Raw genomic sequence first — 51990 nt, 5'->3', positions numbered from 1 at the left:
TCAATCTGAGCCATGATCAAACTCTTCAATTCAAAAGTTTAATCGCTCAATAAACTGCTTAGCTTGTATTTCTACTTCAGTACTACTATCAGAATAAATCTATCACTGTACCAAAGTATTATGAATTTCAGTAAAGCACCTATTAAGACTTCATTTAATTTTTTTATATGAAATGTATCAACAAGTGCCCACACAGATTGTCTGTTTGATTGTTAAAGAACAAAAAACGACGCAAGTTGTAAAATCTTTATACCTACAACGGCGCGTCGTTGTGTGCGGCGTATTATAGGCAAAAATTAATCTCATGCAACCTATTTTTTGCTTTTTTTTCACTTTTTTTGTTAACTGTTTACAAAGCAAACAAAAATAATTGTTTTAGCCTAAATTTAATACTAAAGTAACTTCGTTTTTACATTTATATAGATAGAGGAGAAGATATGGATTTCAAAAAAATGATCGGCTTAGGGGTTGCTGGTAATTTTGCTGGGCATTTAGAGCAAGCTGGCGAGGCTGCTGATTTTATATCGGTACAAACTGAAGAATCTATTCAACCTAAAGCAATTTTTCCTTTTTATGTACCAAGTAACAAATTAAATCCAGAGCATCAGTTTCTTGCAACCTATCCAATTAGTCATCAACATCTTTCTTTTTCAAATGAAATTGGCGCTGATAACTTACAAATTGAACCAGAGATTGCACTTATTTGTGACATTGAATATTCTGGTCAAAAAGCAATTCAGCTTATTCCTCGCTTGTTTGCAGCTTATAATGACTGCTCAATTCGTCGCCCTAATGCGCAGAAAATCAGTGAAAAGAAAAATTGGGCTCCAGAAAGTAAAGGTCTCTCACCTACTTTATTACCACTTACCTCTTTTAAACTAGGTAGTGAAATTGATCAATTTCATATTGCTTGTTTTCATAAACGCGGTGAACAATTTAACGAATATGGCGTTGATAGCCCAGCTTTAGGTTATAGTTATTTTCATCAAAAACTCTTGAATTGGATTGTTGATAAAATGAATACACAACCTGATCAAGGTCCAATGAACAATATTTCAGCTTTAATTGAAAAAGCAGATTATCCTAAGCAAGCGATCATTAGCATTGGTGCCACGCGCTATACTGACTTTGGTGAACATAACTTTTTGCAAGTTGGTGATACAAGCATTGTTGTTGTCTATAATGCGGAAAAATATAGCCATAGTGATATTGCTACTATGGCAAAACAAGAATGTTTTCCACAAGACATTTCAGCTCTTATCCAAACAGTAATCTAATTTCTCACACAAAAGAGCGGTCAACATTTCTAAAGTTTTGACCACTCTTTAAGCTTTCCTAAGAGAAACTTCACCGCCATTAAAATATTGAACTCCCTCTGATGTCATAATTTTAATATAACCTCGTTCATCAATACCTTGTTCAACTCCTATCGTGCGATGATTTTCACTAATAATACTAACTTCCTCACCTAAATAAGCATCAAGTTCTAGCCAACGCTGTTTAAACTGATCATCAATCCCTTTATCTTTAAAATAATCTAAATAAAAAGTCAGATTTTTCACTAATACAATGATCAATTGATTACGATCTATATCTGGTAATACTTCGATTAACTCCGCCCATGGCTGATCAATCGAATTTTGTTGCTTAGGCAATGAAAGATTAATGCCTAAGCCAATAACTAAATTATGTAATCTATTTGGACTATTCGCAATTTCAATTAAAATCCCTGCTAGCTTTCTGTTATTTAGCAAAACATCATTTGGCCATTTTAATGTTACACCAATCGCGCCAAATTGTTTTAACGTATCGGCAATTGCCATACCAACAACAAGACTTAATCCTTCTAAATTTGTTGTACGTTCTACTGTCCAATACATACTCATGATAATTTGACCTGCAAAGGGTGATAGCCATTGACGGCCTCTTCGACCTCGCCCTGCCGTTTGATACTCAGCCAAACAAAGTGTACCTGTTTCAAGTTGATGGATATGATCTAATAAATATTGGTTAGTAGAATGAATAACGGGTTTTATAATGAGCTTCTGTGGCGCAAGCATATGATTTAAATAAGCTTCATCTAAACGTGCTAATTGTGGAATTAACCTAAAATCAACCGCACTTTTTTCAATCACAATCCCCTGTGCTTCTAACTCAGCAATTTGTTTTAAGACAAGATGTTCAGAACATTGCAAAAGTTCAGTTAATTTACATAATGATATTCTTTCATTTTGCGCTAAAACATCAATTAAATTGTGCATAAAAAACCTTATTGATATAACTTGTTTTACTTTTTTATTTCTCTTGTGCATTTTGTCTTAAATCCATAAAAAAATCCATTTTCAAATAAGAATGAAATCTGTATAATGCGACCGCAATATTTTTTACCCTTTTTTTTTATTTTCAACATTAATCTAAGAGAGAATATTGCAATGTTACGAGTAATAAAAGAAGCTTTAACCTTCGATGATGTACTTCTTGTCCCAGCACACTCTACAGTGCTCCCAAATACCGCAGACCTATCCACTCAACTCACCAAAACAATCCGCCTCAATATTCCAATGTTATCCGCCGCTATGGATACTGTCACAGAAGCAAAATTAGCAATTTCTCTTGCCCAAGAAGGCGGTATTGGCTTTATTCACAAAAATATGTCCATTGAACGCCAAGCAGAACGTGTACGCAAAGTGAAAAAATTTGAAAGTGGTATCGTTTCAGATCCAATTACTGTCACACCAGATCTAACATTAGGAGAATTAGCTGAAGTTGCTAAGAAAAATGGCTTTGCGGGTTATCCTGTAGTGAATAAAAATAAAGAATTAGTCGGCATTATTACAGGTCGCGATACTCGCTTCGTTTCTGACTTAAATAAAACTGTTTCTGAGTTTATGACACCGAAAGAACGTTTGGTGACCGTGAGAGAAGGGGCTAAGCGTGATGAAATTTTTACTTTAATGCATGAACATCGGGTTGAAAAAGTATTAGTGATTGATGATAACTTTAAGTTAAAAGGTATGATCACATTAAAAGATTACCAAAAAGCAGAACAAAAACCAAATGCATGTAAAGACGAGTTTGGGCGTTTACGTGTTGGTGCTGCGGTAGGTGCGGGGCCAGGTAATGAAGAACGTATTGATGCTTTAGTAAAAGCAGGTGTTGACGTATTATTAATCGATTCTTCACACGGTCACTCAGAAGGCGTACTACAACGTGTACGTAAAACACGTGCTAAATACCCAGATTTACCTATCGTAGCAGGTAATGTTGCAACAGCAGAAGGTGCCCTCGCTCTAGCTGACGCAGGCGCAAGTGCAGTGAAAGTGGGGATTGGTCCAGGCTCAATCTGTACTACTCGTATCGTAACAGGGGTTGGTGTTCCACAAATCACGGCTATCGCCGATGCATCAGAAGCTTTAAAAGATCGTGGTATACCAGTTATTGCTGATGGAGGTATCCGTTTTTCAGGTGATATTTCAAAAGCGATTGCTGCAGGTGCATCTTGTGTGATGGTAGGTTCGATGTTCGCAGGTACTGAAGAAGCACCTGGTGAAATTGAGCTTTATCAAGGTCGTGCATTCAAATCTTACCGCGGAATGGGTTCATTGGGTGCAATGAGCAAAGGTTCAAGTGATCGTTATTTCCAATCAGATAATGCAGCTGATAAATTAGTGCCAGAAGGAATTGAAGGTCGTATTCCTTACAAAGGTTACTTAAAAGAAATCATTCATCAACAGATGGGGGGGTTGCGTTCTTGTATGGGGCTAACTGGCTGTGCAACTATTGATGAACTACGTACTAAAGCACAATTTGTGCGTATTAGTGGTGCAGGAATCAAAGAAAGTCATGTGCATGATGTTACTATTACCAAAGAAGCGCCTAACTATCGTATGGGTTAATAATGTCTTAGGGTGGGTAAAATCCCACCTAAGTTTATATTTTAAATGTAACTACTTTAATATAGAAGATTATTTTTATGCATAATATTAATGTTAAAAATATTATCAAACTTTTTTTATTAAAGTTTTTAAGAAATAAATATCAATATAAGATAAATATTGAAAATAACATTGTTAAAATTGAAAAAAAATATGATGAGTTTGATTTAAGCCAGCTAAATTATGTTTATCTTGTTAAAGATCCTGATATAAGAAACAATCGCCTTACGCTTTACCTTAATGATATCTTCAAAATTGGAGTAAACTATAGAGGGTTTACAAAAATGTATCAGGAATTATCTTGCCGATTTGGTTTTGATGATGCTCTTTTTTTTCAATACCTTTATAAAAAAGGACCTTTTTCTATACAAATTTGGCGAAAAAAACAAATACAAAATTATGATATTCTTGATGAGGAATATACTGACTATACGCAGGGTTTTGAAATTCAATCTCCTGAAAAAAAATTTATTCCTTGGGGTACCACTTATGAAGCATTATTTCAACATACACAATTTGAAGAAAAATGGATTTCTTATAATTTTATCTATCCTATTCGAATAGGTCGCTTATTATTGAAGAATGTTTGGCTTACGCCAAGTGTCAGAAGAGATGTGCCTATTTTAGAGCTATATACTGATTGCTATCACGAATCAGCAACAGAGAAAAGTTACTTAGAATTAAAATCCTCATTAACTAACAATAAAAAGCTAATCACATCATTTTCTGAAGAGAGAAATAATCCTAAGTTATATAAATCTGTTGTAAATTTTAATCATATTGAATTTGAATTGCATTATCATCGCCATTTTAAATATTACTTTGATACTGGATATAGCAAACTAATAATTAGAAATAATACTGAATATTTAGAATATGTGATTAATGAACCTTATGAAAGCCAATTAATCATTAGTGATTATTTAATTATTGATCATCAAGACTTAATAAAAATAGATTATACCTATAGCGCAAGTGTTAAAAGACGTCCTCCTAAAATAAAAGAAAAATTTCGAGATGGGCAAACGGTTATTTGGACAGATGATGTTAATCACAAAATAGGTTTTACTAGTAATGATCGTGCAATAGTGTTTGATAAAAATGAAATTGAATGCTTTACGCTTGCGAATACGGAAACAACGAGAAGAAATAATGAGAGTTCACTAACGATATGTTTTTTTGATAAAAATAAAGAAGCAATCACAATATTTTTAGCTGAACATCATTTTTTGACTCAATATGTGGATAAAATAAAAACGCTCACTCAAAAAGAGGTTCTGTATATTGAACAATACATCGAAGATGTTTAAAAGCCCATTAAATGTAACACAATAGCAAATTAAAAATCCTTTTTGCACAGGACACTTTAACACTATTTGATATTTACCTAAAAACAACCAAGAGAACTTAAATGAACAACATTCACAATCATAAAATTCTAATTTTAGACTTCGGTTCACAATATACCCAGTTGATTGCACGTCGAGTCCGTGAAATCGGTGTTTACTGCGAACTTTGGGCATGGGATGTCACCGAAGCAGATATTCGTGAATTTAACCCAACGGGGATTATTCTTTCTGGCGGTCCTGAAAGTACAACAGAAGAAAATAGCCCTCGTGCACCAGAATATGTTTTTAATGCTGGTGTGCCAGTACTAGGTATTTGCTATGGTATGCAAACCATGGCAATGCAACTAGGTGGTTTAACAGAAACATCTGATCATCGTGAATTTGGTTATGCCTCAGTAGATTTAAAAGCAACTGACGCTCTATTTGCGAAATTAAATGATAACTTAGCAAGTGCAACGCCAAAATTAGATGTTTGGATGAGTCATGGTGATAAAGTTACACGTTTACCAGAGAATTTCCAAGTTACGGGAGTCACACCGACTTGCCCGATTGCGGCTATGTCTGATGAAAGTCGCCATTTTTATGGCGTACAATTTCATCCAGAAGTTACTCACACCAAGAGTGGTCTTGAGTTATTAACTAATTTTGTGGTGAATATTTGTGGCTGTGAGTGTAACTGGACTCCAGAAAATATTATTGAAGATGCGGTTGCACGTATCAAAGAGCAAGTCGGTGATGATGAAGTTATCTTAGGTTTATCTGGCGGAGTCGATTCATCCGTAACTGCGCTCTTATTACATCGTGCTATCGGTAAAAATTTACACTGTGTTTTTGTTGATAACGGTTTATTACGTTTAAACGAAGCTGAACAAGTCATGGAAATGTTTGGTGATAAATTTGGATTAAACATTATCCACGTGAAAGCAGAAGATCGTTTCTTAGAAGCATTGAAAGGCATTGATGAGCCTGAAGCAAAACGTAAAACAATCGGTAAAGTCTTTGTTGATGTGTTTGATGATGAATCGAAAAAGTTATCGAGTGTAAAATGGTTAGCACAAGGTACAATCTATCCCGATGTGATTGAATCTGCGGCAAGTAAAACAGGTAAAGCCCATGTGATTAAATCACACCATAATGTAGGTGGCTTACCTGATTATATGAAACTTGGCTTAGTTGAACCACTACGCGAATTATTCAAAGATGAGGTACGTAAAATTGGTTTAGCACTAGGTTTACCAGCAGAAATGTTAAATCGTCATCCATTTCCTGGTCCAGGCTTAGGTGTGCGTGTATTAGGTGAAATCAAAAAAGAATATTGTGATTTAGTCCGCCGTGCTGATGCAATCTTTATGGAAGAGTTACATGCCTCAGGCTGGTACTACAAAGTCAGCCAAGCATTTACTGTTTTCCTACCAGTGAAATCAGTAGGTGTGATGGGAGATGGGCGTAAATACGATTGGGTGGTTTCATTACGTGCCGTCGAAACTATCGATTTTATGACCGCACATTGGGCACATTTACCTTATGATCTTTTAGGCAAAATCTCAAATCGAATTATCAATGAAGTCAACGGTATTTCTCGCGTTGTTTATGATGTTTCAGGTAAACCACCAGCGACAATTGAGTGGGAATAGCTCTTCATGTACTAATAACAAAGCCCTGAAAAATTTTTCAGGGCTTTTAAATTCAATTCAAGCTATTTTCAATAGATAGTTGCATATCAATAAATATTATTATTCAGTCACACAATTTCCAATGATAACTTGATTATCTCCAAGCAAGGTTGCCTGATTACCTTTAGTTTGAAGTTCGTAAGTATAATTTTTATTAATTGCTTTATAATTTGCACCTGAAGCGGATTTCACGAGTTCCATAGGAATCATCTCATCAACTTGATTAATGATTGCAAAAGAATCCTTAGCCGTATTTATAAAAATCACATCTAATGTTTTTTTCCTTCACAGCTATAAACAATTTTTGTTAACTCTCCTTTTGAGCTAGCTTCCATAATAGTTGCTTGTGCTGAAATCATAGTAAAAGAAAGTACAGCTAATGTTGTAATCAATGTTGCTCTATTCAATTTCATAAATACTCCTCATGCTGTTTTATAACGTTTTTAAAACGCACTTCCTTTGACACATAAGAAAAAGTAAAAGTTCAACTCAGTATTTTTCCATAAAAAATACTTCAAAATGACCAGACTTATTTATCAATACTTGATAGTAATTCGATGGTATAACAAGTCAAACAGCACATGCTTTTTCATAAAAAAAAGCATACAATACGGCCTGTGTTTGCACCTTCAGAAAAATCTTGATAAAGTGCGGTATAAATTGTGCTAATTTGAAAACAGGAAGAAAAATGAGCCCAGAATATTTAGATTTTGAATTACCTATTGCAGAGCTTGAAGCAAAAATTGAGTCACTTCGCTCTGTGGCAAGTCAAGATAATGAGATTAATCTTGATGACGAAATTGCACGTTTACAAAAGAAAAGTGCGGAACTTACTCAAAAAACCTTTGCCAATCTAGATGCTTGGCAAGTTTCAAAAATGGCTCGTCATCCAAACCGTCCTTATACTTTAGATTATATTGAACGTATTTTCACTGAATTTGAAGAATTAGCAGGCGATCGTGCTTTTGCTGATGATAAAGCGATTATTGGTGGTTTAGCCCGTTTAGAAGGTAAACCAGTAATGGTCATCGGCCATCAAAAAGGACGAAGTGTAAAAGAGAAAGTTAAACGCAATTTTGGTATGCCTGCACCAGAAGGCTATCGTAAAGCATTGCGTTTAATGCAAATGGCTGAACGTTTTAATTTACCTATTATTACTTTTATTGATACGCCTGGCGCCTATCCGGGTGTCGGCGCTGAAGAACGTGGTCAATCAGAAGCTATCGCACGCAACTTACGTGAAATGTCAATGTTAAAAGTCCCTGTGATTTGTACTGTCATTGGTGAAGGGGGTTCAGGTGGCGCACTTGCAATTGGTGTTGGTGATAAAGTGAATATGTTGCAGTACAGCACCTATTCAGTTATCTCGCCCGAAGGTTGTGCATCAATTCTTTGGAAAAGCGCAGACAAAGCCTCAATCGCTGCTGAAGTAATGGGCTTAACCGCTAATCGCTTAAAAGAACTCAATCTGATTGATAATATCGTCGAAGAACCGTTAGGTGGTGCTCATCGTAATTTTGATGTCATGGCACAAAACTTAAAACAACGTTTATTAGCTGATCTTGCGGATTTAGATATGTTAGATCAAGATAATCTACTCCATCGCCGCTATCAACGCTTAATGGATTATGGTTATGTGTAATCATTAATTTACTCAACGGCATAATGTATATCTCTGCATTATGCCGTTTTTGATCATAACGCAACAATTTTATTTCAGGAGTCATCATGAAACACATTCTTTCAATTCAATCTCATGTCGTTTATGGCTATGCAGGTAACAAATCAGCCACTTTTCCTATGCAACTTTTAGGTGTTGATGTTTGGGCGCTAAATACCGTGCAATTTTCTAACCATACCCAATATGGTAAATGGGCAGGCATGATTATTCCGAAAGAACAAATTGGCGAGATTGTACGTGGTATTGATGCTATTAACGCATTACATTTATGTGATGCCGTTGTTTCAGGTTATATTGGTTCAGCTGAACAAGTAGAAGAAATTATCAATGCAGTACGATTTGTCAAAACAAAAAATCCAAATGCGCTTTACTTATGTGACCCAGTCATGGGACATCCAGACAAAGGCTGTATCGTCGCGGAAGGTGTCAAAGAAGGATTAATTAATTTGGCAATGGCTGAAGCAGACTTAATCACCCCTAATCTCGTTGAATTACGTGAATTAAGTGGCTTGCCTGTTCAAAATTTTGAGCAAGCGTTAGCAGCAGTTAAAATCATTCTCTCTAAAGGTCCAAAAAAAGTGTTAGTGAAACACCTAAGTAAAGTGGGTAAAGATACCACTCAATTTGAAATGCTATTAGCGAATCAAGAGGGAATGTGGCACATCAGCCGTCCTTTACATCAATTCCGTAAAGAGCCTGTTGGCGTCGGTGATTTAACCGCAGGATTATTTATTGCTAATTTACTCAATGGCAAATCTGACCTTGAAGCTTTTGAGCATACTGCAAATGCTGTCAATGATGTAATGACTGTTACTCAGCAAAAAGATAATTATGAACTACAAATTATTGCTGCTCGTGACTATATTATGAAGCCTATCAGTCAATATAAAGCAGTGAAAATCGCTTAATTTCAAATCCAAAGGACGTTACAATTAACGTCCTTTAACTTTAATCAAAACACCTATGCTATTACCACGATTCCAAACACAAATTGATCAACATACTCCCGGCCAAAACCAATTTTTAATTGGTTTTAGTGGCGGTTTGGATTCGACTGCGCTACTTTTATTGTTAGCAAAATTGCGTAAAAATAGACCGCACTTACAACTTAGAGCAATTCATATCCATCATGGGTTAAGCCAAAATGCCAATTACTGGGCGCAACATTGCCAGCAAATTTGTGAACAATTGCAAGTGCCTTTAATTATTGAAAAAGTACAAGTAGATAGTAGTAATGGTATTGAAGCAGGAGCAAGAGAAGCGCGTTATCAAGCCATTGCACATCATATTTTGCCTCATGAAATGCTGGTCACTGCACATCATTTACAAGATCAAACAGAAACTTTTTTTCTTGCCTTAAAGCGTGGTAGCGGTCTACAAGGATTAAGCGCAATGCAAGTGCAAAGTACGCTCTATCATTTACCTATTTTCCGCCCACTCCTTAACTTTACTCGCATAGAATTAGAACAATTTGTACAGTCTGAAGAATTAACTTGGATTGAAGATGAAAGCAATATTGATAACCGCTATGAACGCAACTTTCTACGCAATGCAATTTTGCCTCATCTACGCCAACGTTGGGCTCATTTTGATTTAGCAGTACAACGTTCTGCCCAACATTGTTTTGAACAACAACAATTGCTCAATGAATTACTTAGCGAAGAATTTACACAAAATTTTGATAAAACTGACCGCACTTTTAATATCAGTCAATTTGCCACTTTTTCAGCTTTAAAACAAAAAGCCTTATTACGCTTATGGCTAGCCGAATGGCAAGTGCCGATGCCTTCCTTATTACAACTAACACAAATCATCCAAGATGTCATTTTTGCTAAGCCAGACAGTCAGCCACAGTTTCAATTAGGTAGCCAAATTATTCGCCGCTATCAACAACGACTCTATATGACATGCCAATTTGCTAATCTGACACAGATTGCACTTAACATTCACATTGGCGAAACAATCCAACTACCTGATCAATTGGGTAGCCTAACATTACAACAAAAATCCCAAAAACTTATCGCACGTTGGCAATGTTCTCAGCAGCAATTAAGTAGCGAATTACCTTTTACCACTTGCGCTATTCAAGTACGCTTTGGTTATTCTGGTAAAGTCCGCTTAACTGAAAAATCCGCTAATAAAGAGATTAAAAAAATCTGGCAGCAATTAAATGTACCCGTTTGGCAACGGCAACGTATCCCATTGATTTTCTATGGTAATACCTTAAAAAGTGCGGTTGGTTTTTTTGTAGTTTGTTCAGAAGAAAAAAATTAAGGGCAGATTATGATCGCTGCCCTTCATTATATTAATATCAAAACAAATTATATTGCCCAGCCTCCGACATAAAATGCGACTAACGCAATAGCAATGACCACCGTGCCAAGATTTAATTTTTTATATTCACCAGACACTAAACGACCAATCACTAATGTTGCAAAGCCTAACATAATACCTGTCACGATATTGGCTGTTAATACGATAAACACAGCACAAACTAGACCGCTCATTGCACCAATGAAATCATTGAAATCTAATTTGCTTACATTACTTAACATTAATAAACCAACATACATTAATGCAGGCGCAGTAGCGTACCCCGGTACTAAGAATGCTAACGGTTGGAAAAACAACATTAATAAGAATAATACACCAACTACTACAGCAGTAATCCCTGTTTTCCCTCCTGCTGCTGTTCCCGCCGCAGATTCAATATAAACCGCTGCTGGTGCAGTACCAAATACTCCAGATAAAATACTACTTACTGAGTCTGAAGTTAATGCTTTACCGCCGTTAATAATCTGACCATCTTTATCTAATAAATTTGCTTGACCAGCAACTGCACGAATTGTTCCTGTTGCGTCAAAAACAGCCGTCATTACCAGTGCAAATACTACAGGTAAAATTGCAGGCTGTAATGCCCCCATAATGTCTAATTGTAAGAATAACGAATTTTCACCAAAAGTTGGCATTTTAAAAATTTGACCACCGAACTTCACATTTGGATCAAAAATAAGACCTACCATTGTGATTGCAATGATCACCCACAAAATACCGCCTTTTACCTGCATTCTTTCTAAGCCGATAATTAAGGCTAAACCGATTAATGCCATCAACACAGGAAACGACGTAAAGTCACCTAATTTTACAGGTAAACCAGCTTGATTACTTACTACTAAACCCACACCGTTCGCTGCAATTAATAATAAAAATAGACCAATACCGATACCAGCACCATGCGCAATACTGATTGGTAGGTTACGTAAAATCCAAGCACGAATCCCAGTTGCAGAAATGAGAGTAAACACAACCCCCATTAAGAATACCGCACCTAATGCCACAGGAATACTAACCTGTTGACCTAACACTAAGCTAAATGCGGTAAATGCGGTTAAAGATATTGCACAACCAATCGCCATAGGTACATTTGCCCATAAACCAATTAAAATTGAGCCTAACCCTGCGACTAAACAAGTTGCAATAAACACTGATTCAGCAGGGAAACCTGCGGCACCAAGCATATTAGGTACGACGATAACGGAGTACACCATAGCTAAAAACGTAGTTAAACCCGCAATCACTTCCTGACGCACACTTGAGCCACGTTTAGTAACTCCAAAATGTTTTTCTAAAGACATATTGTTTCCTTAAGTGAAAAGTAATAAAAATAAAAAATAAGCGCATATTCTACGCTAAAATTTTCAATAGTAAACGTTTGCGTCAGGTATTTTAGCGGAAAATAACAAAAAAAAATCGACATCTAAATGATGCCGATTGTTTGTTTATCTAATCAAATTAACTAATTAACGTTGTGTCATTTTTAGATTCATTATTCATATCGATTTCTTTGGGGTTTGGTCCAAAACGATTCGTACCCGGTGTACTTTTCGCGCAACACAAAGCGAGTAAGGCTATCTGACCAATAGGAATCAAATTAAGTAAAAGCCACCAAGCACTATGATTCATATCATGTAAACGGCGAGCCGTGACAGCTAACGTAGGTAAGAAAGTCAATAAAATATAAATACCAGATAAAAGCCCCATTTCAACATCAGAATTATATGTTCCATTATTAATGTCTACAATAAAAAGCAATACGATGATGATAAACTGAATTAAAGTGAACATCCAAAACTCTTTGCGCCCTGCTCTACCACTAAATGTCACATAATTTTTTAATACATGAAAATACCAATTCATACGGTTTATCCTTAAAACTTTATAAAATACCAGACGACTAGAAAGTATTAAATTTACATAAAAAAACAGCAAGAGTAAATGGTACTATTACTAATTTTTGTACTATTTCTTTCACTTCCAAGCGGAAAGATTTATACTGTTAATTCTTTTTGTTTAGAAATCAAAGCAACTAAGGACATAATTATGGCAATTCTCGTCACTGGTGGTGCTGGTTATATCGGCTCACATACTGTTGTTGAACTACTTAATACAAATAAAGAAGTTGTTGTTTTAGATAATCTTTGTAACTCTTCTCCCAAGTCCCTTGAGCGCGTTTCTCAAATTACAGGCAAATCAGTTAAATTCTACCAAGGTGATATTTTAGATACTGCACTTTTACAAAAGATTTTTGCAGAAAATACGATCCAATCAGTCATTCATTTTGCCGGACTAAAAGCCGTAGGTGAAAGCGTACAAAAACCTGCTGAATACTATATGAATAACGTCACAGGCTCTTTAGTTTTAATACAAGAAATGAAAAAAGCAGGTGTACGGAATTTGGTATTCAGTTCTTCCGCCACAGTTTATGGTGATCCAGAAATTATCCCTATCACAGAAAGTTGTAAAGTAGGTGGCACCACTAACCCTTATGGCACTTCAAAATTTATGGTGGAACAAATCCTTAGTGATATTGCAACAGCAAGCCCTGAATTTAGTATCACCATCTTACGTTACTTCAATCCAGTAGGCGCGCACGAAAGTGGTTTAATCGGTGAAGATCCAAATGGAATTCCAAATAACTTACTCCCTTATATCAGCCAAGTTGCTATTGGTAAATTACCACAACTTGCCGTATTTGGTAGTGACTATGATACACATGATGGTACTGGTGTACGTGATTATATTCATGTTGTTGATCTTGCCATTGGGCATTTGAAAGCCTTAGCTCGTCATGAAAATGATGCAGGTTTACATATCTACAATTTAGGAACTGGTACAGGCTATTCTGTGCTTGATATGGTAAAAGCCTTTGAGCAAGCTAACCAAATAAAAATTCCTTACAAACTAGTAGAGCGCCGCCCAGGTGATATTGCAACTTGTTATTCCGATCCAAACCTCGCTAAACAAGAATTAGACTGGTGTGCTGATCGTGGTCTCGAGCAAATGATGAAAGACACGTGGAACTGGCAAAAAAATAATCCTAAAGGATATCGAGATTAATTATGCAAAACAAACCGAGTTTACTGTCGCAGATTTTTAGCCGTAATATGTTACTTTGTATTTTTACGGGCTTCAGTTCTGGCTTACCCTTATATGTTCTATTCCAAATGGTGCCAGCTTGGCTTTCTTCGAGTAATGTCGATGTAAAAACAATTGGTCTCTTTACCTTGATTGGCTTTCCCTATACTTGGAAATTTATTATTTCGCCATTACTCGATCGCTACTACCCTAATTTTTTAGGTCGCCGTCGTAGTTGGATGTTTATAACTCAAATTGGCTTACTTGGATTACTTATTCTCCTTGGTCAATATAACCCTGCAGAAAATATCCAAACAGTCGCCATTATTTCAACGACAATTGCTGTATTCTCGGCTGTGCAAGATATTGTCATTGATGCTTATCGACGTGAGATTTTAAGTGACGAAGAACTCGGATTAGGTAACTCTATTCATGTTAATGCTTATCGTATCTCAGGCTTAATCCCTGGTGGTTTATCTCTGATTTTAGCAGGCAGCCTGCCTTGGGATATAGTCTTTATTTTCACCGCATTATTTATGATCCCTGGCTTAATACTTTCACTGTTTCTCAGTAAAGAGCCAAATGTCCCACAAATCGACCGCACTTTGCCTTTCTATCATGCCTTTGCATTGCCATTTAAAGAATTCTTCACTCGCAAAGGTGTCGCTTCTGCACTGGGTTTAATCTTGTTTATTTTCCTCTATAAATTTGGTGACTCTCTTGCAACATCACTACAAACCAAATTTATTTTAGATATGGGATTTAGCACAGCAGACATTGGTACAGTAGTAAAACTTAATTCGTTTTGGGCATTAATTATCTCAGGCATATTAGGTGGTATTTTAATGCTGCGTTTAGGCGTTAATCGTTCTTTATGGTTATTTGGTTTCGTACAATTAATCACAATTCTTGGTTTTGTTTGGATGGCAAGTTACGGCAAATTTGAAACCATTGGTTCTTTTGAGTTTTTTGTGTTAACTACAGTGATTATTGGTGAATATATTGGTGTTGGTTTAGGCACAGCGGCATTTGTGGCATTTATGGCACGAGAAACCAATCCACTTTACACTGCAACTCAATTAGCTATTTTTACCAGTTTAGCCGCCATCCCAAGTAAAGTGTTTAGTGCATTTTCAGGTGTCATTGTGGCTAATCATGGCTACTACACTTTCTTTTGGATTTGTTTCTTTGCCGCAATTCCAGGTATGTTAATGCTATTTAAAGTAGCACCCTGGCATGACAATACTCAAACAGAGAAACAAGCTTAACCCGTTTTCAACGGTTGACATTTCCAATGAATTGGGCAACTATTAATCGTTTTGTTTTACTATCAAAAAACATGAAAAATCATACCGCACTTTTTTCTACCCAGTCAGGAAGAGCGGTCAAAAACAAGATTATTTCAACCAACAGAGGTCATTATGAAAATTATCCTATTAGGTGCACCCGGTGCAGGTAAAGGCACGCAAGCACAATTTATTATGAATAAATTTGGTATCCCACAAATTTCAACAGGGGATATGTTACGTGCGGCGATTAAAGCGGGAACCGAATTAGGCAAACAGGCAAAAACGTTAATGGACGCGGGTCAATTAGTACCGGATGAATTGATTATTTCATTAGTTAAAGAGCGTGTTGCACAAGAAGATTGTGCTAAGGGCTTCTTACTAGATGGCTTCCCACGCACTATTCCACAAGCTGACGCACTAAAAACAGTAGGCATTCAGATTGACTACGTCCTAGAATTTGATGTACCAGATGAAGTGATTGTTGAACGTATGAGTGGTCGTCGTGTTCATCAAGCTTCAGGTCGTACTTACCACATTATTTACAATCCTCCAAAATTAGAAGGTAAAGATGATGTCACAGGCGAAGATTTAATCATTCGTGCTGACGATAAGCCAGAAACGGTATTAGATCGTTTAAAAGTGTATCACTCAACTACTAAACCATTAGTGGACTACTATCAAGCCGAAGCAAAAACAGGCAATACCAAATATTTCCGCTTAGACGGCACCAAAAAAGTCGAAGAAGTGAGCCAAGAATTAGATTCAATCCTTGCTTAATTTACTTTGATCCAATGAAAAAGGCTGTGTTAAACAGTCTTTTTTGTTGTCGACACAAAAGTGCGGTCTATTTTAACAGAGATTTTAGCGCAACACCGATTTCCGCTAGACTTCTCACGGTTTTCACACCTGCCGCTTCGAGGGCAGCGAATTTCTCATCTGCTGTACCCTTCCCACCACTGATAATCGCACCTGCATGCCCCATACGTTTACCTTTTGGTGCGGTGACACCAGCAATATAGCTCACCACTGGCTTTGTGACATAGTTTTTAATAAAGGCGGCAGCTTCTTCTTCCGCCGAACCGCCAATTTCACCAATCATAACGATGGCTTCTGTTTGTGGATCATCTTGGAATAATTTCAAGATATCAATGAAGTTTGAGCCTGGAATTGGATCACCACCGATACCAACACAAGTAGATTGCCCAAAGCCCTCATCAGTAGTTTGTTTCACTGCTTCATAGGTCAATGTACCTGAACGTGAAACAATCCCAATTTTACCTTTTTTATGAATATTACCTGGCATAATCCCAATCTTACATTCTTCTGGAGTAATCACCCCCGGACAATTAGGACCGATCATACGTACACCAGTTTGGTTTAAGCGTTGTTTCACTTGTAACATATCTAGGGCTGGAATCCCTTCAGTAATACAAATCACTAATTCAATTCCTGCATCAATGGCTTCTAAAATCGCATCTTTACAACCCGGTGCAGGTACATAAATTACTGTTGCAGTAGCACCAGTTACCTCAACTGCATCACGCACTGTATTAAAAACAGGTAATCCTAAATGGGTTGTACCGCCTTTTCCTGGCGAAACACCACCCACCAGCTGTGTACCATAGGCTAATGCTTGTTCAGAATGGAATGTACCTTGTCCGCCCGTAAAACCTTGGCAAATCACTTTAGTCTCTTTATCAATTAAAATAGACATATTATTTTCCCTCCGCCGCTTTTACCGCTTGAATCGCAGCATCAGTTAAAGTATTTGCCGCAATAATATTCACGCCACTATTTGCTAAAATTTCACGCCCTAACGGCGCATTATTTCCTTCCAAACGTACAACAACTGGCACACTAACGCCAACTTCATTCACAGCAGCAATAATTCCCTCTGCAATCAAATCACAACGTACGATACCACCGAAAATATTGACTAAGACGACTTTCACTGCACTATCAGATAAAATAATTTTGAATGCCTCAGCAACACGTTCTTTAGTCGCTCCACCGCCTACATCGAGAAAATTAGCTGGTTGACCGCCATGTAATTTAATAATATCCATCGTCCCCATAGCTAAACCTGCGCCATTGACCATACAACCAATATTACCTTCTAGTGCCACATAGTTTAATTGATGAGATTCCGCACGTGCCTCACGAGGATCTTCTTGGCTTGGATCTTGCATGGCTTTCAATGTAGGTTGTCGGTATAACGCATTACTATCCACTACAATTTTCGCATCTAAACAAAGTAAGTTTCCCTCTTTTGTTACGACCAATGGATTTACTTCCAATAGTGCTAAATCTTTTTCCACAAACATTTTCGCCATTTGTACAAAAATATGGGCAAATTGTTTAATTTGATCGCCTTTTAAACCTAATTTAAATGCCAGTTCACGCCCTTGGTATGGCATGCCACCTGTTAGTGGATCAATCGCCATTTTATGTAATAAGTGCGGTGCTTTTTCTGCTACTTCTTCAATATTTACCCCACCTTCAGTGGACACCATAAACACAATACGTTGTGAAGCACGATCAAGTACAGCACCTAAATACAATTCACGCTCAATATTTGAACCTTCTTCAACATAAATTGTATTCACCAGCTGACCATTTGTATCAGTTTGGAAAGTCACCAAACGTTGTCCTAACCATTTTTCTGCAAAAGCTCGTACTTCCGCTTCATTACGTACTAATTTCACCCCACCAGCTTTACCACGTCCACCAGCATGAACTTGGCATTTCGCTACCCAAACATCACCATTGAGCTTTTTGATGGCATCGGCGGCTTCATCTGCATTTTTACAGGCATAACCTCTGCCTACTGGTAATTGATATTCAGCAAAAATTTGCTTTGCTTGGTATTCGTGTAGGTTCATAACTTCTCCTCGTATCTGTTACTTTTCTTTACTTGTGCAAAGAAAAGTAACCAAAAGAAAGCACACCTCCGCTTTACTGCTCTTCTTCGCTTTGTTTTAATTTTGAATAGAAAAATTGAAAACTTACTCGTAAGCTCGCTTAAACATTCAATTTTTCCTACAGCTCAGGCGATCAAAGAGGACCCATTCAGGCATATCATCGCTTCATGATGTGTTTGTAACGTTTTTCTTAATGATGCTAACTGCTTGCTTGATTAATATTCCCCATCCTGCATTAAAGTGGGACGAGGGAGATTTGGCAGAAAATAAATTATACTGATATCTAAATTCTACCAAGATCTCGTTATTTAAATCTCCAACAGCAAACGTGTTGGATCTTCGAGTAACTCTTTAATTGCCACTAAGAAACCAACAGACTCACGTCCATCAATTAAACGGTGATCATAAGACAGTGCTAGATACATCATTGGACGAATCACGACTTCACCGTTCACTGCAACAGGGCGATCTTTAATCGCGTGCATACCTAAAATCGCACTTTGTGGAGGATTAATAATAGGTGTTGACATCAATGAACCAAACACACCACCATTCGTAATCGTAAAGTTACCACCCGTTAAATCTTCAACAGTCAACTTGCCATCACGTCCCTTTTCTGCCAACGCTTTAATTTCTTTCTCAATATCTGCCATACTTAATTTATCGCAATTACGTAGTACTGGGGTCACTAAACCACGTGGTGTTGACACAGCGATACTAATATCGAAATAGTTGTGATACACAATATCATCTCCATCAATAGAAGCATTTATTTCTGGATAACGTTTTAACGCTTCTACAACAGCCTTAATATAAAACGACATAAAACCTAAACGTGCGCCATGCTGTTTCTCAAATTTCTCGCCATAAGTTTTACGTAATTTCATAATTGGTGACATATCCACTTCATTAAATGTGGTTAACATCGCCGTACTATTTTTCGCTTCTAATAAACGTTCAGCAATACGCTTACGTAAACGGGTCATTGGTACACGTTTTTCTTCACGATTGCCAACATTAAAATTGGTAAGTGCAGGCTTACTGTCGACTTGAGTAGCTTGTTGTGCTTTCGTAGCTAAGACTTTTTCTACATCTTCACGCGTAATACGACCACCTACACCACTACCTTTAATTTCCTCTGCATTTAAATCATGTTCAGCAAGTAAACGACGAACGCCAGGGCTTACTGAATCTGCGCCAATAGATTCTGTACTTAATGTGGCATTATGACGATCTGCAGGTGTTGGCTCTTGTGTTGCGACCGTTTCTTTTGTGACACCTCCAGCAACTGCTATTGCAGAAAGTTTGCCTAATAACTGCTTACTGACTACAGTAGCCCCTTCTGCTTCAATAATCGTTTCCAATACTCCATCTGATACCGCAGGTACTTCTAATACAACTTTATCTGTTTCAATTTCCACTAAAATGTCGTCACGTTTTACTGTATCACCCACTTTTTTATGCCAAGTTACCACAGTTGCATCAGCAACTGACTCTGGTAAATCTGGTGTGATAATCTCAAAATTGCTCATTGTTCTTTCCTTTTCTCAGATTTATTTCTCTGAAAAGTGCGGTCAGTTTTAACACACTTTTCGTTTGAATTAAGCTAGCGCTTCTGTCACAAGGGCTATTTGTTGTTCATTATGTAACGACATGTAACCTACGGCTGGTGACGCTGATGCTGGGCGTCCCACATAACAGAGTTTGCCATGCTCAGGAATTGATGTCACAAAATTATGTTGACTACAATACCATGCCCCCTGATTTAATGGTTCTTCTTGACACCATACATAGTCCGTGACGTGGTTATAAGGTGCAAGCACCTCTTTCATTTCTTCATGTGGATATGGATAAAGTTGTTCTATACGAATAATCGCTACATCTGTTTGATTGTTCTTACGACGTTGCTCTAATAAGTCGTAATACACTTTACCTGAACACATCACAACGCGTCTGACTTGTTGTGGATTCAGATCATCCACTTCAGGAATTACATTTTGGAATGCGCCATTGATTAACTCATCCATAGAAGAAACCGCCAATGGATGGCGTAACAACGATTTTGGTGAAATGACAACTAATGGACGGCGAACTTTGCGCAACATTTGACGACGCAATAAATGATAAATTTGCGCAGGTGTTGAAGGCACACAAACTTGCATATTTTGTTGTGCACAAAGCTGTAAATAACGCTCTAAACGAGCGGATGAATGTTCTGGTCCTTGACCTTCATAACCATGTGGTAACAGCATCACTAAACCACACATTCTGCCCCATTTTTGCTCACCAGAACTAATAAATTGATCCATGACGACTTGTGCACAATTGGCAAAATCACCAAACTGTGCTTCCCAAATAGTGAGCGTTTTTGGATCAGTTGTAGCATAGCCATATTCAAAAGCTAGCACAGCATTTTCAGTTAATACAGAATCCCACACTTCAAAACGACCTTGTGAGCCATGTAAGTTCGCTAATGGAATATAAAGCGTAGCATCTTTTTGGTTATGTAAAACAGAATGGCGATGGAAGAAGGTACCTCGTCCAGCATCTTCACCTGATAAGCGCACATGATAACCTTCATCAAGTAAAGTTGCATACGCCATAGTTTCGGCCATTCCCCAATCAAATAGCTTTTCACCATTTGCCATCAAACTGCGATCAGCATAAATTTTATTTACGCGAGAATGTAATTCATGGTGTGCTGGATATTCACAAACTTTTCTAGCTAAACCTTGAAAGCGTTCTTCATCAAATTTACTTTCATATTCACACCATTCACGGCTGAGGTATTTTGTCCAATCTTTAGTTGTTAAATCCATCTCACGCCATTCTGCTACGACACAATCACCACGATCTAATGCATCACGATAATTATTCACTAATTCTGTTGCTTCTTCTTCGTTAATTATCCCTTCAGCAATTAAACGATCTGCATAAACTTTACGTGGAGTTGGATGTTTTTTAATACGATCATACATTAATGGTTGAGTTGCTGATGGCTCATCTGCTTCATTATGCCCATGGCGACGATAAGATACTAAATCAATGAAAATATCGCGTTTAAATAAAGTACGATATTCAACAGCCATACGTGCGGCATAAACTACCGCTTCAGGATCATCACCATTTACATGAATGACTGGTGCTTCAATCATTTTCGCAATATCAGTGCAATATTCTGTTGAGCGTGTATCATGTGGATTCGATGTCGTGAAACCAATTTGATTATTGATCACTACGCGGATTGTCCCTCCTACACTATAACCACGTGTAGCAGACATATTTAAAGTTTCTTGTACCACACCTTGTCCAATCACTGCAGAATCACCATGCACAGTTACAGGTAATACTTTCGATTTTTCATGATCATGGATACGTTTTTGTCTCGCTCGTACAGAACCAATAACGACTGGACTGACAATCTCTAAGTGCGATGGGTTAAATGCAAGAACTAAGTGTACAATACCATCATCGGTCATAAAATCGGAAGAAAAACCTTGGTGATATTTTACATCTCCCGTACCATTACCATAATGTTTACCCGCAAATTCATCAAATAGTTCTGATGGTTTTTTACCTAATAGGTTAACTAACATGTTCAAGCGACCGCGATGCGCCATCCCCATTGCAATTTCATCAATACCATTGCGCTTACCGTGACGAACAATTTCTTTCATTAATAAAATAAATGCATCACTTCCCTCTAATGAGAAACGCTTAGCACCGGGAAATTTAGCGCCTAAATAACGTTCTAAACCATCTGCAGCGGTTAATTCTTCTAAAAATTTAATCTGTTCTTCTTTTTTAAAAGATTGGGTTAAGCGTGATTCAAGTTTGTGTTGCAGCCACGTTCTAGCTTCTACATCATTAACATGCATGAATTCAAGCCCAATCGTGCTGCAATAAGTTTTCTTTAATAAATCAGTTAAATCACGTAACGAAATTTTATCTCTATGCGCGATTTCCCCACCAACATCAAATATTTCGTCAAGATCATTTTCTGTAAAACCATGGTATTTATAACTTAACGTTGGTGCATCCATACGTTGCCATAAATTCAGCGGATCCAAATCAGCATGTAAATGACCGCGATTACGGTGCGCATTCACAAATTGCAACAGTTTTACTAATCTTGCACTGACATTTGGATCAATCACACCAACACCATTTGGTGAATTATCACGAGCTAAACGTTTGAAATAATCACGGACTTGAGAATGAGGTTGTTCAACAAACGTATTGGACTTTGGAAGGGAGTTAAAAATTTCTTGCCAACTGGCATCGACAGAATTGGGGTCACGAAGGTAATCTTCATAGAGTTCTTCAATATAAGACTGGTTGATACCACCGAGAGCACTTGAAGTTAACCATTCGCTAATGGGTTTATTTTGTTGCATTATAACCACCTGACAAAAGTATTTGGTAATAATAATAATGAAGAATATCCTGCTTATTATACTGCGAATTTAGTAAGAATATCCCTTTCTTTCTTCAATCAAAGTTAAATAGGATTAAAAAGCAAAACAGCTGAATAAGCAATACAATTATGTAACACAACATTAACATTTTTGCTATTTTTTGATCTCTGTCGCACTTTTAGAAAATAACATTTTATTTACAATTTTTTTTTAACAATAATAAAGACACTTGACTTTTTAAGCGTTATAGTTAATGGAAATGCAATAAAACACAACTAATATAAAGGAAGGATGACTTATGTCTGAACTAACTGCAAAACTGACCCTTAGCGATGGACGTGAATACGACCTACCAGTACATAAAGGCTCTCTTGGCTATGACGCGGTAGATGTACAATCTTTAGTCAAGAATAAATTATTCACCTTCGACCCTGGATTTATGTCAACCGCATGTTGCCGCTCTGAAATTACTTATATTGATGGTGATAATGGCATTTTATTACATCGAGGTTATCCTATCGCCGAGCTTGCCAAAAATGCAGATTATCTTGAAGTTGCACATTTATTATTATTTGGAGAACGTCCTAGCGCTGAAGAATATAAAAATTTTACTCAACTTGTTCGCCGCCATACTCTAGTACATGAACAAATCTCGCGCTTCTTCCACGGTTTCCGTCGCGATTCTCACCCAATGGCAATCATGTGTGGGGTAAGTGGTGCACTTGCGGCATTCTACCACGATTCTCTTGATATTAATGATATTGCACACCGTGAACTTACTGCGATTCGTTTACTGGCTAAAATGCCAACGCTTGCTGCGATGTGTTATAAATATTCGATTGGTCAACCATTCATGTTCCCACAGAATCACCTTTCTTATTCTGGTAACTTTTTATATATGATGTTTGCAACACCCTGTGAGCCTTATATCGTTAATCCAGTATTAGAACGTGCAATGGATCGTATCTTTATTTTACATGCCGATCATGAACAAAATGCCTCAACATCTACTGTGCGTACAGCCGCTTCCTCTGGCGCTAACCCATTTGCTTGTATCGCAGCTGGAATTGCGTCGTTATGGGGACCTGCTCATGGTGGTGCCAATGAAGCTTGTATCAATATGCTGGAAGAAATCGGTACAGTTGAGCGCATTCCACAATTTATTACACGTGCAAAAGATAAGAATGATCCATTCCGTTTAATGGGCTTTGGACACCGCGTATATAAAAACTACGACCCTCGAGCCAAAGTGATGCGCCAGACTTGCCATGAAGTATTGAAAGAACTTAATATTCAAAATCCATTATTTGATGTTGCAATGGAGCTTGAACGTATTGCATTAAGTGATCCTTATTTTATTGATCACAAACTCTATCCAAACGTCGATTTCTATTCAGGTATCATCTTAAAAGCAATTGGTATACCGACTTCTATGTTTACAGTTATATTTGCGCTTGCAAGAACTGTCGGTTGGATCGCACATTGGAAAGAAATGTTCAAACCAGGTAATATGAAAATTGTACGTCCTCGCCAGCTTTATATGGGTGAAACTGAACGCACATTCGATGCGATGGAGAAAAATCAGTTATAAAATTTGTCAAAAACAGACCGCACTTTAGTTCAAATAAGTGCAAAAGGCAGCTTAAAGCGCTGCCTTTTATCTTTATGCTAATTTTGCTAACGAGCTACAGGTTAACAAATTCAAGTCCTATCTTAACTATGCGATTTTAGGCTGACCACATCACAGTGCACCATCGTCTCAGTCTTCGCTTTTCCTTCTATCCAAATTTTTTATTTAAAGCAGCAACAAAAATTATCCGTGTGTGACACATAGAAACAAAAATACCCCATACTACTGGGATATTTTTATCAAATCTGACTTAACGCACAAATGGGTTACTTTGCTTCTCCTGACCAATAGTCGTATAAGGTCCATGTCCTGCTACAATAATCATATCATCACCTAAAGGATATAATTTTTCACGAATCACTTTTAATAAGGTTTGATGATCTCCGCCAGGAAAATCCGTACGACCAATACTTTGCTTAAATAATACATCTCCTGTAAAACTAATGCGTTTTTGATGTTCTATAAAACCAATATGTCCAGGCGTATGACCTGGTAAATGCAAGACCTCAAATTTTATCTCACCGATCTCAATAATTTCCCCTTCTTGATTTAACCAACGATCAGGCTCAAACGCGGCAATTTCAAATAAACCAAATTTTTGTGATTGCTGAGGCAATTGGGCGAACCAATAATCATCTAATGAATTAGGACCAATTATATCGACTTGAAAATGCTGCTTAATTTTAGGCGCGGCGCCAACATGATCAAGATGCCCATGTGTTAATAAAATTGTCTTTAAATTTAATTCAAGCTCCTCAATACGTTTAATTAATTTATCTGCTTCACCACCAGGATCAATAATTGCCGCATTCTTATACTCATCCCAAATTAAAGAACAATTTTGTTGAAAAGCCGTTACTGGAATAATTTCAATATTCATTGCATCTCTCTACTGCTAAATAAGAAAACCGCACTCAAAGTGCGGCTCGTTTTTTTAAAAAATTGACTCTCGTTTTACTCTCTAGCTAGCTTTACTCTATTAGACACCGCGCCAAGTTCTTACTGGACCAGTATCAATATGAATAAAATTACTGCGAGGATAATAACCTACACCACCATTATTCAACTTTTCTGCCGCTTGTCGAAGCTTAGCTAATGGTACGCCATCAATGCGAAAATCAATAGCCTGTCCACGTGTATGATAACTATTGCTTGCTACTCCACGACTTTTACGGCGCATTGCGGCATTACTGGCTGGCGAACGATAACCACAAATAATTTGAATTTCACTATTACGTAAACCCAAACTTGTTTGTAAACGATAGAATTTTAAAAATAGTTTTGGATCCATTCTATGCATATGATTATTACGTTTATCACGCATTAAATAATCCAATTTTTTTAAAGCAACTGATGAGAATCCTTTACTCGGTAAAAATTCAGAACTGAATTTATCCCCTGTATTAATATTTCTAAAACGTAAAATACGTGGTTTTGGGGTTGAAACAGCAGCTAACAAGCTATTAGGTAATAAAGCAGCACCTAATACAATTCCACCTAAGGATAACCATTTGCGACGACTATGGTTAATACTATTCATTCTGTTAATGTCTCTATGTTATTTGATGTTTGTTTTGACCAACGTAATTAATATTAGTTCTCAAACTAAGAAAACGTATTAATTTTACCTATTTCCCTTCAAAATGGAAGGGAAAATTAGCTTAATTTTTAACAAAAATGACATTAATTTACGTATTTTCTAATAATATCCCAATTAATATAACTTAAATTTGGCGTCACATCATAACCATAAATATCTGGTAACGTATAGGTCTTACCGCTATTTACCCAAGTTGTGACATAATATAAAAATACTGGATTATTTGAGGTCACATTCGCTGAAGTTGTTTTACGGCTTTGTAACGTGCTCCGTTTTCTTTCTTCAGACCAACCTGCTTCTTTCAATAAAATTGTGGCTAATTCATCAGCTTTCTCAACACGCACACAACCTGAACTTAAAGCACGATCTTTCTTCGCAAATAAACCTCGACTTGGCGTATCATGTAAAAAAATGGCATCAGAACTTGGCATATTAAATTTAAAATTACCTAATGCACTATCGCCTGGTGCTTGACGTAAGCGATATGGAAATTTTTTCGCCGTCATGTTTTCCCAATCAATAGTATAAGGGTCGATAGTCTTACCTTTACTATCAATAATAGTATAACCATTACGATAAATATAACTTGGATCTTTACGTACCTTTGGAATAATATCTTCATTAATTAAACGTGTTGGTGTATTCCAAGGTGGATTAACAACTACATTGCTCAACTTACTGTATAACACAGGCGTTTTACGCGCTTTTTTGCCAACAATAACTTTAGAGCTTAAAACGAGTTTACCATCACGGTAATAATCTAATTCATAGCTAGGAATATTAACGAATAAGCCATCTTCAAATACAGGGAGTACTCGTAAACGCTGAGCATTAATTGCCAATTTATATAGCTTTGCCAAAGCCTCTTTATCTATATTTGGCGTATTAATTAATTCAGGCAATGCTGCTAATGTTTGTTTATATAAATTATTTTCAGTCGCCAGCGTATTTAAAAACGCTGGCATATTTCCTGTTTGAATTGCACTTAACCAACTTGAGATTTGAGCCTCTGTTGGTAAGCCAGACTTATAATTATTTGCGGAATAAAGCCATTTTTGGGCAGATTTAACGATGTTATGGCTATAATACATGTAATCTAAAAATGTGTCTGTCAACAACGCATCACGCTCAAAGCTCGCTTCTGGCATTGCGTCTATTTTGGCTAAAATAGCTGCAGAATTTTTAGAAATACCACTCACGACTAACATTGCATATTCACGCAAAAACTGTTTTTCTACTGCATTATCATGCCAAAGAGGCTGAAAATTATTCTCTGCATAAATTTTGGCAACAGTTGGTTTAAATTGTAATTCTATCTCACCTAACTTTGCATTCAGTTGTTCTTCCGCTAACGCTTGTTTCTCTGCGGCAATACGTTCTTCTTCAAGTTTCTTTTCAGCCGCAAGTTGATCTTCAATCGCTTTTGCTTCTAATTCAAGTTGTTGATTAGTTAAAATATCCGCGTCTTGCACTAACTCTGTACTAACATCCACTGAATCTCGATTCTCTGGATTAGCAAGTACATTCGTCGCATACAACGAGGAAAACAAAAATGCGAATTGTACAAACTTAAATGATTTGATGTTTAACATGACATAGTTCCTTAAAATAATTAGAAAACGACCGCACTTCTAGCTATAAAGTGCGGTCAAAATAAACCTAATTTAATTTTACTTGAGCTAATCTAGCTTTTTCTATTTCTAATTTCAGTAAATCTGCTGCTATTTTTTCTGCCTCTTTGAGATAAAAATCAGGTGCCTCATAATCTTTTGGCAGGCTATCTAAATCTTTTAATGGTTTTTTGCCCTCTCGTTTGAAGCGCGCATTTAACTCTTTTAACCGTCTTGCATCATCTTTATCATTTTCAACTTTACGTGTTTGATAATTCAAAGACAAATATTTACGTTCACTACGTTCATCTCGAATTTTGAGTTCTTCATTTAATGCGATAAATTCTGGATCCTTGGCAATACGCTCAAGATGATTTTTATTCAAGAAAGGAACTGCATCTCTTGCTTGTGCAACTTCCACATAATTCGCCGCAGGAATTTTATCCCATGGCAATGCATTATCTTCTTTTTCTTCTCCATACTCTTTGGCATCAATTGCGGCAGGGAAATCAATATCAGCAGCCACCCCCTTCAATTGCGTACTTCCACCATCAATTCGGTAAAATTTTTGGATAGTATATTGAATCAAACCTAATGGTTCCTGATTTGCATCAAAAGCAAAATTCAATGAGCGGCTCTGTTGTACTGTTCCTTTACCAAAAGTATTTTGCCCAATCACAATACCACGATTATAATCTTGCACTGCCGCAGCAAAAATCTCCGATGCAGATGCACTAAAACGGTTAATCATGACGAATAATGGTCCAGAATAAACTTGTTCACTATCAGGATCCTCATGAATACGGATACGTTGGAATGCATCACGTACTTGCACAATTGGCCCATCACTAATAAATAATCCGCTCAATGCCACTGCTTCGGTCAAAGCACCACCACCATTGTCACGTAAATCAATAATCAATGCCTTTGCTTTCTTGATTTTCATTTCCGCAAGCAATTTACGCACATCTTGCGTCAAACCAATATAGAAACTTGGGATTTTAATCGAAGCAACAGTTTGATCATCTACTTTACTTATCGTCAATTTGGCAGCTTGATCTTCAATTCTTACTTTATCACGAGTTAAAGTAATCACTTTAGACTTACCACCTTTTGCTGGCTCAATTTCTAAACGTACTTTTGTGCCTTTTTTACCTTTAATTTTGTCAACAATATCTTCTAAACGCCAGCCAACCACATCTTCAATCTCTCCTGTTGCCTGACCAACGCCAATAATACGATCGCCAGCTTTTAATTTTTTACTCCGTTCTGCTGGCGCGCCAGGGACTAAAGATTTAATAGTGGTACCATCATCTTCTGTTTGTTGTAATGTGGCGCCAATGCCTTCTAAAGAAAGATTCATACTTTCATTAAAGCTTTTGGCTGTACGTGGTGCTAAATAACTTGTATGTGGATCAATTTCTCGCGCAAACGCATTTAAATAAACTTGAAGAATATCATCAGCTTTAGTTTGAGTTAAACGACGAATTGCTAAATCATAACGCTTAGTTAGAGTTTTCCTAATATCTAACCACTTTTTCCCTTTTAACTTCTGATTAATCACATCATTTTTAACACGCTGTTGCCATAATTTATCAAGCTCTGCCACATCTTTTGCCCAATCCGCTTTTTCACGATCAATTTCAATTTGATCATCTCCCGATAAATTTGGTTCTTTGTCTAATAAGGAAAGTGCATATTTGTAGCGTTCATAACGTTTTTTCATCATTAAATCATACATTTCAAATGCAATTGCAAGATTACCTTCATTTAATGACTCATCAAACTTAGTAGCAAATTTTTCTCTCATTTCCTCAACATCAGATTGCAAAAAAATATTTCGGCTGAAATCTAATGATTTTAAATAACGCTCGAAAATCTTCTGTGAAAATGCATCATCAAGTTGAAATTTACGATAATGACTTTGCGTTAAACGCGTTGTAGCACGTTTAGTGGCTAATTGATTTTCTTCTGTAGGTTGTGGAATCACAATATCGCTTTGTTTAATTTTTGGCTGCACTGCCTGTACGACATTGAAGTTCATAAAAAAAGTGCCTAACAAAAGTGCTGTTAAGTAACCTTTAGCTCTACATAATCTCATTTATGATTCCTAAAAAAGAGAATATAACTTATAACTTAAAATACACAAATGCCATCGAGCATGATGGCATTTTCATCTTCATTTAAATTTATGCAAATAAATGTTCAGCTGAAACATTAATAACAACCCCATTATCTAATTGTACTCGAGCTGATTCTTTCACTATCTCTAATACAATAGCATTTTTAGGACTGCCTCCGACCTTGACTTTCACTGAATCACCTTTTTGCAATGTTGAGAAATCAACCGTATTTAATTTTACTTTTGGTTTACGTACCAGTTTTGGTTTTCTCTCAGTTCTAGCTTCTTTTGTTTGCGCTAATTTTGCTTCTGTATAGCGAACAGGACGTTTTTTCTCTGGGTTAGCAGCTTTCTCTGCCGCGCGTTTTTCTGCGACTTTCGCTTTTGCTTCTGCAAGCTGAGTGGCAGCATGCGCGGCATGCTCTTGCTCTAATACACCACAAGCATTACCTTGTAAATCAATACGTTCTGCACCTAACTTACAACCATGTAAATAACGCCAATTCGATGTATAAGCACGTAATGCTTGGCGCAATTGAGTTTTACTCACACGTTCATCATCTTTCAACGCTTCGGCTAAGTCTTGGAACAACCCTATTTTCAATGGTTTTGCCTCGCCTTCCAATGAAAAACAAAGTGGAAATTTTTCCACTAAATAAGCAATGATTTCTTTATTATTTGTTAATTTTTGGAGTTCGCTCATTCTCTCTTCCTGAATATACATTTCTACTAGAAAAAACTCGACATAGTTTAGCTCACTTTCAGAAAAAATGACAATTATATAATCATATAAATACGTTAATTTACGTTTCTAAATAGAAAGTAATACTGCTTTTAGCGCAGTTATAATGGCTATTCCCAAATTTTTTTAGACAGTATAGAATATCCCTTCTTTAATGTTGATTCTAGTGCGTTAACTCATATGATAAACACCATATCTCACAAACCTACAAATGAATTAGTCTGTTGCTCTGATTGTGATGCGGTTGTTTCTTTTCCTCCATTGCAGGAGCAACAGTATGCTGAATGCCCACGTTGTCACAATGCACTGAGTTCAACAGATCGCTGGAGCTTACATCGTTGTGCCATGTTAGCTTTATCTATTTTGATTCTAATGCCTTTCGCGCTCAATTATCCTTTACTCAGTATTGATCTCTTAGGTTCGAAAATTGATGCCTCTGTTTGGGGTGGTGTATGGAAAATGGCAACTCAAGGTTATCCTTATACGGCATTTCTCGTTTTCATTTGTGCCGTTTTTATGCCTATTTCTTTTGCTTTACTAGTAATTTTATTACGGATTTCCCAACTTCTTCGCATCAAACCTCGTAATCTGTTAATTTCACTTACTTATATTAAACCTTGGGTGATGTTTGATGTTTATTTAGTCGCTCTTGCAGTAACAATGTTCAAAGTACGTGAATACGCCACGTTGCAAATCGACATTTACTTAATTGCTTTCGTCTTTACAGCACTACTGACAACATTGCTTTTTATTAAACTAAATCCCAAAGCACTTTGGAATGACTTTTATCCCAATAACCATCCATTAACCGAAATACCAACAGATAATCAACCGCACTTTTGTACTGAATGTCAATATAGCTTCGCTCAAGCGGATTATGATGATAAGCAACGAGCAATTTGTCCACGCTGCCAGTCTTACCTCCATTTATCACCAGAGATTAAATTGCAGCGTACATGGGCAACTCTAATCGCGGGCATTATTATGATTATCCCAGCGAATATTTTGCCAATGTCAGTCGTTTATTTAAATGGTGCACCAAGCGAAGATACATTAATGTCTGGTGTATTGAGTTTTATCAACATGGGGAGTTATTTAATTGCTTTTGTTGTCTTTGTAGCAAGTATTTTTGTTCCCATTAGTAAAATTATTATCATGCTGTATTTGCTGATTTGTGTACATTTTCAATTAAAACACGCCATAAAATGGCAAATGCGTTTATTACATTTTGTACACTTTGTAGGTCGCTGGTCCATGCTTGATCTCTTTGTACTAGCCTTAATGATGTCCCTAGTTGCACGTGGACAAATCATTGATTTCTCTGTAGGACCTGCGGCATTCTACTTTGGTATTGCCGTATTTTTAACTATGATATCGACTTCACAATTTGATAGTCGCTTAATTTGGAAAATCTATGACAAACAATCATCACAATGACGCTGTTGAACAAATTTATACAGAAGCAAAAGCCAATTTAAAACAAGTCAGACGGATTTCACCTTTCTGGCTCTTGCCCTTTATTGCACTTTGTATTGGCGCAATACTTTTTTTCCAAATTATTCAAGAGCAGGGATATACCATCAAAATCACTTTTGCTAATGGTGAAGGATTAGTTGCGGGTAAAACACAAGTTCGTTATCAAGGATTACAAATTGGCGTTGTTAAAAAAGTCAGTTTTACGAATGACCTCAAACAAGTTGAGGTTATTGCTAATATCTATCCTGAAGCTAAAACCGTTTTACGTGAAAACACCAAGTTTTGGTTAGTGAAACCAAGCGCCTCACTGGCTGGAATCTCGGGCATCGATGCTTTAGTGTCAGGCAACTATATCACTTTACAACCAGGTGATGGTGACAGCGAAGATAAATTTGTGGCTGAAACAGAAGGTCCTATTGCGCAAGTTGATGATGGTGATCTATTAGTGCATTTATTAGCAGATGATCTGGGCTCAATTTCAATTGGTGCGTCTGTCTATTTTAAAAAATTACCTGTTGGTAAAATCTACGATTACCGTTTTGTTGAGGATGGTAAGAAAGTATCAATCAACTTAGTTATTGATAAAGCCTACGCTCATTTTGTCAAAAAAGACAGCCACTTCTGGAATATTAGTGGCATTGATGCACAAATTGGTTTATCTGGCATTAATATCAATGTTGATAGCTTAAATGCAATTGTACAAGGTGCTGTAGCTTTTGATTCGCCAAGTCATAGCGAACTTGCACAAAATCATGACAAATTTACACTTTACGCGAATTTCAATGCGGCTAAACGTGGAATTCCGATAACAATTACGCTACCAAATACATCAGGACTACAAACGGGACAAACCAGCGTATATTACCAAAATAAACAAATTGGCGTTTTGTCAGAGCTTAATGAAATCGAAAATAATGCTGAGCTATTAACTGGAACATTACTCGTTGATCCGTTAACAGTCGATCTTTTTACCAACAAAACCAATATTGTTTTACGTAATAAAAAACTGAGTTTAGGTGATCTTGCCAATATTCAAAATTTGCTACGTGGCGAATATTTTGAAGTGATTGCCGGTCTAGGTGAACCACAAACCAGCTTTACCGTTATTAAAGAAAATGAATTATTACTGCAACAACCTAATACACTGGTTTTAACATTAACTTCCCCAGAAACTTATGGTGTAAGTGAAGGTCAACCTATTTACTATAACAATATCACTATTGGAGAAATTATCGCCCAAACTCTTGATATTGAAGGGGTAACTTTTAAAATTGCTATTGCAGAAAAATATCGCCATTTAATTCACCAAGATACTCGCTTTATCGCCGCGTCTAATTTAGATATCAACTTAGATGTAAATGGATTACGATTTGAAGCTGCTTCACCAGAAAAATGGCTACAAGGAGGTATTCGTGTCTTGGGTGGTCAACAAAATCAGGGACAACCACTCGCTCACTACCCTTTATATAAAGATATTACTCATGCTGAATCTGGTATTACAGATGGTAAATTAACCCCAACAATTACCTTAACAACTGCGACATTACCAAGTATTAGTCAGGGTTCGTTAGTACTATACCGCCAATATGAAGTAGGGAAAATTTTAGAAATTCGCCCAAAAGCTAAAACATTTGAGGTCGATGTTTTTATTTATCCAAAACATCGAGAGTTATTAACCAGTAAAAGTATTTTCTGGGTAGAAAGTGCAGCTCAAATTGATATTACTGCAAAAGGGATTAGTATTCAGGCAACGCCTATTGCTCGCTCGCTAAAAGGTGCGGTGAGTTTTGATAATACTGGAAATGGTTCACCTAATACTCTTTATCCAAATGAATTACGTGCAAAATCAGCAGGACAGCAACTCACTTTCACAACTGATGACGCAACTAATTTAGTTAAAGGAATGAGCTTACGCTACCTCGGTTTAACTATCGGCGAAATTGATCAAATTAATTTAGACACGAAAAGTAATAAAGTTATCGCAAAAGCATTAATTAACCCACAATACATGGCATTAGTGGCAAAAGAAGGTAGCCGATTTACGCTAATTTCACCACAAATTTCAGCAGGGGGCATTGAAAATTTAGAGAGCTTATTACAACCTTATATTGATGTTGAAATGGGTTCTGGAAAAACAAAAACGCAATTCCAATTGATTCAATCTGCACCACGTAAAAATAATCAATACGCCCAAGGCTTCCCACTCGTATTGGAAACCCATGATGCACTTAATATCACAACAGGATCACCTGTATTATATCGAGGTGTAGAAGTGGGCACGATAAATCAAATTAAATTAAATGAGCTAGGTGATCGTGTCTTTGTCCATATTCTAATTGCACAAAAATATAAACATTTGGTACGCGAAAATTCAGAATTCTGGATTGCCGCAGGCTATGATTTTAGCTTTGGGTTAAGCGGTGCAGAAGTCAACACAGGCTCAGTGCAGCAATTATTGAAAGGAGGCATTGCCTTCTCTACACCAACAACTACTGTCATTCAACCTGCTGCAAAAGCTAATCAACATTTTTTACTACAAATCAAACGCCCAGCTGATGCGCCACAATGGAATTCTGGCGCATTACCAAAATAAGCGTAAAATTTGTAAAAAACAGACCGCACTTGATGAACAAAGTGCGGTCTGTTTTGCCTCCAATTTCGGTGAAAAGAATGATTATTCCAAAGCCAATGCAACGATTGTTGTAATCACATTCACTGCACTTTTCATCCCTTCTAAAGTAATCAACTCATGCTTACTGTGAAAATTATAACCACCAGTAAAGATGTTTGGACATGCTAATCCTTTTTCTGCTAGCCATGCGCCATCTGTACCGCCTCGAATCGCTTTATGAATAGGTTGAATACCACATCGCAACATTGCTTTATCTGCAAGTTCAACAGCCTGCGGCACAGTTTTAACAACATCATTCATATTCTTATAACTATCTGTAATTTCGACTAATACAGGTTTTTTCAATGATTTCTTCGTATTAAACTCATCAACAAGTTGCTGAATAAATGCTTTACGTTGTAAAAATCCTTCTTGCTCAAAATCACGAATCAAATAATGTAATTCAGCTTTTTCTACATCACCAATAAAGCGACTGAGATGATAAAATCCCTGTTTGCCCTCCGTTCTTTCTGGTGTTTCCTCACTAGGAAAACCTTGTTGAAACTCACAGGCTAAACTTAACGCATTAATCATTTTATCTTTTGCAGAGCCTGTATGAATATTAATTCCTTCAATCGTAACAACTGCGCTTGCTGCATTAAAATTCTCATATTCTAATTCGCCTACTTCACCGCCATCGATGGTATATGCCCAATCACAAGAGAAATTTTCCAATGGGAAAAATTGCATACCTAATCCAATTTCTTCATCAGGCGTAAAAGCCACTCGAATATTACAATGTGGTAAATTATTATCTTTCAATACTGAAAGTGCGGTCATAATTTCTGCAATTCCAGCTTTATTATCCGCCCCTAATAACGTATTACCATCAGCAACAATCAATGTTTTCCCAACTAATTGATGTAAAAAATGATAATGTGCAGGGCTAATAAATTCTTCTCCCATTCCCAATGCAATATCACCTCCACGATAATTTTCAATCACTTCAGCTTGCACATTTTTACCACTACATTCAGTTGCGGTATCTAAATGAGCAATTAAACCAATAGTTGGAGAGTTAGGATCAATATTAGAAGGAAGGAAGGCTGTTACAACAGCATTTTTTGATACTTCAATCTCTTTTAAACCTAAAGCGACTAACTCCTGCTGCAAGTGTTTCGCTAATTTCAATTGCCCTTGTGAACTCGGCGAAAGCTTAGCACCAACTTTAGATTGAGTATCATAAGTCGTGTAGTGCAAAAAACGCTCTAATAATCGATATTCTTGATCTTCATTCAACATAAAATTTACTCGCGACAAAATAATTGTTTAAGTCTAACGGCAAATCTTTCTCTATTCATTGATATATCACAACTTTTTCCGTTAATTTTGGCAAAAGCTATAATTTGTCTTTAGACCACAAAATGCTGTTTGAAAATCATATTGTTTCTCACTGAAGTAATTCTCCTTTTTTCCTTTAATTTTTTTATAAAATCACTTTTATTTATTAAATAATCGCTATATCATTAGCATTTATTTTTTAATCGTAAGCGCCAACAGTTTCTCTGTTGGCATTTGTTTCTACTCAATACCTAAATCATCGGTACATTAGGGAGAAAACCAAAGCTAGTGGAAAGTTCAGTTCAAAACAAGCCTATTATTGAGCTTCGTTCTATTACTAAATCCTATGGTAATAAAACCATCATTGAAAACTTTAATTTAACTATCAATAATGGGGAGTTTTTAACCATTCTTGGTCCTTCTGGTTGTGGTAAAACTACGGTTTTACGATTACTTGCAGGCTTAGAAGAATTAGATTCTGGTCATATTATTCTTGACGGTGAAGATATCACAAACATTCCTGCTGAACATCGTCATGTCAATACTGTTTTTCAAAGTTATGCCCTATTTCCACATATGACAATTTTTGAAAATGTGGCATTCGGCTTACGTATGCAAAAAGTGCCTAATGCAGAAATTAAACCTCGTGTATTAGAAGCATTACGTATGGTTCAACTTGAAGAATATGCAGATAGCAAACCTGCTCAACTATCTGGGGGTCAACAACAACGTATCGCTATCGCACGTGCCGTTGTAAATAAACCAAAAGTATTGTTACTTGATGAATCGCTTTCTGCGCTGGACTATAAATTACGTAAACAAATGCAAAATGAATTAAAAGCATTGCAACGTAAATTAGGGATTACATTCATTTTTGTCACCCATGATCAAGAAGAAGCACTCACAATGTCTGATCGTATTATCGTGCTACGTAAAGGTCATATCCAGCAAGATGGTTCTCCACGTGAAATTTATGAAGAGCCTAAAAATCTCTTTGTTGCTAAATTTATTGGTGAAATCAATATTTTTAATGCCACTGTACTAGAACGTATTGATGAAAAACGTGTACGCGCTAATGTCGAAGGTCGCATTTGCGAGATTTACACCACACTTGATGTTACACCAGAACAAAAATTGAAAGTTTTACTCCGCCCAGAAGATATTCTGATCGAAGAACTCGATGAAAATCAAAGCTCCAAAGCCATTATTGGACACGTAGCTGATCGTAACTATAAAGGTATGACATTAGAATCTAATATCACATTAGATCATAATGGGATGACCGTGCTAGTTAGCGAATTCTTTAATGAAGACGATCCAAATATTGATCACTCTTTAGGTCAAAAAGTGGCATTAACATGGCACGAGGGCTGGGAGGTTGTGTTGAGCGATGAAGAATAATGCCTTTCAAAAATCAACTATTGCCGTTATCTTTGGCTGGTTGATTTTCTTTGTACTTGCGCCAAATCTATTGGTTCTTATTGTCAGTTTTTTAACTCGTGACAGTAGTCATTTTTATGCGCTGCCATTTACATTTGAAAACTACGCACGCCTATTTGAGCCACTTTATGCTCAAGTTGTATGGAATTCATTGTATATGTCAGGCTTAGCAACGCTTGTCTGCTTAATCATTGGCTATCCTTTTGCGTTCTTATTAACTAAAATCAACCCTAAATATCGCCCATTTCTACTCTTTTTAGTCGTGTTGCCTTTCTGGACTAACTCGCTAATTCGTATTTATGGTATGAAAATCTTTTTAGGTGTTAAAGGTATTCTCAATAATACACTAATGGCACTTGGTATTATTGATACTCCAATCCGTATCTTAAATACTGAAGTTGCAGTAGTTATTGGCTTAGTTTATTTACTCTTGCCATTTATGATTTTGCCACTCTATGCGGCAATCGAAAAACTAGATCATCGTTTGCTCGAGGCTGCAAAAGATTTAGGCGCAAATGCATTCCAGCGTTTTATTAAAGTGATTATTCCACTAACTATGCCAGGTATCATCGCAGGCTGCTTATTAGTATTATTACCAGCAATGGGCATGTTCTACGTTGCAGATCTATTAGGTGGAGCAAAAGTCTTATTAGTCGGTAACGTCATTAAGAGCGAATTCTTAATTTCACGTAACTGGCCATTTGGTTCTGCAATCAGTATTGGTTTAACCATTCTGATGGCATTGCTCATTTTTGTTTACTACAAAGCAAGTAAATTAATGAATAAAAAAATGGAGTTGGAATAATGAGCCGTTTACTACGCAATATTTTTATGCTTGTGGTATACGCTTATTTGTATATCCCAATCATTATCTTAGTGACAAATTCGTTTAATGATGATCGTTATGGTTTAACTTGGAAAGGCTTTAGCTGGAAATGGTATGAGCGCTTATTTAACAATGACACGCTTATCCAAGCTGCCATCCACTCAGTCACAATTGCATTTTTTGCTGCGACAATAGCCACAATCATTGGTGGATTGACTGCAATTGCACTATATCGCTACCGTTTTCGTGGCAAACAAGCAGTAAGCGGTATGTTATTTATCGTGATGATGTCACCAGATATCGTTATGGCAGTATCACTCCTTGCTTTATTCATGATTGTTGGCATTAATTTAGGCTTTTTATCATTATTATTGGCACATATCACATTCTGTTTGCCTTATGTAGTAGTGACCATTTTTTCACGCCTTAAAGGTTTTGATGCCAAAATGCTTGAAGCGGCGAAAGATCTTGGTGCAGGTGAAATCACGATTTTACGTAAAATTATTTTCCCACTAGCATTACCAGCTATCATTTCAGGTTGGTTACTTAGCTTTACTATTTCATTAGATGATGTCGTTGTTTCATCATTTGTTAGTGGTGTAAGCTATGAAATTTTACCACTGAAAATTTTCTCACTGGTAAAAACAGGTGTTACGCCTGAAGTTAACGCGTTAGCAACAATTATGATTATCTTGTCATTAGGATTAGTCATTCTAAGTCAAGTTGTCGCGAAAAAAGGAAAATAAGTATTGTAAAAAATAATACTTCACAAACAACTTAATACAAAATAGAATACGCCTTGCCTTAAAACAAGGCGTTTTTTATGCCTCTTAAGTAAAGAGAATGTTTACCCTTAACAGGAGAATGATAGAAATGAAAAAATTTGCAGGTCTTGTGACTGCAGGAATCATGACACTTGGCTTAACAGCGAATGCACATGCAACTAATGACACTGTTTACCTTTATACTTGGACTGAATATGTTCCAGATGGTTTATTAGATGAATTTACAAAAGAAACGGGCATCAAAGTTATCGTTTCTAGTTTAGAATCAAACGAAACTATGTATGCGAAATTAAAAACACAAGGTGAAACTGGTGGCTATGATGTTATCGCACCATCAAATTATTTTGTGTCAAAAATGTCGCGTGAAGGTATGTTAAAAGAGCTAGACCACAGCAAATTACCTGTTATCAAAGAATTAAACCCTGACTGGTTAAATAAACCTTATGACAAAGGTAACAAATATTCATTGCCACAACTATTAGGCGCTCCAGGTATTGCTTATAGTACAGATAGCTATAAGGGTGAAAATTTCACTGCTTGGGGTGATTTATGGAAACCTGAGTTTAAAGGAAAAGTACAGTTACTTGATGATGCACGTGAAGTATTTAACATTGCATTATTAAAATTAGGTCAAGATCCAAATACGACTGACCCAGCAGTGATCAAACAAGCCTATGAAGAGTTATTAAAGTTACGCCCAAATGTGCTTTCATTCAACTCTGATAATCCAGCTAACTCATTTATTTCTGGTGAAGTTGAAGTGGGTCAATTATGGAATGGTTCTGTACGTATTGCTAAAAAAGAACAAGCACCTTTAGATATGGTGTTCCCAAAAGAGGGACCTGTACTTTGGGTTGATACATTAGCAATTCCTGCAACATCAAAAAATCCTGATGGAGCACATAAATTAATTAACTATTTATTAAGTGCAAAAGTTTCTGCTCGACTAACAGAAGAAATTGGCTATCCAACATCAAATATCGAAGCATTAAATCTCTTACCAGCAGAAATCACACAAGACCCTGCTATCTATCCAACAGCTGAAGTATTACAAAAAAGCTACTGGCAAGATGATGTAGGTGATGCAGTTGAATTATACGAAAACTATTACCAACAATTAAAAGCAGCAAAATAATCTGTTGTTAAAACGTCAGTAAACAGCTCAAGTGCGGTCGAAATTTCAAAAATTTTAACCGCACTTTTTTCATACTTTAACTTATATCTTTAGATGCTCGTCAATTGAATTTTTAAGCATAAATTTAATATAATAATGCATTTACAATCAATACGTTCTAGCCTACAATTCATTCTTGTCCGTATCCATTCGGCGTCTTCAGGTCAATTAAGTTATGCCCTTAGCTGACACATTTTTTACCCTTTTACGGGAGCCATATTAATGAAAAAACTGACTCGTATTTTAACTGCTGGTGTGATAATGCTGAGCATAAGTAATTATGCAAACGCAGCAAATAATGAAGTTTATCTTTATACTTGGACAGAATATGTTCCAGAAGGCTTATTAGATGAATTCACAAAACAAACAGGAATCAAAGTTATTGTTTCAAGCTTAGAATCAAACGAAACCATGTATGCTAAATTAAAAACACTTGGCAAAGATGGTGGTTATGATGTGATCGCACCAACTAGCTATTTCGTTTCAAAAATGGCTCGAGAAGGAATGCTAAAAGAATTGGATCACAGTAAACTACCCGTAATAGCACAACTTGATCCAAACATGCTTGATCGTCCTTATGATAAAGGGAATAAATATTCATTACCTCAACTATTTGGTGCAACAGGTATTGCTTATAATACTTCAAACCAAAATCCAGAACAGTTTCAATCTTGGGGTGACTTATGGAATACGGAATTCAAAGGCAAAGTGCAAATGCTCGATGATCCTCGTGAACTCTTTAATATCGCCTTATTAAAAATGGGAAAAGACCCAAATACACAAGATCCGATGGTGTTAAAAGAAGCTTATGAAGAATTATTAAAACTACGTCCAAATATTCTCTCTTTTAATTCTGATAACCCTGCAAGTACGTTTATCTCAGGAGAAACAGATATCGGTTTACTTTGGAATGGTTCTGTACGTATCGCTAAAAATGAAGGTGCTACAGTAGACATGATCTATCCGAAAGAAGGAACAATGCTTTGGATTGATAATCTTGCTATTCCGGCAACAGCTAAAAACACAGAAAATGCTTATAAATTGATTAACTATCTATTAAGTGCGGATGTTTCAGAAAAATTGACACTAAACATTGGTTATCCAACATCTAACTTAGAAGCATTAAAACGCCTGCCTAAAGCACTTACAGAAGATCAAGCGACTTTCTTAACACAAGAAGTCATTGATCGTAGCCAATGGCAAATTGATGTGGATAATGCAATTGATTTATACGACGGCTATTACCAAAAGCTCAAAGCAGCAAAATAATCAACCATAGCTTGATTTCAATCACAAAAAGATCTTCTGAATGAAGATCTTTTCTATTTTGTACATTAATATAAGCACAGATATTCAGACAAGGAGAGCTAATATGAATCTACATATTTCAGAGAAAATTAAACAAGCCATTCATCTCATTGAGCCAGAACAACTCGGGCAAGATATATGGCACATTTTAGAAGAACAACATTTTATTGGTTTATTACCACACTTTATTGTTAATCATATTTGTCAAAAACACCATCTTGATCATAAACAGCTTGCATTAAAACTATTACCAATTACAGCTTGTTACTCTCATACTCCTATTTCAAACTTTCATGTTGGCGCTGTAGCTATTGGTATTAGTGGCAATTTTTACTTTGGAGCAAATCAGGAATTTTCAAACACTAACATTCAACAAACTATTCATGCTGAACAAAGTGCTATCTCACATGCATGGGTAAATAACGAAAAATCACTCACAGATATTGTTGTCAACTATACGCCATGTGGTCATTGTCGCCAATTTATGAATGAACTAAACTCTGCTTCCGAGCTTCAGATTCACTTACCTCATAGCCAAAACAACCCATTACAAAAATATTTACCCGATTCTTTTGGTCCAAAAGATCTTAACATCAATCAATTATTGCTAGATGAGCATGACAATCACTTGAATTATCACAGTCAAAATCCACTTATTTTAACCGCACTTAAAGCCGCTAATACCGCACATGCCCCCTATTCTAATTCCTATCATGGTGTTGCAATCCAAACTCAAGATCAACGCATATTCTTTGGTAGTTATGCTGAAAATGCGGCATTTAATCCTAGTTTACCAGCACTACAGGTCGCACTTAATCATCTTTTCTTAAATGGAGAAGAGTTAGCAAATATTCAACAAGTCGTCATGGTTGAACAAGCAAATACATTAAGTTACCGTAAAATGAGTGAAGACTTAGTCGAAAGTATTTGTGCAACCAAATTAGAATATATCGCGCTTTAACAAATGAACTGATTAAAATGTAAATAAAAGTGCAGGTCACATTACCAAAATGTTAACTGCACTTTTTTATTTTCTGAAAATTAAGTTTAGCGCAATAAACATACTATTTTGATTAATTCAGACACAAAAAAGGATAGCCGTAAATTAGCTATCCTTATTTACCTCTATTAGAAAAGCGTTATTTTCCAATCACTTCTAAACCACCCATATATTGGCGTAACACACTTGGTACCGTAATTGAACCATCTGCATTTTGATAATTTTCTAAAATTGCAACTAAAGTACGTCCAACCGCTAAACCAGAACCATTTAATGTATGAACTAAGCGCGTTTTCTTATCCGCTTTAGAGCGGCAACGTGCTTGCATACGACGTGCTTGGAAATCCCACATATTTGAACAAGACGAAATTTCACGATATGTATTTTGTGCAGGTAACCACACTTCTAAATCATAAGTCTTACAAGCACCAAAGCCCATATCACCTGTACATAACAATACTTTACGGTACGGTAATTCTAGCAATTGCAATACTTTTTCTGCCTGCCCAGTTAATTCCTCTAAAGCGTCCATTGACGTTTCTGGCGCAACAATCTGTACTAGCTCAACTTTATCAAATTGGTGCATACGAATTAAACCACGCGTATCACGCCCATAAGATCCTGCTTCAGAACGGAAACAAGGCGTATGTGCCGTCATTTTTAATGGCAAATCTGCTTCATCTAAAATTTCATCACGTACTAAATTTGTTACTGGAACTTCCGCAGTAGGAATTAATGCATAAGGTTGCTGACCTTCTAATGCTTGAGTATGGAATAAATCTTCCCCAAATTTTGGTAACTGTCCAGTACCATAAAGCGTGGCATGATTTACTAAGTAAGGCACATAAGTTTCAGTATAACCATGTTGCTCAGTATGTAAATCCAGCATAAATTGTGATAAAGCACGATGTAACTTAGCAATTTGTGCTTTCATGACAACAAAACGTGATCCACTTAATTTTGCACCGGCTGCAAAATCTAAACCGCCTAAATCTTCGCCTAATGACACATGATCTTTTACATCAAAATCAAAGATTTTTGGATTTCCCCAACGCAATACTTCTATATTATCACTATCATCTTTACCTAAAGGCACTTCATCAGCTGGTAAATTAGGAATTGCCAAAGCAATTTGATTAATCTCTGCTAATACATCGTCTAATTTCGCTTTTGTCGTACTTAACTCAATCCCCATATGCTCCACTTCTGCCAACAAAGCAGAAATATCCTCACCACGCGCTTTTGCCTGACCAATATTTTTTGAACGAGTATTACGTTCTGCCTGTAAGGTTTCTGTTTTCACTTGCAATGTTTTACGTTGGTCTTCAAGTTTAGTTAACAACGTAACATCTAATATAAAATTACGTTTAATTTTTAATTTCTCAGCCACTTCTGCAAGATTATTACGCAATAGATTTGGATCGATCATTTTTTACCTACTTTCATTAAAATTTAGACGGAATTAACCGCACTTTTGCATAAAATTAATCGACTTATTTTAGATCGAATTACACTAATAAACCAGTTTAAAATCAAAGAGCATAAAGATTAAAAACAAAATGCAGTATTCCTCTATCAAAACACGATGAGCTTAAAAAGTTGCAAATTTTTTCTGAATAAATCGCCTGATTTTACTCATAAAAATATGCAATGAAATTCACTTAAAAGACAAAACACTTCAATTAAAAACGAATAAAATCAAGAAGAAAGCGAATTTACTTTAAACAAATAATGAACCGGAATTATCAATTCAGTTTATAGCTGATCAAGCGTTTTAATCAGAGAAAATCTCAATAACGCTTTCTCTTACTTACTTGATCTTGTTGCCGCAACCAATCTAGTTTTTCTTTGATTTTAATCTCCATACCCCGATTGGTTGGGAAATAGTATTGCGTATCTTTGAGAGGTTCAGGGAAATAATTCTCACCTGCGGCATAAGCATTTGCTTCATCATGAGCATAACGATATTCTGCTCCATAACCAAGCTCTTTCATCAAATTGGTTGGCGCATTACGCAAATGTTCTGGTACGTCATAATCAGGTAATTCCTGCGCTTGTTTTTTTGCTTGTTTAAACGCGCTATAAACAGCATTACTTTTTGGTGCAACAGCAAGATAAACAATTGCCTGTGCAATCGCTCGCTCACCCTCAGCCGCACCAACACGAGTAAAACAATCCCAAGCAGCAAGCGCAACTTGCATTGCTCTTGGATCAGCATTCCCTACATCTTCCGAAGCAATAGCTAATAAACGTCTTGCGACATAAAGCGGATCACCTCCCGCAGTGATAATCCGCGCATACCAATATAATGCTGCATCTGGTGCCGAACCACGCACTGATTTATGTAATGCAGAAATCAGATCATAAAAACGATCGCCTTGTTTATCAAAACGGGCCTGGCGTTCTCCTAGAATTTCTTTCAATAAAGTGTGGTCTAAAATTTTGCCATTTTCACTTTCTTCCGCCATGTCAACCATTAATTCAAGGCTATTTAATGCTAAGCGTGCATCACCATTCACATACTCAGCAAGTGTCTCAAGCATATTAGCCTCTAAAACAAATTTTGTTTTACCTAATCCACGGGTTTCATCTTGCAAAGCCTGTTGCAAAACTTGGCTGATATCTTGTGTAGTAAGGGATTTTAGAATATACACTCGAGCTCGAGACAAAAGGGCGCTATTTAATTCAAAGGACGGATTTTCAGTCGTTGCACCAATAAAAATAATAGTACCGTCTTCGATATGAGGTAAAAAAGCGTCTTGTTGACTTTTATTGAAACGATGAACTTCATCCACAAAAAGAATAGTGCGGCGATCAGCTAAACAGTTATGTTTTGCTCGTTCAATCGCTTCTCTAATTTCTTTTATACCACTAGTGACAGCAGAAATTCGTTCTACTTCTGCCTGAATTCGCAACGCGATGATCTCTGCCAGGGTGGTTTTTCCAGTTCCGGGGGGACCCCATAATACCATTGAATGAATATGTCCAGCTTGAATCGCTTTACGCAAGGGTTTTCCTTCACCGATTAAATGCGTTTGTCCACAATATTGTTCTAGTGTCGTCGGTCGCATTCTCGCAGCAAGAGGACGAAAATCATCATGCGTAAAATCAAGGTTCAAGTTCGACATATCCTATTCCAATTTATTTTTTACGCTGGTCGTCTAATTCTACACCTTTTGGCACAGTAAACTTAAACAAGCTGTCAGCCAAAGGCTGGTTAGTAATATTACGCAATACATATAAATTCGATTGTCCATCCTTTTCAATCGTACTGAAATTGCGTAATACCCCCTCGCTATCAATACGAATATCAAATTGTTTGATATTACTGTTCTTTGCTTTTGGCTTTAAAGTAAAAGTATCTGCTTTTTGTTCAACAGAATACTGCGCCCAATGGCTATTATCATCACTAGTAAGCAAGACGAAAGGCGTGTTATTTACTGCTTCTTTTACCCAATTGGCGGTTACTTGCTCGACAAAAGGATCGTAAAACCACAGTGTTTTACCATCAGAAATAATTTGACTTTCTTGTGGCTGTTTATTATCCATACGAAACAAGTTAGGACGTTTAATTTGAATTTGACCGCTGCCTTGCTGCACATTTTTCCCATCAGCTGTACTCACTGTTTGTGCATAATCCGCACTTAATACATTTACTTTAGCTAAACGCTGTTGTAATTCGCTTGCCGCATCAGCCCAAGCCAAACTACTAAAACCAGCAAGCAAAAGTGCGGTCGTTTTTAACAAAATTTTTTGCATATTTACTTTCCTAAAAATCAGAAGAACGTCGTGCTAATATTTCACGCTTGCCATTTTGCATTGGTGAAACAATCCCTTGTTCTTCTAGTTGATCCATAATACGTGCAGCGCGGTTAAAGCCAACTTTAAATTTACGCTGTACATACGAAGTAGAGGTATTGCCCGTGGTAGTGACAAATTCAACGACTTCATCAAATAAATCATCTAAATCATCCGAATCTATCGCTGAACGTTGCGAATCTGCTTCGTCATCATCAGAGCCTTCTAAAATACCCTCGATATAACTTGGCTTGCCACGCGCTTTCCAATCATCAACGACTCGAGCAACTTCATCATCACTCATAAAGGCACCATGTACACGAACTAAATCAGAAGAGCCTGCACCTGAATACAGCATATCACCGCGTCCAAGTAATGCTTCTGCGCCAACCTGATCCAGAATAGTACGAGAGTCAATTTTACTTGCCACTGTAAAGGCAATTCGACTTGGAATATTGGCTTTTATTAAGCCAGTGATGACATCTACTGACGGGCGTTGTGTCGCTAAAATCAAATGAATTCCAATCGCACGTGCTTTTTGCGCCAAACGTGCAATCAATTCTTCCACTTGTTTACCCGCTACCATCATCAAATCAGCAAACTCATCAACAATAACCACAATATAGCTTAACTTTTCCAATGGTGGTGGCAGAGCATCCATTGTATCTCCTGGTCGCCACAATGGATTTGGGATTGGCATATTCATGGCTTCATATTCGTCTATTTTTTCATTGTAACCTTCGATATTACGCACGCGTAATGCAGAAAGTAATTGATAACGGCGCTCCATTTCATCGACACACCAACGTAATGCATTCGCGGCTTTCTTCATGTCCGTCACAACTTCTGTCAACAAATGTGGAATACCATCATAAATAGACAATTCAACGACTTTTGGATCAATCATAATGAATTTGACTTCTTCAGGTTTAACTCTGAACAGTAAACTTAAAATCATCGTATTGACCCCAACAGATTTTCCTGACCCAGTTGAGCCTGCTACTAATAAATGAGGCATTTTAGCCAGATCTACCACCACAGGTTTACCACTAATATCTTTACCTAATGCCATTGAAAGTAATGATTTTGATTGACGGAATTCATCACTGTCTAACACTTCACGTAATGTGACCATTTGGCGATTTACATTTGGCGTTTCAATCCCAATATAAGGTTTACCCGGAATGACTTCTGCCACACGAATTGAACGGAACATTAATGCGCGCGCTAAATCGGTATCAATGCCAGTTACTTTCGCTGCTTTGACACCCGGTTGTAACTCAAGTTCATAACGGGTAACAACCGGTCCCACTAATACATCTTTCACATTTGCTTTAACGCCAAAATTACGCAACTGATGTTCAATACGTTGTGATGTTTCAATGATTTCTTCTTGAGTAATACGATGAGCCTGACTCGGACGATGTTCTAATAACTCCAAACTTGGCATTGGCGTTGTTGGTTTTGCTTTGGTCGTCACTTTCTGCTGCAATGCAGGATGAATAAGTGAATCGCCATAAGACTTATAAATTGGTGCCGCTGGTGCTAAATCATTCTCTTGTAATTCAGGTTCCGCAAAAATGGTTTGTAGTGCATCCTCTGCATTTAATTCTTTTGCGCGTAGTGCCATCTCATCTAGACGTTGTTGTTCTTGGGCAGCGAATTGGCGGGCTAAATCACTTTCTTGCTCGTTAAGTGCGGTCGAATTTTGTGAAATTTTATGTGAAAGTGGAGATAACGAAACTGTCGGCATTTCAGCCAGCTCAGGTGAGAAATCACTGACACTTTGGCGCAATTCTTCTACAGGTGTTAACTGAGGGTTGACTACTGCCGCTGAAAAAACAGGAACGTCATATTCCTCTTGTACACTGACTGTTGGCAAGGAAAGCTCATGTTCAATTGCATAACCACCAAGTTGTGCTTTTTCTAAGCTATCAAATGTAGATGCAGCATCTGATGTTTGCGGTGGTGTTGCTTGCTCAGTATTCAACCCATTAATATTAATAAAGTTTTCGACACTCACTAAAGCAGGTGTTTCCATTTCAACTTGTGGTGGTACATCAATTTGTGGGTCTTCAATTAAGCTAATTTGATTATCAACATCTTTTTCATCTAAGCTTGTATTTTGTAAATCTAAATCTTGCTGCGGGGATAAAGACTGCTCGCCATCTTGTGCTGTTTTATCATCGTTTTTCATGGTCAACCAATGAAAAAAATTGATACATAAACGAATCAGCGAAGAACCAGAGCATAAAATGAATCCAAGCAACGTTAAAACAAAGCCAGATAACATTAAACCAACAAAATCCAGTAGAGGGAAAAATACTGTCACTAAACTGCCGCCAAGTACACCACCGGCTAAATAATAAGGTGAATTCGTCAACAATAAAGTCGCTAATACACAAGAGCCACATAAAAAAATAGCAAAGCCAAGTAAGCCAATAGTTAAACGTGATAGATTAAATTGTGCTTTTCTTTTACTGCGTAAAAAATAAAGCGAGGTGATTAAAACGACGAAAGGAATAAGATGCCCAATATGCCCAAATAACACAAAAAATAAATCAATAAACCAAGCACCTAACGCTCCTGCTTTATTGATCGTTTTTTCGATATAGCTTGAAGATGCCCATGAGTTATCTAATGGGGAATAACTTGACCACGCCGCAATCAGGTAAAGTGCGAAAAGTGCGGTCAAAATAAAGAAAAATTCCAATAAATACTGCTTAGGGGTAAATTTTTCAGAAATTCGTTTAATCATGGTCTTACTTCAGTTGTAAAAAGTTGGTTTGCTTCACTTCTTCCATCACCACATAAGTGCGTGTATCATTCACACCGGGTAAGCGTAACAACGTCGTACCAAGTAATTTACGATACGCTGCCATATCTGCTACCCGCGTTTTTAATAAATAATCAAAATCACCTGATACCAAGTGACATTCCTGAATTTCATCAAGTTGTTGCACCGCAGCATTAAATTCTTCAAACACATCTGGCTTACCACGGATTAAGGTAATCTCCACAATGACTAATAATGGCGAATCTAATAATTCTGGATTTAACAAAGCACGATAGCCCATGATGACACCTTGTTTTTCAAGGCGTTTAACACGCTCTAAACAAGGTGTCGGTGATAAACCCACTTTTTTAGACAAATCAATATTTGAAATTTTGCCGTTACGTTGCAATTCATTCAAAATTTTTATATCAATACTATCAAGTGCTTTCATCAATTTCTTTTCCATTGGCGACATCCTTTGTTGTACTTTTTAACTGTAATAATAATGAGATCATACTATGATATTTAAAAATTATCTAATATCACCAATGCATCAGACAATTTTTTCACAGTAAACACTTCCATATTCTGCACTGTATTTTTAGGACGATTAGCAAAGGGCACAATCGCCCGCTTAAAACCATGTTTAGCCGCTTCGCTAATCCGTTCTTGTCCACTTGGAACAGGACGAATTTCACCCGCTAATCCCACTTCACCAAATACGACTAAATCCTGTGGTAATGGACGATTACGAAAACTCGAAATCAAGGCTAATAACAAGGCAAGATCTGCACTGGTTTCCGTCACTTTTACTCCACCAACGACATTGACAAAAACATCTTGATCAGACATCTGTAAACCACCGTGTCGATGTAATACAGCTAATAATAACGCTAAACGATTTTGTTCCAGTCCAACAGCAACGCGACGAGGGTTGGCTAACATTGAATGATCAACTAACGCTTGAATCTCCACCAATAATGGACGTGTACCTTCCCAAATCACCATCACAGAACTGCCTGAAGTCTGTTCTTCACCACGACTTAAAAAGATTGCGGAGGGATTTTTCACCTCACGTAATCCCTGTTCCGTCATGGCAAATACCCCTAATTCATTTACTGCCCCAAAACGGTTTTTATGACTGCGCAAAGTACGATAACGTGAATCAGCTTCCCCCTCTAATAACAAAGAACAGTCAATCACATGCTCCAATACTTTAGGTCCAGCTAAGGTGCCATCTTTCGTCACATGTCCTACCATCACAATAGCAACTTGTCGTGTTTTAGCATAACGCGTTAAAAAAGAAGCACATTCACGGACTTGAGCAACACTCCCAGGTGAAGATTGAATATCGGCTAAATGCATCACTTGAATAGAATCAATCACAATGATCTGTGGCTTTAACTGATCAGCTAAAGCGCAAATCTGTTCAACTGAAGTTTCAGAGAGCATATTTAATTTATCAGCTGGTAAGCCTAAACGTTTGGCTCGCATTGCAACTTGTTGTAAAGACTCTTCCCCAGTGACATAAAGTGCGGTCATTTTCTGTGCTAAACCACACATCACTTGCAACAATAAGGTACTTTTTCCCGCGCCGGGATGTCCACCAATTAAAATAGCGCTACCAGGTACAACACCCCCGCCCAAGACACGATCTAATTCATTAAAACCACTTGCGAAACGAGGAGTTTCTTGTAGTGAAATTTCTGACAGTGTTTGAATTTTGGCACGAGTTTCGCCGGCATAGCCACTAAAACGATCGCCTTTAGCATTTGTATTCGCAGAAACTAAACGAACTTCACTAATTGTATTCCATGCCTTGCAAGCAGCACATTGTCCTTGCCAACGCGAAAACTCCGCGCCGCAATCATTGCATACATAAGCACTTTTGGGAGCCTTTGCCATAAATTAATGATCCAATGTGAGAGAAATTAAATTGATCATACGTTTTACATATTGTCCTGTTTGCAGTAATTGTTTTAATTTTTCTAAAGCGAGCTGATTATTTTTAGTTTCACTATGTAAACGTATAATGTCACGAATTTGTGTAAACAAATCATTATTGCTTTCTAATAAATCTGCTAATACGTCACCATCTAATCCTATTGTATTTTGCGATAGTTGTTGAGTAAAAATCGTTTCTAATAGCCTCGCATTATCAGTGTAATAATGATACAAATTAAAAAATGCCCCAATGCGCTCTACAGTACGTAAAAAATCCACACTGAAATAATGCACATCAATAGCGAAGGTTTCTTCAATTAGGGCTTGTTCTAATTGAAAAAGCGCACTAAGTTTATCCACTGGATTACGGCTATTTTGTTCAAATTGTAAAAACTCACGCCATTTATCGAGCCAATGACTTACTTCGACAGCTTGTGCATTAGCTAATGCATAACCTCGTTTTGCCTTTGAAGCAGCACTTAAACGCACAGCACTTTCTAAGGTTAAACTACGCACAAAGCGAAGCAAATCAATTGTGCAACCTGATTTTAACTCAAATTCAACTTCACAAATCGGCATTTGCTTTTCACCCGCCACAATCTTCCCCAGATCAAAAGCAACTTCAATAACGCTGCCCTTGCCACATTCAACTAACCACGATTGGCGTTCAAAATCTGTACTGAACACAGGTTGCAAGCTAAGCTGTGCAAAATTTTCCAAATTCACACCGCACTTTTCAACGAGTAAAGTTAAGTTAGGTTCTGCATTTGGCAAAGCAACATTATATTCGGGGCGAATATGCAGTCCCCCTTTCACTTCACCATCTGTTTTTAAAGTTAGCGTATATTGCCCGTTCTGTTGCCGCACACGTAAACCCATTTTTTGAGCTGCTAACAAATGATCAACGGTATCGTAGTAACAATTGCCTAAAAATTGTGTGTCCTGTGCTAACAAACGAAAATGCGTTATTTCTTGGCGTAAAAAATCAACAAAGCTAGGTTCAACCGCTAATTTTAGTTCTATTTCATCACTCATTCTAAAAATCCTTTTATTTCAATAAATTATATAAGTCATAAAGAAGACGAAAAGAATTTAACTTTCGCATTATCCAACAAATACTGAACTT

The 51990-nt window shown here is 36.9% G+C and carries 41 protein-coding genes; 19 read left to right on the top strand and 22 right to left on the bottom strand.

What is annotated here, in order from left to right; genetic code table 11:
* Positions 1-437 precede the first annotated feature (437 nt).
* Positions 438-1277, top strand: coding sequence for a DUF5718 family protein (locus tag ACFSAV_RS04040; RefSeq protein WP_379096445.1), 840 nt, complete (start codon positions 438-440; stop codon positions 1275-1277).
* A gap of 48 nt (positions 1278-1325) precedes the next feature.
* Here ACFSAV_RS04040 and birA read toward each other — a convergent pair whose 3' ends face one another.
* The gene (gene birA, locus ACFSAV_RS04035) at positions 1326-2261 is read right to left on the bottom strand and encodes a bifunctional biotin--[acetyl-CoA-carboxylase] ligase/biotin operon repressor BirA (protein WP_101774803.1); all 936 of its coding nucleotides are present in this window, start codon (positions 2259-2261) and stop codon (positions 1326-1328) included.
* A 171-nt stretch (positions 2262-2432) separates the two neighbouring features.
* Between birA and guaB the strand changes: the two genes are divergently transcribed.
* The 3 genes from guaB to guaA all read left to right on the top strand — a co-directional run bounded on the left by guaB (position 2433) and on the right by guaA (position 6918).
* Positions 2433-3896, top strand: a complete 1464-nt coding sequence (gene guaB / locus ACFSAV_RS04030; RefSeq protein WP_379096442.1) for an IMP dehydrogenase — start codon at positions 2433-2435, stop codon at positions 3894-3896.
* A gap of 77 nt (positions 3897-3973) precedes the next feature.
* Positions 3974-5245: a hypothetical protein gene (locus ACFSAV_RS04025; protein ID WP_379096439.1), complete on the top strand. Its 1272-nt coding sequence runs from the start codon at positions 3974-3976 to the stop codon at positions 5243-5245.
* Between the two features lie 101 nt (positions 5246-5346).
* Positions 5347-6918: a glutamine-hydrolyzing GMP synthase gene (gene guaA, locus ACFSAV_RS04020; protein WP_101774800.1), complete on the top strand. Its 1572-nt coding sequence runs from the start codon at positions 5347-5349 to the stop codon at positions 6916-6918.
* A 99-nt stretch (positions 6919-7017) separates the two neighbouring features.
* Here guaA and ACFSAV_RS04015 read toward each other — a convergent pair whose 3' ends face one another.
* Together ACFSAV_RS04015 and ACFSAV_RS04010 are read right to left on the bottom strand one after the other, a co-directional pair.
* A complete protein-coding gene (locus tag ACFSAV_RS04015; protein WP_379096436.1) occupies positions 7018-7224 on the bottom strand; it encodes an MliC family protein in 207 nt (68 codons plus the stop codon).
* Between the two features lie 2 nt (positions 7225-7226).
* Complete coding sequence (locus tag ACFSAV_RS04010) at positions 7227-7370, bottom strand: hypothetical protein (RefSeq protein ID WP_379096433.1); 144 nt, start codon at positions 7368-7370, stop codon at positions 7227-7229.
* A 275-nt stretch (positions 7371-7645) separates the two neighbouring features.
* Between ACFSAV_RS04010 and accA the strand changes: the two genes are divergently transcribed.
* The 3 genes from accA (at position 7646) to tilS (ending at position 10912) form a co-directional block, all read left to right on the top strand.
* Positions 7646-8599 carry an acetyl-CoA carboxylase carboxyl transferase subunit alpha gene (accA, locus tag ACFSAV_RS04005; RefSeq protein ID WP_379096431.1) on the top strand — a complete coding sequence of 318 codons (954 nt, stop codon included), beginning with the start codon at positions 7646-7648 and terminating at the stop codon, positions 8597-8599.
* A gap of 86 nt (positions 8600-8685) precedes the next feature.
* Complete coding sequence (gene pdxY / locus ACFSAV_RS04000) at positions 8686-9546, top strand: pyridoxal kinase PdxY (protein ID WP_379096429.1); 861 nt, start codon at positions 8686-8688, stop codon at positions 9544-9546.
* A 55-nt stretch (positions 9547-9601) separates the two neighbouring features.
* Positions 9602-10912, top strand: a complete 1311-nt coding sequence (gene tilS, locus ACFSAV_RS03995) for a tRNA lysidine(34) synthetase TilS (RefSeq protein WP_379096426.1) — start codon at positions 9602-9604, stop codon at positions 10910-10912.
* A 47-nt stretch (positions 10913-10959) separates the two neighbouring features.
* Here the strand turns inward: tilS and ACFSAV_RS03990 are convergent, their stop codons facing one another.
* Together ACFSAV_RS03990 and ACFSAV_RS03985 are read right to left on the bottom strand one after the other, a co-directional pair.
* Positions 10960-12273: an NCS2 family permease gene (locus tag ACFSAV_RS03990; protein ID WP_379096421.1), complete on the bottom strand. Its 1314-nt coding sequence runs from the start codon at positions 12271-12273 to the stop codon at positions 10960-10962.
* Positions 12274-12430: 157 nt separating this feature from the next.
* On the bottom strand, positions 12431-12835 hold the full coding sequence (locus ACFSAV_RS03985) for a DUF805 domain-containing protein (RefSeq protein ID WP_101774794.1): 405 nt from the start codon (positions 12833-12835) through the stop codon (positions 12431-12433).
* A 183-nt stretch (positions 12836-13018) separates the two neighbouring features.
* Here ACFSAV_RS03985 and galE point away from each other — a divergent pair, with 183 nt between their 5' ends.
* From galE to adk, 3 genes are all read left to right on the top strand, one after another.
* Positions 13019-14035 carry a UDP-glucose 4-epimerase GalE gene (gene galE / locus ACFSAV_RS03980; protein ID WP_379096416.1) on the top strand — a complete coding sequence of 339 codons (1017 nt, stop codon included), beginning with the start codon at positions 13019-13021 and terminating at the stop codon, positions 14033-14035.
* A 2-nt stretch (positions 14036-14037) separates the two neighbouring features.
* The gene (locus ACFSAV_RS03975; RefSeq protein WP_379096413.1) at positions 14038-15321 is read left to right on the top strand and encodes an AmpG family muropeptide MFS transporter; all 1284 of its coding nucleotides are present in this window, start codon (positions 14038-14040) and stop codon (positions 15319-15321) included.
* A 153-nt stretch (positions 15322-15474) separates the two neighbouring features.
* Entirely contained in the window at positions 15475-16119 is a 645-nt protein-coding gene (gene adk / locus ACFSAV_RS03970; protein WP_101774791.1) for an adenylate kinase, read from the top strand.
* Between the two features lie 67 nt (positions 16120-16186).
* On the opposite strand, the gene sucD is transcribed toward adk, so the two are convergent.
* The 4 genes from sucD to sucA all read right to left on the bottom strand — a co-directional run bounded on the left by sucD (position 16187) and on the right by sucA (position 22660).
* Positions 16187-17056, bottom strand: a complete 870-nt coding sequence (sucD, locus tag ACFSAV_RS03965) for a succinate--CoA ligase subunit alpha (protein WP_379096409.1) — start codon at positions 17054-17056, stop codon at positions 16187-16189.
* A 1-nt stretch (position 17057) separates the two neighbouring features.
* Positions 17058-18224, bottom strand: coding sequence for an ADP-forming succinate--CoA ligase subunit beta (gene sucC / locus ACFSAV_RS03960; RefSeq protein WP_379096407.1), 1167 nt, complete (start codon positions 18222-18224; stop codon positions 17058-17060).
* A 347-nt stretch (positions 18225-18571) separates the two neighbouring features.
* Positions 18572-19795, bottom strand: a complete 1224-nt coding sequence (gene odhB, locus ACFSAV_RS03955) for a 2-oxoglutarate dehydrogenase complex dihydrolipoyllysine-residue succinyltransferase (RefSeq protein ID WP_379096404.1) — start codon at positions 19793-19795, stop codon at positions 18572-18574.
* A 69-nt stretch (positions 19796-19864) separates the two neighbouring features.
* A complete protein-coding gene (sucA, locus tag ACFSAV_RS03950) occupies positions 19865-22660 on the bottom strand; it encodes a 2-oxoglutarate dehydrogenase E1 component (protein WP_379096401.1) in 2796 nt (931 codons plus the stop codon).
* A 319-nt stretch (positions 22661-22979) separates the two neighbouring features.
* On the opposite strand from sucA, the gene ACFSAV_RS03945 reads away from it, so the two are divergent.
* Positions 22980-24272, top strand: coding sequence for a citrate synthase (locus ACFSAV_RS03945; protein WP_379096398.1), 1293 nt, complete (start codon positions 22980-22982; stop codon positions 24270-24272).
* A 289-nt stretch (positions 24273-24561) separates the two neighbouring features.
* Here the strand turns inward: ACFSAV_RS03945 and ACFSAV_RS03940 are convergent, their stop codons facing one another.
* The 5 genes from ACFSAV_RS03940 to proQ all read right to left on the bottom strand — a co-directional run bounded on the left by ACFSAV_RS03940 (position 24562) and on the right by proQ (position 30346).
* A complete protein-coding gene (locus ACFSAV_RS03940; RefSeq protein ID WP_379096395.1) occupies positions 24562-25191 on the bottom strand; it encodes an MBL fold metallo-hydrolase in 630 nt (209 codons plus the stop codon).
* Between the two features lie 99 nt (positions 25192-25290).
* Positions 25291-25851, bottom strand: a complete 561-nt coding sequence (mepK, locus tag ACFSAV_RS03935; protein WP_101774784.1) for a peptidoglycan L,D-endopeptidase MepK — start codon at positions 25849-25851, stop codon at positions 25291-25293.
* A gap of 143 nt (positions 25852-25994) precedes the next feature.
* Positions 25995-27503 (bottom strand): L,D-transpeptidase family protein, encoded by a 1509-nt coding sequence (locus ACFSAV_RS03930; protein WP_101774783.1) that lies wholly within the window; start codon positions 27501-27503, stop codon positions 25995-25997.
* 67 nt (positions 27504-27570) lie between these two features.
* Positions 27571-29622, bottom strand: a complete 2052-nt coding sequence (gene prc, locus ACFSAV_RS03925; RefSeq protein WP_465263141.1) for a carboxy terminal-processing peptidase — start codon at positions 29620-29622, stop codon at positions 27571-27573.
* Positions 29623-29710: 88 nt separating this feature from the next.
* Complete coding sequence (gene proQ, locus ACFSAV_RS03920; RefSeq protein WP_379096391.1) at positions 29711-30346, bottom strand: RNA chaperone ProQ; 636 nt, start codon at positions 30344-30346, stop codon at positions 29711-29713.
* Positions 30347-30565: 219 nt separating this feature from the next.
* Here proQ and ACFSAV_RS03915 point away from each other — a divergent pair, with 219 nt between their 5' ends.
* On the top strand, positions 30566-31822 hold the full coding sequence (locus tag ACFSAV_RS03915) for a paraquat-inducible protein A (RefSeq protein WP_101774780.1): 1257 nt from the start codon (positions 30566-30568) through the stop codon (positions 31820-31822).
* Positions 31800-34454, top strand: a complete 2655-nt coding sequence (locus ACFSAV_RS03910) for a PqiB family protein (protein ID WP_101774779.1) — start codon at positions 31800-31802, stop codon at positions 34452-34454. Before ACFSAV_RS03915 ends, ACFSAV_RS03910 begins: the two co-directional genes overlap by 23 nt.
* An 81-nt stretch (positions 34455-34535) precedes the next feature.
* Here ACFSAV_RS03910 and pepT read toward each other — a convergent pair whose 3' ends face one another.
* On the bottom strand, positions 34536-35774 hold the full coding sequence (gene pepT / locus ACFSAV_RS03905) for a peptidase T (protein ID WP_379096386.1): 1239 nt from the start codon (positions 35772-35774) through the stop codon (positions 34536-34538).
* Between the two features lie 327 nt (positions 35775-36101).
* Between pepT and potA the strand changes: the two genes are divergently transcribed.
* From potA to cdd, 6 genes are all read left to right on the top strand, one after another.
* Positions 36102-37214, top strand: a complete 1113-nt coding sequence (gene potA, locus ACFSAV_RS03900; RefSeq protein WP_167383024.1) for a spermidine/putrescine ABC transporter ATP-binding protein PotA — start codon at positions 36102-36104, stop codon at positions 37212-37214.
* On the top strand, positions 37204-38058 hold the full coding sequence (gene potB / locus ACFSAV_RS03895) for a spermidine/putrescine ABC transporter permease PotB (protein ID WP_101774776.1): 855 nt from the start codon (positions 37204-37206) through the stop codon (positions 38056-38058). The genes potA and potB overlap by 11 nt, the downstream gene beginning before the upstream one ends.
* Positions 38058-38825 (top strand): spermidine/putrescine ABC transporter permease PotC, encoded by a 768-nt coding sequence (potC, locus tag ACFSAV_RS03890; protein WP_101774775.1) that lies wholly within the window; start codon positions 38058-38060, stop codon positions 38823-38825. The genes potB and potC overlap by 1 nt, the downstream gene beginning before the upstream one ends.
* 127 nt (positions 38826-38952) lie before the next feature.
* Positions 38953-39999, top strand: coding sequence for an extracellular solute-binding protein (locus ACFSAV_RS03885; protein ID WP_101774774.1), 1047 nt, complete (start codon positions 38953-38955; stop codon positions 39997-39999).
* Between the two features lie 261 nt (positions 40000-40260).
* Complete coding sequence (locus ACFSAV_RS03880; RefSeq protein WP_379096380.1) at positions 40261-41307, top strand: extracellular solute-binding protein; 1047 nt, start codon at positions 40261-40263, stop codon at positions 41305-41307.
* Positions 41308-41410: 103 nt separating this feature from the next.
* Positions 41411-42307, top strand: coding sequence for a cytidine deaminase (gene cdd, locus ACFSAV_RS03875; protein ID WP_379096377.1), 897 nt, complete (start codon positions 41411-41413; stop codon positions 42305-42307).
* A 178-nt stretch (positions 42308-42485) separates the two neighbouring features.
* Here the strand turns inward: cdd and serS are convergent, their stop codons facing one another.
* From serS to ACFSAV_RS03840, 7 genes are all read right to left on the bottom strand, one after another.
* The gene (gene serS / locus ACFSAV_RS03870) at positions 42486-43775 is read right to left on the bottom strand and encodes a serine--tRNA ligase (protein WP_379096374.1); all 1290 of its coding nucleotides are present in this window, start codon (positions 43773-43775) and stop codon (positions 42486-42488) included.
* A gap of 361 nt (positions 43776-44136) precedes the next feature.
* Positions 44137-45474 carry a replication-associated recombination protein A gene (locus ACFSAV_RS03865; protein WP_379096371.1) on the bottom strand — a complete coding sequence of 446 codons (1338 nt, stop codon included), beginning with the start codon at positions 45472-45474 and terminating at the stop codon, positions 44137-44139.
* A gap of 13 nt (positions 45475-45487) precedes the next feature.
* The gene (gene lolA / locus ACFSAV_RS03860; protein ID WP_101774769.1) at positions 45488-46105 is read right to left on the bottom strand and encodes an outer membrane lipoprotein periplasmic chaperone LolA; all 618 of its coding nucleotides are present in this window, start codon (positions 46103-46105) and stop codon (positions 45488-45490) included.
* Positions 46106-46115: 10 nt separating this feature from the next.
* Complete coding sequence (locus ACFSAV_RS03855) at positions 46116-48902, bottom strand: DNA translocase FtsK (RefSeq protein WP_379096368.1); 2787 nt, start codon at positions 48900-48902, stop codon at positions 46116-46118.
* Between the two features lie 4 nt (positions 48903-48906).
* Positions 48907-49386, bottom strand: a complete 480-nt coding sequence (lrp, locus tag ACFSAV_RS03850) for a leucine-responsive transcriptional regulator Lrp (protein ID WP_005721107.1) — start codon at positions 49384-49386, stop codon at positions 48907-48909.
* A gap of 59 nt (positions 49387-49445) precedes the next feature.
* Complete coding sequence (radA, locus tag ACFSAV_RS03845) at positions 49446-50825, bottom strand: DNA repair protein RadA (protein ID WP_379096365.1); 1380 nt, start codon at positions 50823-50825, stop codon at positions 49446-49448.
* 3 nt (positions 50826-50828) lie between these two features.
* Positions 50829-51899, bottom strand: coding sequence for a CYTH domain-containing protein (locus tag ACFSAV_RS03840; RefSeq protein ID WP_379096362.1), 1071 nt, complete (start codon positions 51897-51899; stop codon positions 50829-50831).
* Between the last annotated feature and the right edge of the window lie 91 nt (positions 51900-51990).

This window comes from Pasteurella oralis (assembly GCF_042681465.1).
GTDB lineage: Bacteria > Pseudomonadota > Gammaproteobacteria > Enterobacterales > Pasteurellaceae > Pasteurella > Pasteurella oralis.
The sequence above is the reverse complement of the archived record's forward strand: the minus strand, read 5'-3'. Positions and strand labels throughout refer to the sequence as shown.

Excerpts from the sequence above, each read along its gene's own strand:
- guaA (WP_101774800.1), top strand. The coding sequence starts at position 5,347 with ATGAACAACATTCACAATCATAAAATTCTAATTTTAGACTTCGGTTCA.
- ACFSAV_RS04040 (WP_379096445.1), top strand. The coding sequence starts at position 438 with ATGGATTTCAAAAAAATGATCGGCTTAGGGGTTGCTGGTAATTTTGCT.
- lolA (WP_101774769.1), bottom strand. The coding sequence starts at position 46,105 with ATGCAAAAAATTTTGTTAAAAACGACCGCACTTTTGCTTGCTGGTTTT.
- adk (WP_101774791.1), top strand. The coding sequence starts at position 15,475 with ATGAAAATTATCCTATTAGGTGCACCCGGTGCAGGTAAAGGCACGCAA.
- sucC (WP_379096407.1), bottom strand. The coding sequence starts at position 18,224 with ATGAACCTACACGAATACCAAGCAAAGCAAATTTTTGCTGAATATCAA.
- prc (WP_465263141.1), bottom strand. The coding sequence starts at position 29,622 with ATGAGATTATGTAGAGCTAAAGGTTACTTAACAGCACTTTTGTTAGGC.
- pepT (WP_379096386.1), bottom strand. The coding sequence starts at position 35,774 with ATGTTGAATGAAGATCAAGAATATCGATTATTAGAGCGTTTTTTGCAC.
- ACFSAV_RS04025 (WP_379096439.1), top strand. The coding sequence starts at position 3,974 with ATGCATAATATTAATGTTAAAAATATTATCAAACTTTTTTTATTAAAG.
- guaB (WP_379096442.1), top strand. The coding sequence starts at position 2,433 with ATGTTACGAGTAATAAAAGAAGCTTTAACCTTCGATGATGTACTTCTT.
- odhB (WP_379096404.1), bottom strand. The coding sequence starts at position 19,795 with ATGAGCAATTTTGAGATTATCACACCAGATTTACCAGAGTCAGTTGCT.
- lrp (WP_005721107.1), bottom strand. The coding sequence starts at position 49,386 with ATGGAAAAGAAATTGATGAAAGCACTTGATAGTATTGATATAAAAATT.
- ACFSAV_RS03885 (WP_101774774.1), top strand. The coding sequence starts at position 38,953 with ATGAAAAAATTTGCAGGTCTTGTGACTGCAGGAATCATGACACTTGGC.
- ACFSAV_RS03865 (WP_379096371.1), bottom strand. The coding sequence starts at position 45,474 with ATGTCGAACTTGAACCTTGATTTTACGCATGATGATTTTCGTCCTCTT.
- ACFSAV_RS03990 (WP_379096421.1), bottom strand. The coding sequence starts at position 12,273 with ATGTCTTTAGAAAAACATTTTGGAGTTACTAAACGTGGCTCAAGTGTG.
- proQ (WP_379096391.1), bottom strand. The coding sequence starts at position 30,346 with ATGAGCGAACTCCAAAAATTAACAAATAATAAAGAAATCATTGCTTAT.
- ACFSAV_RS03855 (WP_379096368.1), bottom strand. The coding sequence starts at position 48,902 with ATGATTAAACGAATTTCTGAAAAATTTACCCCTAAGCAGTATTTATTG.
- ACFSAV_RS03940 (WP_379096395.1), bottom strand. The coding sequence starts at position 25,191 with ATGAATATTGAAATTATTCCAGTAACGGCTTTTCAACAAAATTGTTCT.
- pdxY (WP_379096429.1), top strand. The coding sequence starts at position 8,686 with ATGAAACACATTCTTTCAATTCAATCTCATGTCGTTTATGGCTATGCA.
- tilS (WP_379096426.1), top strand. The coding sequence starts at position 9,602 with ATGCTATTACCACGATTCCAAACACAAATTGATCAACATACTCCCGGC.
- ACFSAV_RS03975 (WP_379096413.1), top strand. The coding sequence starts at position 14,038 with ATGCAAAACAAACCGAGTTTACTGTCGCAGATTTTTAGCCGTAATATG.
- mepK (WP_101774784.1), bottom strand. The coding sequence starts at position 25,851 with ATGAATAGTATTAACCATAGTCGTCGCAAATGGTTATCCTTAGGTGGA.
- ACFSAV_RS03840 (WP_379096362.1), bottom strand. The coding sequence starts at position 51,899 with ATGAGTGATGAAATAGAACTAAAATTAGCGGTTGAACCTAGCTTTGTT.
- ACFSAV_RS04010 (WP_379096433.1), bottom strand. The coding sequence starts at position 7,370 with ATGAAATTGAATAGAGCAACATTGATTACAACATTAGCTGTACTTTCT.
- potC (WP_101774775.1), top strand. The coding sequence starts at position 38,058 with ATGAGCCGTTTACTACGCAATATTTTTATGCTTGTGGTATACGCTTAT.
- ACFSAV_RS03985 (WP_101774794.1), bottom strand. The coding sequence starts at position 12,835 with ATGAATTGGTATTTTCATGTATTAAAAAATTATGTGACATTTAGTGGT.
- ACFSAV_RS03945 (WP_379096398.1), top strand. The coding sequence starts at position 22,980 with ATGTCTGAACTAACTGCAAAACTGACCCTTAGCGATGGACGTGAATAC.
- galE (WP_379096416.1), top strand. The coding sequence starts at position 13,019 with ATGGCAATTCTCGTCACTGGTGGTGCTGGTTATATCGGCTCACATACT.
- ACFSAV_RS03910 (WP_101774779.1), top strand. The coding sequence starts at position 31,800 with ATGACAAACAATCATCACAATGACGCTGTTGAACAAATTTATACAGAA.
- accA (WP_379096431.1), top strand. The coding sequence starts at position 7,646 with ATGAGCCCAGAATATTTAGATTTTGAATTACCTATTGCAGAGCTTGAA.
- sucD (WP_379096409.1), bottom strand. The coding sequence starts at position 17,056 with ATGTCTATTTTAATTGATAAAGAGACTAAAGTGATTTGCCAAGGTTTT.
- birA (WP_101774803.1), bottom strand. The coding sequence starts at position 2,261 with ATGCACAATTTAATTGATGTTTTAGCGCAAAATGAAAGAATATCATTA.
- sucA (WP_379096401.1), bottom strand. The coding sequence starts at position 22,660 with ATGCAACAAAATAAACCCATTAGCGAATGGTTAACTTCAAGTGCTCTC.
- ACFSAV_RS03915 (WP_101774780.1), top strand. The coding sequence starts at position 30,566 with ATGATAAACACCATATCTCACAAACCTACAAATGAATTAGTCTGTTGC.
- radA (WP_379096365.1), bottom strand. The coding sequence starts at position 50,825 with ATGGCAAAGGCTCCCAAAAGTGCTTATGTATGCAATGATTGCGGCGCG.
- cdd (WP_379096377.1), top strand. The coding sequence starts at position 41,411 with ATGAATCTACATATTTCAGAGAAAATTAAACAAGCCATTCATCTCATT.
- ACFSAV_RS03930 (WP_101774783.1), bottom strand. The coding sequence starts at position 27,503 with ATGTTAAACATCAAATCATTTAAGTTTGTACAATTCGCATTTTTGTTT.
- serS (WP_379096374.1), bottom strand. The coding sequence starts at position 43,775 with ATGATCGATCCAAATCTATTGCGTAATAATCTTGCAGAAGTGGCTGAG.
- potB (WP_101774776.1), top strand. The coding sequence starts at position 37,204 with ATGAAGAATAATGCCTTTCAAAAATCAACTATTGCCGTTATCTTTGGC.
- ACFSAV_RS03880 (WP_379096380.1), top strand. The coding sequence starts at position 40,261 with ATGAAAAAACTGACTCGTATTTTAACTGCTGGTGTGATAATGCTGAGC.